The sequence below is a fragment of the Mesorhizobium sp. M1307 genome (genome assembly GCF_040318155.1).
Lineage (GTDB): Bacteria > Pseudomonadota > Alphaproteobacteria > Rhizobiales > Rhizobiaceae > Mesorhizobium.
This window is the reverse complement of record NZ_JAMYLR010000012.1, coordinates 111,153-151,609: the sequence shown is the minus strand read 5'-3', so window position 1 is coordinate 151,609 and position 40,457 is coordinate 111,153. Positions and strand designations below refer to the sequence as shown.

At 62.8% G+C, this 40,457-nt stretch carries 44 protein-coding genes (1 of these 44 only partly in view); 23 read left to right on the top strand and 21 right to left on the bottom strand.

All coding sequences use genetic code 11. The features are described from left to right. Together NKH16_RS16860 and NKH16_RS16855 are read right to left on the bottom strand one after the other, a co-directional pair. On the bottom strand, positions 1-577 hold a 577-nt coding region (locus NKH16_RS16860; protein WP_352900511.1), incomplete at its 3' end, for a TCP-1/cpn60 chaperonin family protein. Between the two features lie 99 nt (positions 578-676). Then, positions 677-1,015 (bottom strand): co-chaperone GroES, encoded by a 339-nt coding sequence (locus tag NKH16_RS16855; protein ID WP_352454324.1) that lies wholly within the window; start codon positions 1,013-1,015, stop codon positions 677-679. A gap of 245 nt (positions 1,016-1,260) precedes the next feature. Between NKH16_RS16855 and NKH16_RS16850 the strand changes: the two genes are divergently transcribed. Next, positions 1,261-1,533 carry a hypothetical protein gene (locus NKH16_RS16850; RefSeq protein WP_352454325.1) on the top strand — a complete coding sequence of 91 codons (273 nt, stop codon included), beginning with the start codon at positions 1,261-1,263 and terminating at the stop codon, positions 1,531-1,533. Next, positions 1,530-1,796 (top strand): DUF1488 family protein, encoded by a 267-nt coding sequence (locus NKH16_RS16845; RefSeq protein ID WP_352454326.1) that lies wholly within the window; start codon positions 1,530-1,532, stop codon positions 1,794-1,796. Before NKH16_RS16850 ends, NKH16_RS16845 begins: the two co-directional genes overlap by 4 nt. A 30-nt stretch (positions 1,797-1,826) precedes the next feature. On the opposite strand, the gene NKH16_RS16840 is transcribed toward NKH16_RS16845, so the two are convergent. Next, on the bottom strand, positions 1,827-2,018 hold the full coding sequence (locus tag NKH16_RS16840) for a hypothetical protein (protein ID WP_352454327.1): 192 nt from the start codon (positions 2,016-2,018) through the stop codon (positions 1,827-1,829). 64 nt (positions 2,019-2,082) lie between these two features. Next, complete coding sequence (locus NKH16_RS16835; protein WP_352743224.1) at positions 2,083-2,328, bottom strand: hypothetical protein; 246 nt, start codon at positions 2,326-2,328, stop codon at positions 2,083-2,085. 229 nt (positions 2,329-2,557) lie between these two features. Here NKH16_RS16835 and NKH16_RS16830 point away from each other — a divergent pair, with 229 nt between their 5' ends. The 14 genes from NKH16_RS16830 to NKH16_RS16765 all read left to right on the top strand — a co-directional run bounded on the left by NKH16_RS16830 (position 2,558) and on the right by NKH16_RS16765 (position 18,349). Continuing rightward, positions 2,558-2,968, top strand: a complete 411-nt coding sequence (locus tag NKH16_RS16830; RefSeq protein ID WP_023677827.1) for a DUF3168 domain-containing protein — start codon at positions 2,558-2,560, stop codon at positions 2,966-2,968. A 374-nt stretch (positions 2,969-3,342) separates the two neighbouring features. Further along, positions 3,343-3,642, top strand: a complete 300-nt coding sequence (locus NKH16_RS16825) for a hypothetical protein (protein WP_352900505.1) — start codon at positions 3,343-3,345, stop codon at positions 3,640-3,642. Between the two features lie 65 nt (positions 3,643-3,707). Beyond that, entirely contained in the window at positions 3,708-4,373 is a 666-nt protein-coding gene (locus NKH16_RS16820) for a response regulator transcription factor (RefSeq protein WP_023718390.1), read from the top strand. A gap of 10 nt (positions 4,374-4,383) precedes the next feature. After that, entirely contained in the window at positions 4,384-5,811 is a 1,428-nt protein-coding gene (locus NKH16_RS16815; RefSeq protein WP_352900516.1) for an ATP-binding protein, read from the top strand. Positions 5,812-5,932: 121 nt separating this feature from the next. After that, on the top strand, positions 5,933-6,367 hold the full coding sequence (locus NKH16_RS16810; RefSeq protein ID WP_352449042.1) for an RT0821/Lpp0805 family surface protein: 435 nt from the start codon (positions 5,933-5,935) through the stop codon (positions 6,365-6,367). Between the two features lie 222 nt (positions 6,368-6,589). After that, positions 6,590-7,726 carry a c-type cytochrome biogenesis protein CcmI gene (gene ccmI / locus NKH16_RS16805; RefSeq protein ID WP_352900502.1) on the top strand — a complete coding sequence of 379 codons (1,137 nt, stop codon included), beginning with the start codon at positions 6,590-6,592 and terminating at the stop codon, positions 7,724-7,726. 3 nt (positions 7,727-7,729) lie between these two features. Further along, positions 7,730-8,173 carry a cytochrome c maturation protein CcmE gene (gene ccmE / locus NKH16_RS16800; protein ID WP_023677821.1) on the top strand — a complete coding sequence of 148 codons (444 nt, stop codon included), beginning with the start codon at positions 7,730-7,732 and terminating at the stop codon, positions 8,171-8,173. A gap of 14 nt (positions 8,174-8,187) precedes the next feature. Further along, a complete protein-coding gene (locus NKH16_RS16795) occupies positions 8,188-10,176 on the top strand; it encodes a heme lyase CcmF/NrfE family subunit (RefSeq protein WP_352449040.1) in 1,989 nt (662 codons plus the stop codon). Continuing rightward, positions 10,173-10,637, top strand: a complete 465-nt coding sequence (locus NKH16_RS16790; protein ID WP_084641257.1) for a cytochrome c-type biogenesis protein — start codon at positions 10,173-10,175, stop codon at positions 10,635-10,637. Before NKH16_RS16795 ends, NKH16_RS16790 begins: the two co-directional genes overlap by 4 nt. A gap of 116 nt (positions 10,638-10,753) precedes the next feature. Then, entirely contained in the window at positions 10,754-12,307 is a 1,554-nt protein-coding gene (locus tag NKH16_RS16785) for a Do family serine endopeptidase (RefSeq protein WP_352900499.1), read from the top strand. Between the two features lie 300 nt (positions 12,308-12,607). Beyond that, the gene (locus NKH16_RS16780) at positions 12,608-13,282 is read left to right on the top strand and encodes a response regulator transcription factor (protein WP_352454335.1); all 675 of its coding nucleotides are present in this window, start codon (positions 12,608-12,610) and stop codon (positions 13,280-13,282) included. Positions 13,283-13,288: 6 nt separating this feature from the next. Further along, positions 13,289-14,758, top strand: a complete 1,470-nt coding sequence (locus NKH16_RS16775; protein ID WP_352900496.1) for a sensor histidine kinase — start codon at positions 13,289-13,291, stop codon at positions 14,756-14,758. Continuing rightward, positions 14,758-17,724: a bifunctional [glutamine synthetase] adenylyltransferase/[glutamine synthetase]-adenylyl-L-tyrosine phosphorylase gene (locus NKH16_RS16770; RefSeq protein ID WP_352900493.1), complete on the top strand. Its 2,967-nt coding sequence runs from the start codon at positions 14,758-14,760 to the stop codon at positions 17,722-17,724. Before NKH16_RS16775 ends, NKH16_RS16770 begins: the two co-directional genes overlap by 1 nt. A 145-nt stretch (positions 17,725-17,869) precedes the next feature. Next, entirely contained in the window at positions 17,870-18,349 is a 480-nt protein-coding gene (locus NKH16_RS16765) for an EF-hand domain-containing protein (protein ID WP_352679799.1), read from the top strand. 110 nt (positions 18,350-18,459) lie between these two features. Here NKH16_RS16765 and NKH16_RS16760 read toward each other — a convergent pair whose 3' ends face one another. The 4 genes from NKH16_RS16760 to pepN all read right to left on the bottom strand — a co-directional run bounded on the left by NKH16_RS16760 (position 18,460) and on the right by pepN (position 24,439). Beyond that, positions 18,460-18,897 carry a hypothetical protein gene (locus NKH16_RS16760; protein ID WP_352900490.1) on the bottom strand — a complete coding sequence of 146 codons (438 nt, stop codon included), beginning with the start codon at positions 18,895-18,897 and terminating at the stop codon, positions 18,460-18,462. Next, the gene (locus tag NKH16_RS16755; protein ID WP_352454340.1) at positions 18,894-19,154 is read right to left on the bottom strand and encodes a type II toxin-antitoxin system prevent-host-death family antitoxin; all 261 of its coding nucleotides are present in this window, start codon (positions 19,152-19,154) and stop codon (positions 18,894-18,896) included. The genes NKH16_RS16760 and NKH16_RS16755 overlap by 4 nt, the downstream gene beginning before the upstream one ends. Positions 19,155-19,280: 126 nt before the next feature. Continuing rightward, positions 19,281-21,605: a PAS domain-containing sensor histidine kinase gene (locus NKH16_RS16750; RefSeq protein WP_352874413.1), complete on the bottom strand. Its 2,325-nt coding sequence runs from the start codon at positions 21,603-21,605 to the stop codon at positions 19,281-19,283. A gap of 188 nt (positions 21,606-21,793) precedes the next feature. After that, on the bottom strand, positions 21,794-24,439 hold the full coding sequence (pepN, locus tag NKH16_RS16745) for an aminopeptidase N (RefSeq protein ID WP_352900487.1): 2,646 nt from the start codon (positions 24,437-24,439) through the stop codon (positions 21,794-21,796). 154 nt (positions 24,440-24,593) lie between these two features. Between pepN and NKH16_RS16740 the strand changes: the two genes are divergently transcribed. Further along, entirely contained in the window at positions 24,594-24,818 is a 225-nt protein-coding gene (locus tag NKH16_RS16740; RefSeq protein ID WP_352900518.1) for a hypothetical protein, read from the top strand. Further along, positions 24,815-25,792 (top strand): DMT family transporter, encoded by a 978-nt coding sequence (locus tag NKH16_RS16735; RefSeq protein ID WP_502897762.1) that lies wholly within the window; start codon positions 24,815-24,817, stop codon positions 25,790-25,792. The genes NKH16_RS16740 and NKH16_RS16735 overlap by 4 nt, the downstream gene beginning before the upstream one ends. Here NKH16_RS16735 and NKH16_RS16730 read toward each other — a convergent pair whose 3' ends face one another. From NKH16_RS16730 to NKH16_RS16720, 3 genes are all read right to left on the bottom strand, one after another. Next, complete coding sequence (locus tag NKH16_RS16730) at positions 25,793-26,608, bottom strand: helix-turn-helix domain-containing protein (RefSeq protein ID WP_352900485.1); 816 nt, start codon at positions 26,606-26,608, stop codon at positions 25,793-25,795. Positions 26,609-26,713: 105 nt separating this feature from the next. Next, positions 26,714-27,595, bottom strand: a complete 882-nt coding sequence (locus NKH16_RS16725; RefSeq protein ID WP_352900483.1) for a uracil-DNA glycosylase — start codon at positions 27,593-27,595, stop codon at positions 26,714-26,716. Between the two features lie 37 nt (positions 27,596-27,632). Next, positions 27,633-28,277: a hypothetical protein gene (locus NKH16_RS16720; protein WP_023677808.1), complete on the bottom strand. Its 645-nt coding sequence runs from the start codon at positions 28,275-28,277 to the stop codon at positions 27,633-27,635. On the opposite strand from NKH16_RS16720, the gene NKH16_RS16715 reads away from it, so the two are divergent. The 3 genes from NKH16_RS16715 to NKH16_RS16705 all read left to right on the top strand — a co-directional run bounded on the left by NKH16_RS16715 (position 28,228) and on the right by NKH16_RS16705 (position 30,904). Then, a complete protein-coding gene (locus NKH16_RS16715) occupies positions 28,228-28,410 on the top strand; it encodes a hypothetical protein (protein ID WP_198023574.1) in 183 nt (60 codons plus the stop codon). The two genes, NKH16_RS16720 and NKH16_RS16715, sit on opposite strands and share 50 nt — an antisense overlap. A 106-nt stretch (positions 28,411-28,516) precedes the next feature. After that, a complete protein-coding gene (locus NKH16_RS16710) occupies positions 28,517-30,196 on the top strand; it encodes an electron transfer flavoprotein-ubiquinone oxidoreductase (RefSeq protein ID WP_352900480.1) in 1,680 nt (559 codons plus the stop codon). Positions 30,197-30,307: 111 nt separating this feature from the next. Beyond that, complete coding sequence (locus NKH16_RS16705) at positions 30,308-30,904, top strand: DUF922 domain-containing protein (RefSeq protein ID WP_352874420.1); 597 nt, start codon at positions 30,308-30,310, stop codon at positions 30,902-30,904. Between the two features lie 30 nt (positions 30,905-30,934). On the opposite strand, the gene NKH16_RS16700 is transcribed toward NKH16_RS16705, so the two are convergent. The 5 genes from NKH16_RS16700 to NKH16_RS16680 form a co-directional block, all read right to left on the bottom strand. Further along, complete coding sequence (locus NKH16_RS16700; RefSeq protein WP_352900475.1) at positions 30,935-31,972, bottom strand: endonuclease/exonuclease/phosphatase family protein; 1,038 nt, start codon at positions 31,970-31,972, stop codon at positions 30,935-30,937. An 80-nt stretch (positions 31,973-32,052) separates the two neighbouring features. Next, complete coding sequence (locus NKH16_RS16695) at positions 32,053-33,555, bottom strand: AMP nucleosidase (protein ID WP_352900473.1); 1,503 nt, start codon at positions 33,553-33,555, stop codon at positions 32,053-32,055. An 80-nt stretch (positions 33,556-33,635) separates the two neighbouring features. Next, the gene (locus NKH16_RS16690; protein ID WP_352454349.1) at positions 33,636-33,830 is read right to left on the bottom strand and encodes a hypothetical protein; all 195 of its coding nucleotides are present in this window, start codon (positions 33,828-33,830) and stop codon (positions 33,636-33,638) included. Positions 33,831-33,871: 41 nt separating this feature from the next. Then, on the bottom strand, positions 33,872-34,024 hold the full coding sequence (locus NKH16_RS16685; protein WP_023677802.1) for a hypothetical protein: 153 nt from the start codon (positions 34,022-34,024) through the stop codon (positions 33,872-33,874). 210 nt (positions 34,025-34,234) lie between these two features. Then, a complete protein-coding gene (locus NKH16_RS16680; RefSeq protein ID WP_023677801.1) occupies positions 34,235-34,579 on the bottom strand; it encodes a DUF2147 domain-containing protein in 345 nt (114 codons plus the stop codon). 459 nt (positions 34,580-35,038) lie between these two features. Here NKH16_RS16680 and NKH16_RS16675 point away from each other — a divergent pair, with 459 nt between their 5' ends. Both NKH16_RS16675 and NKH16_RS16670 read left to right on the top strand, forming a co-directional pair. Continuing rightward, a complete protein-coding gene (locus NKH16_RS16675) occupies positions 35,039-35,305 on the top strand; it encodes an SEL1-like repeat protein (RefSeq protein WP_010915070.1) in 267 nt (88 codons plus the stop codon). A gap of 378 nt (positions 35,306-35,683) precedes the next feature. Then, the gene (locus tag NKH16_RS16670; RefSeq protein ID WP_352743252.1) at positions 35,684-36,805 is read left to right on the top strand and encodes a branched-chain amino acid ABC transporter substrate-binding protein; all 1,122 of its coding nucleotides are present in this window, start codon (positions 35,684-35,686) and stop codon (positions 36,803-36,805) included. Positions 36,806-36,903: 98 nt separating this feature from the next. Here the strand turns inward: NKH16_RS16670 and NKH16_RS16665 are convergent, their stop codons facing one another. The 5 genes from NKH16_RS16665 to NKH16_RS16645 all read right to left on the bottom strand — a co-directional run. After that, positions 36,904-38,892 carry an acetyl/propionyl/methylcrotonyl-CoA carboxylase subunit alpha gene (locus tag NKH16_RS16665; RefSeq protein WP_352900471.1) on the bottom strand — a complete coding sequence of 663 codons (1,989 nt, stop codon included), beginning with the start codon at positions 38,890-38,892 and terminating at the stop codon, positions 36,904-36,906. A 111-nt stretch (positions 38,893-39,003) separates the two neighbouring features. Then, positions 39,004-39,378, bottom strand: coding sequence for a hypothetical protein (locus NKH16_RS16660; protein ID WP_352874423.1), 375 nt, complete (start codon positions 39,376-39,378; stop codon positions 39,004-39,006). A gap of 43 nt (positions 39,379-39,421) precedes the next feature. Next, complete coding sequence (locus NKH16_RS16655) at positions 39,422-39,802, bottom strand: hypothetical protein (protein ID WP_245274740.1); 381 nt, start codon at positions 39,800-39,802, stop codon at positions 39,422-39,424. A 29-nt stretch (positions 39,803-39,831) separates the two neighbouring features. Then, positions 39,832-40,206 carry a hypothetical protein gene (locus NKH16_RS16650; RefSeq protein WP_352743487.1) on the bottom strand — a complete coding sequence of 125 codons (375 nt, stop codon included), beginning with the start codon at positions 40,204-40,206 and terminating at the stop codon, positions 39,832-39,834. 115 nt (positions 40,207-40,321) lie between these two features. Then, positions 40,322-40,457, bottom strand: the 3' portion of a protein-coding gene (locus NKH16_RS16645) for an O-acetyl-ADP-ribose deacetylase (protein ID WP_352900468.1). Its footprint extends 395 nt past the window's final position; the window shows 136 of its 531 coding nt (coding positions 396-531); the start codon falls outside the window, past its right edge; it ends in the stop codon at positions 40,322-40,324.

Below are 40,457 nucleotides of genomic sequence, written 5' to 3'. Positions count from 1 at the left end.
TGCCTTCGACGACGTCTAGTTCGGTTTCGGCGGTCTTGGCCTCCTCGACGGTGATGACGCCGTCATTGCCGACCTTGTCCATCGCCTTGGCGATCATGGCGCCGACGCTGGTGTCGCCATTGGCGGCAATGGTGCCGACCTGCGCGATCTCGCCTGAGGACTTGACCTTCTTGGCGCGCGCCTGGATTTCCTGGACGACGGCGCTGACAGCAAGATCGATGCCGCGCTTGAGATCCATCGGGTTCATGCCCGCGGCAACGAATTTGGCACCTTCGCGCAGGATGGAAGCGGCAAGCACCGTGGCGGTGGTGGTGCCGTCGCCGGCGAGGTCGTTGGTTTTCGAGGCCACTTCGCGCACCATCTGTGCACCCATGTTTTCGAACTTGTCGGAAAGCTCGATTTCCTTTGCCACCGCCACCCCGTCCTTGGTGATGCGCGGCGCGCCGTAGGCCTTGTCGATGATGACGTTGCGGCCCTTGGGGCCGAGCGTCACCTTGACGGCGTTGTTGAGGATTTCGACGCCGCGCAGCATGCGGTCACGCGCGTCGGTGGAGAATTTGATTTCCTTGGCAGACATGATCTTTTCCAGTTCGGTTGTCGTGGCAAGACGCTTGCAGCGCCTGAATCAAAGCTCGGAGCGTCCTTTGCGCGCGCGGGAGGGCGCGCGGCCTTCCAATCAGGCGGCCTTCTTGGCAGCCACGGTCTTGTCGATGATGCCCATCTCGCTTTTTTCGATGATGCCCATGATGTCGGCCTCCTTCATGATCAGAAGGTCCTCGCCGTCTATCTTGACCTCGGTGCCGGACCATTTGCCGAACAGAATGAGGTCGCCGGCCTTGACGTCGAGCGGGATCAGCGCGCCGCTTTCGTCCCGCGCGCCCGACCCGACAGCGATCACTTCGCCTTCCTGCGGTTTTTCCTTGGCATTGTCGGGGATGATGATGCCGCCCTTGGATTTGGTGTCGCTTTCGGCGCGCCGAATGACGACGCGATCGTGGAGTGGCCGGAATTTCATGGGGACTCTTTCTGGGGCCGGCTTAGGCGGCCGCCCCCTCTCTATAGGCGCCTTGGCACTCGATTGATAGGAGTGCCAAAAAAATATTCATAGGGCATATAAAATATTGAACGTATTATCTTGCCTGGTCATGCCCTGGTGTTCGGGTCTTGCGGAATATTAATGAAATTGAAGTTCTGTCTTTGAACACCTATTTTACGATGAAGTTCACATTCATGACTTTCGCTTCAAGGGAGATTTTACCGATGGCCGAAGGCAATCAGAACATCATGGAAAAAGCTCAGGCTCGCTTCATGGAAAATCAGAAGAAGACGGCGGAGCGGAACAAAGCAACTGCCGAATATCTCTCGGAGGCCAAGGCGAGGAGCATCAAAACGGCAAGGCTGAGGGAATTGCGACTGGCCAAGGAAGAGGCGGACCGCGCGGCGGAAGCTCTGAATCCGGTCGCACCAAAGAAGAAGCGGGCGTCGCGGACAGTCAAGAAGGCCGTATCTGCATCGACGGAGGCCAAATCATGAGCCTGACATTTCCCAACCCCAGCCGCAGTTACGACGAGGCAAGCAAACGCATTCGCTTCGTTGGCCATGACGGCATGTTCCAGATTTCCTTCTCTGTCGCAACCGATGCCATTTCCAAGATGCAGCCGGGAACGGCGGCTTCAGAAGCTACCTATCTGGCGGCCTTCGACACGGCTTCCAGCTCAATTCATGACGTCGCCAGGAATGCCTACGCCCGTACCCGCAGGAGCATCTACGTGCTGACTGCAGCCGATTTTCGCTAGATCCTTCGAGATCGCTCACAGGACGGTTGCTCAGGACTTGCGATCCGCCTTGGCTCGCCGCTTGACGTCGCGACTGTTCAGCCGGTCGACCATCGCGTCTGCATCGCGCGTATTCATGCCGACCATGAGCTGATGCTTGAGCTCGACCGGCTGGCCGGTGAAGACGTCGAAGACGGTCCCGCTGTGGGGATGCTCCATGCGCAGTGCGTAGCGGTTTGCCATCCTGGCGTCCTTTGGTTTCCGCCCGATCGATGAATGTCGCTCGATCAGGCCTGGGCGATCTCGGTCAGGCCTGGGCGATTAAGAATACTGCCGCTAGGACAAGCTCCGTCCACAAAACGACGGACAGTTTCAAGGCCAGGCTACCGTGCGCCGAGAGCATCTCCCGAGTGCGGCTGACCAAGCTCTTGATGGTCATCGACATAGTCGGCGCCGCAATCGCGACCGGCGGCGCCTTGACCCCAAGCTTTCCGCAGCAGCGATGGCTCGCGCAGAAACCGACCTCGAATGTTTGGAAACCAGACATCTTCATAGCACCGTTCTTTCAAACTCCATGCATGCCAAATGAATTCGCGGGTTGGCATCACCCTAAAGGGCGTCCGTGATGCGAAACGTCGCGGGTTGCAGGAGCAGGGCTTATTGCCGAGATCATGAAGGTTCATAATCCGCATGAGACGCGCTGATTCGCGCTTTGCCGGGATGCCTTCATGCAACGCAGCTACGCAGCCGGGAGGTCGAGGCGACGGGCGAAGGGAAAGACGATGACCGCGCCGGCCGTCGAATTGCAGAGGGCCATATTTGAGGCAGTGAACGGCGATCCCCACCTGTCGGCGGCACTGGGCGATGCAAGATTATTCGACCATGCGCCGGAAAATGTTGCGTTCCCCCACATGACCTTCGGCCGCACCAGCGTCTACGATTGGGCAACGGGGATGGAGAACGACGCAGAACAGTTGCTGACGTTGCATGTCTGGTCGAAATCAGAGGCCAGCAAGGAAACCAATGACATCATGGACCTTGTTAGCACCCGCCTGCGCGATACGGCTCTCTCGCTCGGCGAACATCGCCGCGCCTACCTCAAGCTCGAATTCGCCGAAGCCCGCTACGACGAGGACCTTTCGGCCCATCACGGGCTGCTGCGCTTCCGCGCCGTGATCAAGGACGAGGGCTGACCACCGGGCACTTTTTGCAAATCGGGCAATTTTGTTCTTGCTTTGTGCCGGCAGCTATGCTATTAATTTCCGTATGGTGCTGATGGCGCCAGCGACCCGCTGCAGAGGCGGGTTTTTTTGTTTCAGGTTCGGTTCGCCTGAACTGCCATCGGTTGCCTTGGGCCGGATGCTTCGTCCCCCCAAATGGTCCTGCCCGCCAGATGACGCCGGTTGTCGGCGAAGGATTGGAGGGCTAGGTTAAACATTGGCGATTTCGCGGAGCCGGGCGGCGAAATGGCAATCCGGTAATCTCGCGCTTCAGGGGTGTGGCGGGCATGCATTCGAGCGTTCACCGTTCATATCACGTTCAGCACCGGCGCGTTAGAACGCTGACCATGAACATCCTTCGCCCCCACTTCCGGACCGCGGCACTGGCGCTGTCAGCCGCCGGTCTGCTTGCGTCGCAAGCGATGGCGATCCCCGCTGTCGTGCCCGAGTGGACTCAGCCGGTCGTCCTCGCCGCGTCCGACTGCTACGCGATCGGCCAGCAGGTGGCCGAGCAGAATGGCGGCACCCTGGCCAAGGCCTCGCAGTCGACACGCGGCGGCCAGCCGGTCTGCGTCATCGTCGTGCTCGTTCCGGGCAAGGACGGGCAGCGTCCGCGTCGCTCGGAGATCGTCGTTCCGCTGAACTGAACCGTGCCGTTTCCCAGTCTGCCGGAATCGGCCTATATCTGACCAGCTTCAACAGGCCTCTCCGCATGCGCGTACTCGTCGTCGAAGATGACAAGGATCTCAACCGGCAGATCGGCGACGCGCTGGTCGATGCCGGCTATGTCGTCGACCGCGCTTTCGACGGCGAGGAAGGGCACTTTCTCGGTGACACCGAGCCCTACGATGCCGTGGTGCTCGATATCGGCCTGCCGCAGATGGACGGCATCAGCGTGGTCGAACGCTGGCGGCGCGGCGGCCGCAAGATGCCGGTGCTGATCCTGACGGCACGCGACCGCTGGAGCGACAAGGTTGCCGGCATCGACGCCGGCGCCGACGACTACGTCACCAAACCCTTCCACATCGAGGAAATCCTGGCCAGGGTGCGGGCCTTGATCCGGCGTGCTGCCGGGCACGCTTCGTCCGAACTGACCTGCGGGCCGCTCCGCCTCGACACCAAGGCCTCCAAGGCCGACGTCGACGGCGTGCCGCTGAAGCTGACCTCGCACGAATTCCGCTTGCTTGCCTATTTGATGCACCACATGGGCGAGGTGGTGTCCCGGACCGAGCTTGTCGAGCATCTCTACGACCAGGATTTCGACCGCGATTCCAACACGATCGAGGTCTTTGTCGGACGGCTTCGCAAGAAGATGGGCATCGACATGATCGAAACTGTTCGCGGCATGGGCTACCGCATGCGTAAGCCGGAGGCGTAACGCGGAACCGCTGCCTACAAAACCCGCCGTCTCGAACACGCCGTCGCTGCCGTCATGGCCGCGTTCGGTGGCGTTTCGCGTCATCGCCTTTTCCACGGTCTGGGCGATCCTCACTCTGGTCGTCATCTTCACCTTGATCACCACGCTCTATCGCCAGGCCAGCGAGCGCGGTTTCGACAGCCTGCTTTCGGCGCATCTGTTCAACCTGATCGGCTCGGTCGGCGTTTCTGAAAGCGGCCAATTGACCGGCGCCCCCGACCTTGGTGATTTGAGGTTCTCGGAACCGAATTCCGGCTGGTACTGGTCGGTCGAGCCTGCCTCGGAAGGCGTGCACGGCGATCTCCATTCGTCGTCGATGACCAAGGCGATCCCGTCGCCAAGCGTTGCCGAGGTGCCCTTCAATGCCAGCTTCCAGCGCAGCTATTCAGCGGACGGCATCGAAGGCGAGCAGTTGGAGGTGTTCGAGAGCGAGTTCGTGCTCGATGCGAAAAACCGCGCCGCGCGCTTCCGCGTCATGGGCAACCAGACCGAGCTCGAGCAGGAAATCGCCACCTTCCAGCGGCGCCTTTTGACCTATCTGTCGCTGTTCGGCGTCGGCATGATCGCCATCAATGCGATTGCCATCCTGCTCGGCCTGCAGCCGCTGCGCCGGGTCAGGAATGCGCTTGCCATGGTGCGCGAAGGAACCGCGCAGCGCCTAGACGGCCGTTTCCCGGCCGAGATCGAGCCGCTCGCCAACGAGACCAATGCGCTGATCGAGAACAACAGGCGTATCGTCGAGCGGTCGCGCACGCAGGTCGGCAACCTGGCTCACTCGCTGAAGACGCCGCTTGCCGTGCTGCTCAACGAGGGACGGGCGCTGGGTGGCGCCAAGGGCCAGCTGATCGCCGAGCAGGCCGCTTCCATGCAAAAGCAAGTGGACCATTATCTGCAACGTGCCCGCGTCGCCGCGCAGCGCGACAGCCTCGTCTACCGTACGCCGGTGGCGCCGCTGGTCCAGCGCATGGTTCGGGTGCTGCAGAAGCTCAACCCGCAGACGGCGCTGTCGCTCTCACTGCCGGCCACCGACATCGTCTTTGCCGGCGAACGCGAGGACCTGGAGGAGCTGCTTGGCAATCTGCTCGACAATGCGATGAAATGGGCAAGGAGCGCGGTCGCCGTTTCGGTCAAGCCAATCTCCAGCAAGGGTGGCGCTGGCACGGAAGGCGCAGCCAGCCTGTTCGAGATCAGCATCGAGGATGACGGCCCCGGCATTCCCGACGACAAGGCGCGCGAGGTGTTGCAGCGCGGCCGGCGTCTCGACGAGACAAAACCGGGCAGCGGGCTCGGACTTGCCATTGTCGCCGACCTTGTCAACGAGTATGGAGGCTCTCTGGCGCTGGAACGATCCGTCATGGGTGGATTGAAGGCGATGGTTCGATTGCGGAGCCTTCAGTAATGCTTTTCCAGATTGCTTTTCCAGGTGGCCGGCTGCGGCCAAATTTCCGACAAACATCGACATTATGGCCGCGCCAGCTGCTGACAGCGCGGCGGTCCAGCTCAAGAAAGCCGGTATTGGCATGAAGATTCGCGTCGCGCTCGTTTCCGCCCTGCTCGCCGTCTCCGGCTGCACAACGCTCGGCAAGGGCCCGGCCGTTACGGTGACGCCGGCCGCGACGCCCCCCAGCGGCGCCAAGGTGGCGACGACGATCATCTCCGCCATGGGCGGCGGCCTCGTCGGCGGCTCTATCGGCGCCGGCCTGAGCGAGACCGAGAAGCGCAGCGCGCTCGAGGCGGAATACAAGGCGCTTGAATACACGGCGAGCGGCCAGAAAGTGGCTTGGAAGAGCGACGGTTCGGCCCATCGCGGCGAAGTGGTCGCCGCCCAGCCCTATCGCGTCGGCTCGCAGGACTGCCGGCAATACACCCATACGGTGTTTACCGGCACCGCCGGCGCCACCGCGCGCGGAACCGCCTGCCGCAATGCCGACGGCAGCTGGACGCCGCTGACGTAGCTGGCCGGCCGTCGATCCGCCGATTCCGGTCCGGCACTAAAGCGCGTCGCGTTCGACCGGCCTCATGCGACGCGCTTTAGGTTCTTGTTTTGATGCATGGTCGTTATCGCAAAACCGCTGCACATTTTTGCGCGACATGCATTATCGATCGGAGCGGCCCCGCCAAAGCGTCGCAGCACGCTTGTGTTGGCAGGGCAAGGGTCTCGTTCTATTGGAAGAGCCATGCTGTTCTGGGTCATAGCCGCAATCCTTACGCTGGGCGCAAGCCTGGCGGTGCTGCTGCCCTTGGCCGGCGGATCGAAGAACGCGTCCGCTGCCGGCGATCACGATCTTGAAGTCTATCGCGACCAGCTGGCCGAGCTTGACCGCGATATGGCGCGTGGCCTGATCCAGCCAATGGAGGCCGAAGAGGCACGCGCCGAAATCGCCCGCCGCATCCTTCGCCTGAGCAATGCCGGCCACGCCGACGACACGGCGACGCAGCCGTCGCGGTCGACAAGGCTGGTGGCGACCGCGGCCGTGCTGCTGGTTCCGCTGGTCAGCTGGGGCCTCTATGGCCAGCTCGGCTCACCCGACCTGCCGTCGCAGCCGCTCAGCGAACGCCTGGCCAAGAACCCCGCCGACAGCTCGGTCGACGAGCTGATAGCCCGCGCCGAGGCGCACCTGGCGGCCAACCCATCCGATGGCCGCGGCTGGGACGTGCTGGCGCCGGTCTATCTGCGCATGCAGCGATACGCCGATGCGGTGACCGCCTATCGCAACGCCATCCGCCTCGACGGCGACAGCGCCGCCCGCCAGGCGGGTCTTGGCGAGGCGATCGCCAATGCGGCCGGCGGCATTGTCTCCGCCGAAGCGCAGGCGGCTTTCGAGGCGGCGTTGAAGCTCGATCCGGCCGATCCGAAGGCCTCGTTCTATCTCGCCATGGGCATGGCACAGGAAGGCCGCATAGCTGAAGCCACGGCGACCTGGCAAAAGATGCTTGCCGCCTTGCCGCAGGGCTCGCGGTGGCGCGGCGCCGTCGAGCAGGCGCTGGCCGAATCCGCCGCCCGCAGCGTCGCTTCGGAGGCGCCCGCGAAAGGGCCGACCGCCGAGGATATCGATGCTGCCTCCTCGATGTCGCCGCAGGACCGGCAAGCCATGATCAGCACCATGGTTGCCGGCCTCGACGAAAGGCTTCGGCAAAATCCGCGCGACGAGGAAGGGTGGATGCAGCTCGTTCGTTCCTATGCCGTGCTGGGCAAGACAGATCAGGCGCGTGATGCGCTCAATCGCGGTATCGCCGTCTTTGGCGCGGACAGCGACCAGGCCAGGAAATTCACCGCCTTTGCCGCCTCGCTTGGCGTGACGGCGACGGAGTAGACGATGACGCGCAAGCAGAAACGACTGTCGGTGATCGCAGCGGGGCTGGGGTTTCTCGGTGTTGCCACGGGGCTGACCTTCTATGCGCTTGGCCAGAAGGCCTCCTATTTCTACATGCCGGCCGATCTGGCCACCGCCAGCCTTCAGCCGGGCCAGCGCATCAGGCTCGGCGGTCTAGTCGAAAAAGGCACGGTCGAGCGTAGCCAAGGCGCCACCGTCGCCTTTTCGGTGACCGACAACCAGAAGGACGTCAAGGTCACCTATACCGGCATTCTTCCCGACCTCTTCCGGGAAGGACAGGGCGTGATCACCGAAGGCTCGTTTGGCCCTGACGGAATCTTTGTCGCCGACAGCGTGCTGGCCAAGCATGACGAGACCTATATGCCCAAGGAAGTGGCCGACGGCCTCAAGGCCAAGGGCGTATGGCAGGAGAGCAAGAGTGACTAGCGGGTGCGGTGACAATGGTTGAAACCGGACATTTCGCCCTGATCCTGGCGTTTGCGCTGGCCCTGGTGCAGACGATGGTGCCGCTGTTCGGTGCGCGCACCGGCAACCACAAGATGATGGCCGTCGGCGCACCGGCCGCGCTGACCGGCTTTGCCTTGACGGCGCTGTCTTTCGTGGCGCTGACAACCGCCTACGCCGGCTCCGACTTCTCGGTTGAGAGCGTCTGGGAGAACTCGCATTCGCTGCAGCCGCTGATCTACAAGATCACCGGAACCTGGGGCAATCACGAAGGTTCGATGCTGCTCTGGGTGCTGATCCTGACCTTCTTCGGCGCGCTCGTCGCCGTCTTCGGCGGCAATCTTCCGGCGACGCTCCGGGCCAATGTGCTTGCCGTGCAGGGAGCGATCGGCGCCACTTTCTTCCTGTTCATCCTGACGACGTCGAACCCGTTCGTCAGGCTCAATCCGGCGCCTATCGAGGGCCGCGATCTCAACCCGATCCTGCAGGACCTCGGCCTCGCCATCCATCCGCCGCTGCTTTATCTCGGCTATGTCGGTTTCTCGATCTGCTTTTCCTTCTCTGTCGCTGCCCTCATCGAGGGCCGCATTGACGCTTCGTGGGCGCGCTGGGTAAGGCCGTGGACATTGGTTGCCTGGATGTTCCTCACCGGCGGCATCGCCATGGGCTCCTACTGGGCTTATTACGAGCTCGGCTGGGGCGGCTTCTGGTTCTGGGATCCGGTCGAGAACGCATCCTTCATGCCGTGGCTGGCGGGCACGGCGCTGCTGCATTCGGCGATCGTCATGGAAAAGCGCTCGGCGCTGAAGATCTGGACGCTGCTTCTGGCGATCCTGACCTTCTCACTGTCGCTGCTCGGCACCTTCCTGGTGCGTTCCGGCGTGCTGACCTCGGTGCACGCATTCGCCACCGATCCGACGCGTGGCGTGTTCATCCTCTGCATCCTGACGCTGTTCATCGGCGGCTCGCTGGCGCTGTTTGCCTTGCGCGCCTCCCGGCTGACGGCCGGCGGCCTGTTTCACCCGATCTCGCGCGAAGGCGCGCTGGTCCTGAACAATCTGTTCCTGACCACCGCCACCGCCACCGTGCTGGTCGGCACGCTCTACCCGCTCGTCGTCGAAGCCCTGTCTGCCGACAAGATTTCGGTCGGCGCGCCGTTCTTCAACCTGACATTCGGCCCGCTGATGGTGCCGTTGCTGGTCGTCGTGCCGTTCGGGCCGCTCCTCGCCTGGAAGCGCGGCGACATTTTCGCCGTCGCCCAGCGCCTGATGGCGGCTTTCGCGGCGGCGCTGCTCGCCGTGCTGGTGACGGCCCTGTTCATCGATGGCGCTTCGGTGTTGGCGGCACTCGGTGTCGGCCTTGCCTTCTGGCTGATCTGCGGCGCGCTCACCGATCTCGCCGTCAAATCCGGCTTCGGCACCGTCGTGCCCGCCACCATGCTCAGGCGCTTCGCCGGCCTGCCGCGCTCGGTCTTCGGCACAGCGCTTGCGCATCTCGGCCTCGGGCTGACAACGCTCGGCATTGTCGGCACGCTTTGCTTCGGCACCGAAAAAATCTTGGCGATGCATGCCGGCGAGACCGTCGAACTGTCCGGCCACAAGCTGCGCTTCGAGGGGCTCTATCCGGCCCAGGGGCCTAACTACAGTGAGGATCGCGGCCGCTTCGCCCTGCTAGGCGCCGACGGCAGCGTCGCAGGCGAGATCACCTCGGCCAAGCGCTCATATCCGGTGCGCCAGATGACCACAACCGAATCCGGCATCAGGACGATCGGCTTCAGCCAGCTCTATCTTTCGCTTGGCGACGAGGGCAGCGATGGCTCTGTGGTCGTTCGTCTGTGGTGGAAGCCGCTGGTGACGCTGATCTGGGGCGGCGGACTGGTGATGATGGCGGGCGCGGCGATGTCGCTGCTCGACCGCCGCCTGCGCGTCGGCGCACCGTCGCGCCGCAAGGCTGCGGCCGGCGTGCCATCGGCGAGCCCGCAATGAAAAGGGTCACGCTGGCCTCGCTGGTCCTGCTGCTGGCGCTGTTGTTCGCCGGCGCCGCGCAGGCGGTCAAGCCCGACGAGGTGCTCGCCGACCCGGCACTCGAGGCGAGGGCGCGCGCTTTGTCGGAAGGCCTGCGCTGCATGGTCTGCCAGAACCAGTCGATCGACGAGTCCGATGCCGACCTCGCCCGCGACCTGCGCATCCTTGTGCGCCAGCGCCTGGTCGCCGGCGATACCGACCGGCAGGTGATGGACTATGTCGTTTCGCGCTACGGCGAATTCGTGCTGCTGAAGCCACGCTTCAATCTGCGCAATGTTTTGCTCTGGGGGACGCCAGTTCTTCTGCTGCTCGTTGGCGGGACATTCATCCTGCTGGCCGCCCGTTCGCGCCGTTCGACGGTGACCGCTGCATTAACTGCCGAGGAACAGGCGGCGCTGGACAAGATGCTCCGCCGCGATTGATCGATACATTACGAAAGTTTCATGTACCGGAAATGGCGCCGTAATGTGCGGCCCTCTATTTCCTTTGTCGAGGATGCCAATCAAGGGGCGTCCCTTGAAAAGAGGATACGAGAACCATGAATGTTGCCCCCAATTCATATCTACGCACCCGCAAACGCCTTCTGGCCGCAGCCGCATCCCTGGCCATTGCCGGCGCGATCGGCTTTGGTGCTGTTGCCACCGGGACAGCCCCGGTGCTGGCCGACGCCGTGCGTGTCGAGGCACCGCAGGTCCCGAGCTTCGCCGATGTGGTCGATCGCGTTTCGCCGGCGGTCGTCAGCGTGCGCGTCAAGGCCAAGATCCAGTCGACGGCCGATGACGGTTCCGGCCAGATGGACGAGGACGGCTTAGGCAATCTTCCCGACAACCCGCAGCTGCGCCGGTTCTTCCGCGAATTCCGCGGCTTTGGCGATCAAGGCGGCGATCAGGGCCCGAACGGAATGCGCCGTTTTGGACACCGTGACCGCAACAACGACCAGCCGCGGCCGGTGGCGCAAGGGTCCGGTTTCTTCATCTCCGATGACGGCTATCTCGTCACCAACAACCATGTCGTCGAGGAGGGCACCGCCTTCACCGTGGTGACCAATGACGGCAAGGAACTCGACGCCAAGCTGATCGGCACCGATCCGCGCACCGATCTTGCCGTGCTCAAGGTCGATGACGGCAGCAAGTTCACCTATGTGGACTTCGCCGATGATTCCAAGGTTCGCGTCGGCGACTGGGTGGTGGCTGTCGGCAATCCGTTCGGCCTCGGCGGCACGGTTACCGCAGGCATCGTTTCGGCCCGCGGCCGCGATATCGGCGCCGGCCCCTATGACGACTTCATCCAGATCGACGCCTCGGTGAATCGCGGCAATTCGGGCGGCCCGACCTTCAACCTCAACGGCCAGGTCGTCGGCATCAACACCGCGATCTTCTCGCCCTCGGGCGGCAGCGTCGGCATTGCCTTCGACATTCCCGCTTCGACCGCCAAGCAGGTCGTGCAGGATCTGATGAAGAACGGTACAGTCCAGCGCGGCTGGCTCGGCGTCGAAATCCAGCCGGTCACGCCCGAAATCGCCGAGTCGCTTGGCCTTGGGTCCGGCAAGGGCGCGCTCGTTGCCAGCGCGCAGGACAACGGTCCCGGCAAGAAGGCCGGCATCACCGCCGGTGACGTGATCACCCAGGTGGACGGCAAGGACGTTGCTTCGCCGAAGGAACTCGCCCGTCTGATCGGTGCTTACCCGCCCGGCAAATCTGTCGATGTCTCGGTGTGGCGCAACGGCAAGAGCGAGGCGGTTAAGGTCGATCTCGGCAAGCTGCCGTCGAGCGACAAGCAGGCCTCGGCCGACCAGCAGCCTGCCCCCGCGCCGAAGACCGACACGCTCGCCGATCTCGGCCTGACCGTCACCAAGTCTGACGATGGCAAGGGCCTTGTGGTGACCGATGTCGACCCCGACAGCGATGCCGCCGATCGCGGCATCCAGCCCGGCGACGTCATCACCTCCGTCAATTCGGCGGAAGTGAACGGCACCGGCGACGTCGACAAGGCGATGGCCGACGCGGTGAAGTCCGGCCGCAAGGCGGTGCTGATGCAGATCACCCGCGACGACAGCAACCGCTTCGTCGCACTGCCTGTCGCCAAGGGCTGACGACCGGTTCGACTTTTCCGGTGCGGCGGTTTTCAACACCCCCGAGCCGCCGCACGGGAAAGCAAGGGCCTGAATACGCTAGTCAGTCATCGTGTTCCGCCCCAGCGGCAGCGGGCTTCCCATCGCCCGCTGCCGCTCGAACATGCCGCTCAAGGCGTGAAGCAGTTTTAGGCTACGACATGCTAAAACAAAGACTTACCGCGTATCCCTGAATCACTTTGTTCGCGATACGCCATGGAGAAGGCCACGATGCATATGCCGGCCACTCAATCTTCCAGCGAAATCGCGTATAACGGTTCTATGAAGATTCTCGTCATAGAAGACGATCGCGAGGCAGCCGACTACCTGCAGAAGGCGTTCGCCGAGGCCGGCCATACCGCCCATGTCGCCGGCGACGGCGAAACCGGCTTCGCGCTCGCCGATTCCGGCGACTATGACGTCATGGTCATTGACCGCATGATGCCGCGCCGCGACGGCCTGTCGGTCATTGCCGGGCTCAGGTCCAGAGGCAATACGACGCCCGTGTTGATCCTGTCGGCGCTCGGCGAAGTCGACGACCGGGTCACCGGTCTGCGCGCCGGCGGCGACGACTATCTGACCAAACCCTACGCCTTTTCCGAACTGCTCGCCCGCGTCGAGGTGCTGAACCGCCGCGCTAGCGCCAGGGAAGCCGAAACCGTCTACCGGGTGGGTGATCTCGAACTCGACCGGCTGTCGCACTCGGTGCGCCGCGCCGGGCGCGAGATAACGCTGCAGCCGCGCGAGTTCCGCCTGCTCGAATATCTGATGCGCCATGCCGGCCAGGTGGTGACGCGCACCATGCTGCTCGAGAATGTCTGGGACTACCATTTCGATCCGCAGACCAACGTCATCGACGTTCATATCTCGCGGCTGCGGGGCAAGATCGAGAAGGGCTTCGACAAGCCGATCCTGCACACGGTTCGCGGCGCCGGCTACATGCTGAAAAGCGGCTAGAACCCCATGACTCTTTCCGTGCCGGCCATCATGAAGACGACGGCAGCGCGGCTTTCGGCGCTCTACCTCCTGCTGTTCGCCATCTGCGCGGTGCTGCTCGTGTTCTACATGACCTCGCTGTCGGCGCGCATGCTGACCGGCCAGACCCAGGACACGATCAACGACGAGGTGCTCGGCCTCGCCCGCGCCTATCAGCGCGGCGGCTTGCCGCTGCTGGTCCGTGTCGTCGAGCAGCGCTCCCGCCAGCCCGGCGCCAATCTCTATCTGATCGCCGATGCCAACGGCCAGATCCTGACCGGCAACGTGCAGAGCCTGGAGCCGGGGGTGATCGAGGCCGAGGGCTGGACCACCGAACCGTTCTCATACCGCCGCTTCGGCGAGGGCGAGCTCGAGCGGCAGCGCAACCCGGTCTCCGACCCGAACGAGCCCGCCCAGAGCGAAGTCCAGGCCGAAGGCGAGAAAGGCCACAACGCCATTGCCCTGGTGCTGCGCCTGCCCAACCAGATGATCATGCTGGTCGGCCGCGACCTCGGCGAGCCGGAGCGCTTCCGCGCCCTCATTCGCCGCGCCTTGATGCTGGCGCTCGGCATGATGGGCGTCGGCGGGCTGCTGATCTGGTTCTTCGTCGGGCGCGCGGCGCTGAAGCGCATCGACAGCGTGTCGGAGGCGAGCCGCCGTATCATGGGCGGCGATCTTTCCGGCCGGCTGCCGGTCACCGGCGCCGGCGACGAGTTCGACCGGCTGTCGGAAAACCTCAATTCCATGCTGGCCAGGATCGCCACGCTGAACGAGGGCCTGAAGCAGGTCTCCGACAACATCGCCCACGACCTGAAGACGCCGCTGACCAGGCTGCGCAATCGCGCCGAGGCGACGCTTTCCGGCAAGCACAACACCAGCGACTACCGGCAGGCGCTGGAAGGAACGATCGCCGAATCCGATCAGCTGATAAAGACCTTCAACGCCATCCTGATGATCTCGCGACTGGAAGCCGGCTATTCCTCGGAAAGCACCACCAGGGTTGATCTGGCCGCTGCCGTGCACGACGTCGTCGAACTCTACGAGCCGGTAGCGGAGGAGGCGGGCGTGACGCTCGAAACTTCGGTGCAAGGTTCCTTCGCCGTCAACGGCAATCGCGAGCTGATTGGCCAGGCGCTGTCCAACATCGTCGACAACGCGATCAAATATTCGACCGACTCGACCTCCAGGCCTACGGTTCGCGTGACGCTGGAGCGTGTCGGTAGCGAGATCAGACTCGCCGTCTCCGACAACGGCCAGGGCATTCCCGACGATGTCGACCGCGCCAGGGTGACCGAGCGTTTCGTGCGGCTGGAAAAGAGCCGCTCGCAACCGGGTTCCGGCCTTGGCTTGAGCCTCGCCAAGGCGATCGTGACGTTCCACAATGGACGGCTTGAGCTTCTGCCCGGCAATCCCGGATTGTCCGTCGTCATGAGTTTTCCCGGGCGGGAGGATCGCTGATGGTGGCGAGGATGGCAGTGCGACGCCTCGAAACGGACTGGCTGTTGAAGCCGGCGATAAAGCTCGTTCCGCTGGATGCAAGCCGCGCCAGGCAGGGGTTGTCGGAGATCGCCGACGCCGCGCGGCAAAAAGAACTGCCGCGACTAGCGAAATTCTTGGCAGGCAAGGGGGTCGTCCAGGATTTCCTCGCCGCCGTGTTCGACCTGTCGCCGTTCCTGCGCGATACCGCGCGCCGCCGGCCGCGGATACTCGATGCGCTTTTCGACGGGAGCGTCGAGGCGCGGCTGTCATCGATCGGCGCCGCGGTCGACAAGGCGGCACGCGTAGAGGCCGTCTCCGAAAGCAGCCTGATGATGGAGCTGCGCCAATGCAAGGCGGAGGCGCATTTCCTGATCGCCTTGGCCGATCTCGCCGGCGAAGCCGAGACCTCGCTGACGGTGCGGCGACTGAGCGACCTTGCCGACGCCTGCACGCGTGCGGCTGTCGATTTCCTGCTCCGCGACGCGCATGAGCAAGGCAAGCTCCGATTGCCGGATGCCAAAAATCCGGCGCGACGCTCGGGCTGGATCCTGCTCGGCATGGGCAAGCTCGGCGCGCATGAGTTGAACTTTTCCTCCGACATCGACCTCGTCGTCTTCTTCGACCCCGATGCGCCAGCTGTCGTCGATCCGCTCGATGCAACCGAGCTGTTTTCGCGCCTGACCCGCCGGCTGGTCCGCATTCTCCAGGACCGCACCGAGCATGGTTATGTCTTCCGCACCGATCTCAGGCTTCGTCCCGACCCCGGCTCGACGCCGCTGGCGATCCCGGTCGAGGCGGCGCTGCGCTACTATGAGGCGCGCGGCCAGAACTGGGAGCGCGCCGCCATGATCAAGGCGCGCCCGGTGGCCGGCGATGTTGCTGCCGGCGCCGTGTTCCTGAAGGAACTGCAGCCCTATATCTGGCGCAAATACATGGACTACGCGGCGATTGCCGACGTCCATTCGATCAAGCGCCAGATCCACGCCCACAAGGGCCATGGCGAGGTCGCGGTCAAAGGCCACAACGTCAAGCTCGGCCGCGGCGGCATCCGCGAGATCGAGTTCTTCGTCCAGACCCAGCAACTCATCGCCGGCGGCCGCTTTCCCGAACTGCGCGGCCGCGAGACCGTGCCGATGCTCGGCGAGCTCGCCGCGCGCGGCTGGATCACCGCCGACGCGCGCGATGCGCTCACCAGGCAATACTGGTTCCTGCGCCGCGTCGAACATGCCATCCAGATGGTTGCCGACCAGCAGACGCATATCCTGCCGGAGGACGAAGAGGGGCTGGAGCGCGTCGCCCGCATGCTGGGCTTTGCCGATGCGGCAGGCTTTGCCGAAACGTTCCGCGCGGCGCTGCACCAGGTCGAGCGCCACTATGCAGCGCTGTTCGAAACCGCGCCGGAGCTTTCGGCCGGCATCGGCAATCTGGTCTTTACCGGCGACGTCGACGATCCCGATACCTTGCAGACCTTGCAGCGGCTCGGCTTCCAGCGGCCGAGCGACATCTGCCGGGTTATCCGCGGCTGGCACTTCGGCCGCTACCGCGTCACCAGGTCGGCGGAAGCGCGCGAGCGGCTGACCGAACTGACGCCGGCGCTGCTGCAAGCCTTCGGCCAGACGCGGCGGGCGGACGAGGCAGTGATCCGCTTCGACGAATTCCTTGCCGGCCTGCCTGCCGGCATCCAGCTGTTTTCGCTGCTGCAGTCGAATCCGGCTTTGCTGAAGCTGATGGCGACTATCATGGGCGCGGCACCGCGGCTGGCCGCCATCATCACGCGCCGGCCGCATGTCTTCGATGGGCTGCTCGATCCGGCGCTGCTGAGCGAACTGCCAAACCGCGCCTATCTGTCGGCGCGCCTTGCCGCCTTCCTCGAGGGCGACAGAGCCTATGAAGACGTGCTCGACCGGCTGCGCATCTTTGCTTCGGAGCAAAAATTCCTGATCGGCGTCAGGCTGCTTGCCGGGTCGATCGACCCGCCGCGCGCCGGCCGCGCTTTTTCCGATCTCGCCGACCTGACCATCGAGGCGGCATTGCAGGCGGTGATGGCGGAATTCGCTTTGCGTCATGGCTATATTGCCGGCGGCCGGGTCGCGCTGCTCGGCATGGGCAAGCTCGGCAGCCGCGAACTGACGGCGGGCTCCGACGTCGACCTCATCCTGCTCTACGATCACGACGCCGATGCGGAGGAGTCCGACGGCGACAAGCCGCTTGCCCCCTCGCATTACTACAGCCGGCTGACACAGCGGCTGATCGCCGCTGTTTCCGCGCCGACCGCCGAGGGCGTGCTCTACGAGCTCGACCTTCGCCTGCGGCCGTCCGGCAACAAGGGGCCGGTGGCCACCCATGTCGACGCCTTCAAGAAGTATCAGCGCCAGGACGCCTGGACATGGGAGCACATGGCGCTGGCGCGCGCCCGCACGATCGGCGGCGATGCCAAGCTCTGCCGCGAGGTCGAGGGAGAGGTTGCCGCAGTGCTCGCTCTGCCGCGCGATCCAGCCAAGGTGATGGCCGAGGCATCCGAGATGCGCGCCATGGTCGACAAGGAGAAGCCGCCGCGCGATCCCTGGGACATCAAGCTGATCCCGGGCGGCCTCATCGATCTCGAATTCATTGCCCAGATTGCGCTGATCACCGGAAAGATCGAAGCCGGCCGCAGGGCCACCGGCACGGCTGAGGTCCTGTCGCGCCTAGCGCCGGATTTCGCCAGCGCCCAGGTCAGGCAGGAACTGGTGGATGCCTATTCGCTCTATCTGGCGCTGACCCAGATGATACGGCTTTGCCTCACCGGCGCGTTCGAACGCGACGACGTTCCGCCAGGGCTTTCGGATCTGCTTCTGGCCGTCACCGACCTGCCGGATTTCGGGGTGCTTGAAGCGCATGTCGGGGAGACGTCGCAGAAGGTCAGAAAGGATTTCGACCTTCTGCTTCGTGCGAAACAACCGTGACGGCAACCAGCCGTACGGGCGAGAGCATCGGGCCCAAAATTGCGACCTGCTTTGGGAGGTTCCGATGTTCAATCAAAGAGATAGAGCGGGGGATTGAAGGTCCGCCGCTCTAGCATCGGGGGTGACGATGCAACAGGAGAAGACCATGAGAAAGACAACCAGACTTGCACTCGTTTTCGCAGCCCTGGCCGGCGCCGTCGGCACCGCTGCCTATGCAGACGAGCACTCCGGGGCCGGGCCGCGCGACGGCATGATGATGCGCCTCGGCAAGGTCATAAAGGACAATGACGGCACCATCACCTTCGACCAGTTCTCCGACGCCATGAACGCGCGGCTGAAGAAGATGGTCGCCGACAATGGCGGCAAGCTGACCGTGGCACAGCTCGCCGACGCGCTGGAGAAAGCACGCTTCGAGCAGATGGCCAGGCGCATCATCGCCCGTTACGACACCAAGGGCGACGGCACGCTGACCGCCGATGACATCACAACCCGCCAGAAGAAGGTCTTCGCCATGCTCGACCGTGACAATGACGGGAAAATCGAGAAGAACGAACTGCCGAAGGGTCCCGGCGGTCACCGCCAATGGGACGGCGAGGGCAATGATGGCAGTGACGGCATGCAGTGAGAATTGATAACGCTCCGGCGGTGCGAGCCGCCGGAGACTTATGTGCGCGTCGACGCCTGAATCACCAGATCGGCCCAACTGCGAACGGACGGTGTTTCCACCGCATTCAGCTACTCTGTTCGGCGAGTCCGGTGCAGGGCGCGGCTTGTGTGGACCTGCAAAATCCGGTCGCGCAGATGGGCATAGAAGCGCGGCGGCAGCATGCCGTAATCAAAGCGGGACGGCTTCGTCCCTGGAATGGGCCTCAAATCGGGACCCGGCCAAAGGAATTCATTGATCTCGGTCACGATGATCCACGACGGCATATCGTCGAGACCGAGGTGGGTTTTGAGTGGCGCAGGTATTTCTATTGCATCCGCATGATCAGCCGGAGCTGAGTGGGTAATCGGAACCACCGTTACAACTTCACGCCCCTCCACGATGCGACGGGCGGCGACAATTGCGCAGGCCCGGCTCTTGCGGCCTTCCTCCGCGCCTTTTTTGTTTTCTCTCGCCCAGAGATAGGGATAGGAAATCACCAGACCGGGGACAGGTTTTGGGAGGCTCACGGTGTCCAGTCTTTGAGCATTGCATCAAGTCCGGCGTATTGGGTCGGGACGGCGCTTTCGCCGATGGCGTTCAGCGTCTCGTCGTCCAATTCCTCGACCGGGCGGGCGACCCGTCCTCTGACCAAAACCTCGAACATAGCCGCTGACAGGAGTACTGTATGGGTCCGCCCATTCTTTGTGATTGCAACCGGCGTGCGCTGGGCGGCATCCTGAAAGCGTCCGACATTCTGCTGGAATTCCGTTGAAGTCACTCGCATCACAAGCCCTCCTGTTTATCTAAAATAGATAATATAGACAGATTTATCAAGGGAAAGTTCTCGCGTTGCAGGGCGGCGCGCAAGCGCATGTTCGACTGATCATGCTGGGCCTGATCACGAAATCATTCAGGCAGCCGCCCTGACCGCCTGCGCGGCTTTCTTGATCGGAATGCGTACCGAGACGATCGTGCCGACGCTTTCGGTCGAGCGGATCTTCAACGCGCCACCCTGAAGCTCGGCCAGCGAGCGCGAGATGGCGAGGCCGAGGCCGGAGCCGGCATGGCTCTTGGAGAACTGGTTTTGCACCTGTTCGAATGGGCGCCCGAGCTTGCTCAGCGCCGCCTTCGGGATGCCGCAGCCATTGTCCTCGATCGTCAGGATCAGCGCGCTGGAAATGCTGCGGGCTCTGACCGAGATGTGGCCGCCTTGCCCGGTGAACTTCACCGCATTGGACAGAAGGTTGATGAGGATCTGCTTGATCGCCCTGCGGTCGGCGAACAGCGTCAGCGAATCGGCGATTCGGGTTTCGACGGTAATCGACTTTTCCGCCGCCTGCAGAGAAACGACGCGCACCGTCTCCCTGATGAGCGGGCAGAGATCGATTTCTTCCTGATCCAGGGCGAACTGGCCGGCCTCGATCTTCGACATGTCGAGGATGTCATTGATCACACCGAGAAGATATTTGCCGCTGCCGTTAATGTCGGTGGCATACTCTTCGTAGCGCGGCGAACCCAGCGGCCCGAACAGCCGCCGTTCCATCAGTTCCGAGAAGCCGATGATCGCGTTGAGCGGGGTGCGCAACTCGTGCGACATGTTGGCCAAGAATTCGGATTTGGCCCGGTTTGCCGCTTCGGCGCGCTCGGTTTCCTTCATGTATTTGCGATTGAGTTCGACGAGCTCACGCGCCCGTTCTTCTTCCGCGCGGCGGGCAAGGCTGAGGTCATGGATTGTCGCCATCAGCCGGCGCTCGCTGTCGACCAGCTTCTCCTGGTGCAGCTTGATCTGGGTGATGTCGGAGCCGACGGAGACGGTACCGCCGTCCCTTGTCCGCAACTCATTCACCTGCAGCCAGCGGCCGTCGGCAAGCTGGCGCTCGAAGGTCACGCCTCCTTGCGGTCCGTTGGTGTTGGCAAGCCGCCGCTCCGAGGCGAAGGCCAGCATGCGTTCCTCCAGAACGGCGCGCGGAGCGCCCGGCATCACGTCGCGATCCAACAGGCCGTTGTCCTGCTGGTATTTGGAATTGCACATGATCAGGCGCTCGGACGAATCCCACAGCACGAAAGATTCGTTGATGTTTTCGATGGCCGTCCTCAGGCGCAGGTCCGCCGCTTCGGAGCGCAGCGCCAGATGCCGCTGCTCGGTGACGTCGACGGCGATGCCGATCAGCTGGATCTCCGGCGCTTCCGGGTCGATAACGTGTGCTCTTGCGCGCATCCAAACCCATTGCCCGTCGGCATGGCGCATCCGGAACACCTGGTCGATATGGTCGATCTCGCGTGCGACGATCCTGTTGGCGAGTTCGAACAAATCGCCGTCCTCGGGATGAATGATTTCATCGACTTCGCCGAACGACAGCATCGTGTCACAAGGCTCGTAGCCCAGCATGTCGTACATCGAGCGCGACCAGTACATCTTGCCGCGCACCATGTCCCAATCCCACAGGCCGCAGCGGCCGCGCACCAGCGCCATGTCGATGCGCTGGTGGGCTTCGAGATAGATGCGATCGGCGGCCTGGGCGCGCGCCGCCTGGCCGAAATAGGCGTAGAGGATGATGATCAGCACGCCGGCCGTCAGCACGAACAGCGTGACGTTGAGTGAGACCGTCTTGCGCCAGGCGTCAAAAACTGCCTCCTGCGGCACGAACGCTGCCGCGGCACCCCTTCGGCCATTCGCCAGGCTCACTGCCGCGTACCAGTCCTGTCCGCCGATGTTGACCTCCATTACCCCGGCGCGGTCGCCGAACATGAACAGCGGCTGCCCGCCCTGCACGACACCATCGAGCGACCGGCCCTCCCAGTGCATCGACTGCGGCGATACGGCAATGATCTTGAAGGCGCTGTCGGTGATCGCCAGTACGTGGCTTCGGCCCATCGCGCCCTGACGACCGGTGCTCTCCAGCAGGTCCTGGATCGCACCTGGCGCGGAAGCCATGGTCGCGTCGGCGATCGAACTGGCCAGTTGGCCGGCGGCCAGCGCAAGGATCGCCTTGGCGTCGCGCTCGATCTCGTCGCGCTCGTTCATCAGTGACAGAAAGCGCAGTACTGCGATGATCAACAGAAACATGATGATGAGGGCCGGTATCGATCGCCGCAACAGCGGCTCGGCTGCCAACAGCCGTCGGTAGGCAGGTTCGGCGATGAGCCGCGTATTGCCCGCGAGACCGTCGCTTCGCGCCTCGCGCCGCCCAAAAGCCGTCCCACCGGGCGCGCCCCACGCGTCCGCCTTCGCCATAAATGGCACTCCCCGATTTTCTGTCCCGCTTGACGATCCGGCAACGCCGCACTTCCGAATCGTCACTAAAGAATCAAAGGTGATTCGCCTTGTCCAGAGGCGCGGCGAAAAAAGATTAAAAATCGACTAAAATAACGGGGTTTTCGGGTGGTCTTCCCTTTTTCCCACAAGGGGACAACGGAGGTCGCTTACGCCAGGGTGCGCTCGACGATGTCTCGCAAATCGGCCGACAGCTTCTCGGTATTGGCGATCGAAAGCAACGCCTCCCTTGCCTTGGCCTGCCGCACCGGTTCGAGCGAGCGCCACGACCTGAGCGCCGTCGCCAGCCTGGCGGCCACCTGCGGGTTGCGTTTTTCGACCTGCAGCACCGTTTCGACGAAAAGCCGGTAGCCTTGGCCATCAGCGCGATGGAAGCCGGTCTGGTTGGCGCTGGAAAACGTACCGATGAGTGCCCGTACCCGGTTCGGGTTGGCCATCGAGAACGCCGGGTGGCTGGTCAAGGCGCGCACCACGTCGACGGTTTGCGGGCCGGGCACGCTGACCTGGATCTGGAACCATTTGTCCATGACCAGCGCATCGGTTGCATATTTCGCCTCGAAATCCGCCAGTGCCTTGGTCGCCTCAGGTGACCCATGGTGACGGTGCGCAAGAACGGTCAACGCCGCGGCACGATCCGTCATGTTGGTCGCCGATTGGAAGTGCCCGGCAGCGAGTTCCGCACCTCCCGGCAGCAAGCACAGATAATCCAGCAGGACATTGCGCAGTGCGCGCCGCCCGGCACTGGCCGCATCCGGGCTGAACGGACCATTGTCGGCGAGCCGATCGTAAAGTTTGGAGAATATCTCGCTGTTGGTCTCGGCGATCGCAACCGCCAGCGCCTCGCGCGCCGCGAAAATGGCGTCGGGGTCGATGTTCTTGCCAATGTCGCGGGCGATATCGGCCTCGCCGGGCAGCGCCAGGGCCAGTGCCCGATAGGCGGGTTCGAGTGCTTCGTCGCCGGCTGTCTTGCCGGCAAGCTCGGTCAGCCGGGCGCTGATCTCGGTTGGCCTGTGGTCCAGGATCTGGCGGAAACCGGCAATCAGCGCATCAGTCAAAAGCGTGTTGAACGACTGCCAGCGCGAGAAGGCGTCACTGTCGTGGCCAGCCAGAAAAAACTGGTCGTCGGGCCGCTGCTCGACCGAAAGCGTCACCGGCGCCGAAAAGCCGCGGTTGAGCGACATGGCCGGACGCTCGACAATCCCGGAAAACCTGACGACATGGCGGCGTTTGCGGATATGGATGACACCGTCCTCGACATTCGCCCCTTCGACGCCGCTATGGGCTATCGCCTCGCCACCGGCGCCAACCAGGCCGAATGCAAGCGGAATGTGCATCAGCCGCTTTCGGCTTTCCGCCGGTGTTGGCGGCACCGACTGCTCGATTTCGAGCGTGAATTCCCGCGCCGCCGGATTATACGCCGAACTGACGGTCAGGTTCGGCGTACCGGCCTGATGATACCACAGCGAAAACTGCGACAGGTCGCGACCTGAGACGTCTTCGAACACTTTGATGAAGTCTTCGATCGTCGCCGCCTGGCCGTCGTGACGTTCGAAGTAGAGGTCCATGCCGGCGCGAAACGTCTCGGCGCCGAGGATGGTATGGATCATGCGCACGACTTCCGAGCCTTTTTCGTAGACCGTCGCCGTGTAGAAATTGTTGATCTCGCGGTAGCGGCGAGGCCGGACCGGATGCGCCAGCGGCCCTTGGTCCTCGGGAAACTGATGGGCGCGCAGCGTACGCACCTCGGCGATGCGCTTGACGGCGCGCGAGCGCTGATCGGCCGAGAATTCGTGGTCGCGGAAAACCGTCAGCCCTTCCTTCAGGCAAAGCTGGAACCAGTCGCGGCAAGTGATTCTGTTACCTGTCCAATTGTGGAAATACTCATGCGCGATGATGGCTTCGATATTGGCGAAATCGGCATCGGTCGCAGTTTCCTGGTCGGCAAGAACGTACTTGTCGTTGAAGATGTTGAGGCCCTTGTTCTCCATTGCGCCCATATTGAAGTCGGACACGGCGACGATGTTGAAGACATCGAGGTCGTATTCGCGGCCGAATGCCTTCTCGTCCCATTTCATTGACCGTTTCAAAGCGTCCATGGCGTAGCCGGCGAGCCTCTCCTTGCCCGGTTCGACATAGATTCCGAGCTCGACCTTGCGGCCAGACAGGGTGACAAAACTGTCCGAGATCTTGCCGAGGTCGCCCGCCACCAGCGCAAACAAATAGGACGGCTTGGGGAAGGGGTCGTGCCAGACCGCATAGTGCCAGCCGCCGGCAAGCTCGCCGCCATCGGCCGGGTTGCCGTTGGACAAAAGCAGCGGCGCCTCACGGCGCTGAGCTTCGATGCGGACCGTATAGACCGACAGGATGTCGGGACGGTCGAGGAAATAAGTGATGCGGCGAAAGCCTTCGGCCTCGCATTGTGTGCAATAGACGTCGCTCGAGCGATAGAGGCCCATTAGCGCCTCGTTCTGCGCCGGCGCCAACACGGTTTCAATTCTCAGCTGGAAGCACCTTGTCGCAGGGGGGCTGATGATTGTCAGTTGATCGGGCGTGGCGAGAAAATCCGCAGGGCTCGGCTCCTGGCCGTCGATGGCGATGCCGCGGAGCGTCAGCCCGTCGCCATCCAGCACCAGTGGCACCGACGCCGCAATCCCGTCGCGGCGTTCGACCGTCAGCACGGCGGTCACATGCGTTGCTTCAGGCGAAAGGCGGAAAGTCAGGCTGGTTTCCGGAATGAGATAATCACTGGGGCGATAGTCTTCGAGCTTGAAGACCTGGCCGGTATCTGTGCGCATTCCTTGATTTTTCCTGTCGATCCGGGTGCGGCGGGCGGGTCCGCTGGTCCAAATAATTTGAAGTCTGCGCTCTTTACACGAAACGCTCCCTCGACAAAACTGCAGCGACGTCTATTTCAGGCGATCATTTCCCAAGCATCATCGCGAGGCTTCCATGACCGTCGTCACGCCGAAATTCGGAACGAGCGCCTCTGTGTTGCGTCGCGAGGATGTGGCCTTCATCAAGGGCGGGCGGGAGGCGGGTACGATCGGGTCGACGCCTGCCGCGCTCAATGCGGTGACCGACGCGGACTACCGCACCTACGGCATCAGGCATATCGACATGCCGGCAACGCCGGCGTGCATCTGGGCGGCGATCGAGGAAGCAAAAGGGGCGTGACAGCCAGACCGGATTTGCCAGTGCTTGCAGTTGGCGACCTTGCCGGCGAGCACAGCACGCTGACCGGGATCTTGCTCAAGATCGTATCGGTGGCGGTCTTCGTCGGCATGTCGTCCTGCATCAAGGCGGCAGGCACCGTCCCGGCGGGCCAGATCGTCTTCTTCCGCTCCTTCTTTGCCATTTTTCCGATCATCGCCTTCCTCGCCTTCCAGGGAAAACTCGGAACCGCCTTTTCGACAAAGCGCCCGCTCAACCACATTGCGCGCGGCGTCGTCGGTGTCTGTGCCATGGGGCTCGGCTTCTTCGCGCTGACGCGGCTGCCGCTGCCGGAGGCGATCACACTGAACTACGCGCAGCCGCTGCTGGTCGTGGTGTTCAGTTCGATCTTCCTCGGCGAAGCCATCCGCATCTATCGCTGGAGTGCGGTTGCCGTCGGCCTGGTCGGGGTGCTGATCATCTCGTGGCCGGAACTGACGCTGCTCAGTTCGGGCGCTGCCCTTGGCGATCAGGAGGTGCTTGGCGTCATCGCCGCCCTGATAGCCGCAGCGATCTCGGCCATCGCCATGCTCCTGGTTCGCAACCTCGTCCAGAGCGAGCGGACGGCGACCATCGTGCTGTGGTTTTCGGTAACCGCGAGCGTCATGGCGCTGCTTTCGCTGCCATTCGGCTGGCAGGCGCTGACGCCAGCACAGGCGGGGCTTCTGATTGCCGCGGGTTTTTGCGGCGGGCTTGGCCAGATCCTGATGACCTCGGCCTATCGCCATGCCGAGGCTTCCGTCGTAGCACCTTTCGAATACACTTCGATGATCCTCGGCGTCGTCGTCGGCTATCTGGTCTTTGGCGATATCGCCACGATCAACATGCTGGTCGGCGGCATGATCGTGGTTGCGGCGGGGATTTTCATCATCTGGCGCGAGCGCCAGCTGGGTCTCGAACGCACCCGCACCCGCAAGGCCGTCGCGCCGGAAGGGTGATCAGCCCGCTGCGTCGGTCCGCTCTTTCGCCAGCCGCATCAGCACCGCCCGCGTCTGCTCGTCGGCGGGGAAAAAAGATTCGATCGCCAGCTCCGCCAGCGTCACGTCGAGCGGCGTGCCGAACACGGTGATGGTGCTGATGAACGACAGCACCGCGTCGCCATGGGCAAGCTTGAGCGGATGGACAATCGCGTTCGGCTCGACCGGCGCCGGCCGGCTGCTTTTAAGGCCGGACGGATAGGCCCGATGCTCGCGCTCGAGCTCGACCAGAACCGGATCGGCGGCAGCGTCGTTCTGCCGCTTCAGCCGCTCCAGAAGATGCGTCCGCCATTCCGCAAGGTTGACGATGCGCGGCGCGATGCCGCCGGGATGCAGGCTGAGGCGCAAAACGTTGACCGGCGGCTTCAGCAGGGAGGCGTCGGCGACATTGGCGAGGAACGGGCCGATGGCGGCGTTCGCCGACACCAGGTTCCAATGCCGGTCGACTGCAAGCGCCGGGAACGGCTCGTGCGCCTTGAGCACGGTCTCGACCGCCGCCATCGCCGGTGCCATCGAGGCATCGTCAAGTGGTCGTTCGCTGAAGCTCGGGGCAAAGCCGGCGGCCAGCAGCAGCTGGTTGCGCTGCCTGAGCGGGATCGAAAGCTGCTCCGCCAGATGCAGCACCATGTCACGCGAGGGTGCGGCGCGGCCGCTTTCAACGAAACTCAGATGCCGCTGCGAGATCTCGGCCTCCATGGCGAGGTCGAGCTGGCTCATGCGCCGGCGTGTACGCCATTCGCGAATGAGACTGCCGGCGGAAATCTGGGCTGCTGTCATGACGAGATGACTAGGCCGGCAGTGGGCGCATTTCAATTACCTGCGAGGTCATGATGCCGCCCTTCCTTCCTCGCAAGGGGAGGACGGAAGACGCGTTCTGCACCGTTACCCAAGTGCCCGCAACTTCGCCTTCACTTCGAGGAAATCCCGCCACGCCAGCTTCTTGTGCGCCGGCGTTCTCAACAAATAGGCCGGATGCAGGGTCGGCATGGCGGGAATGGCGACGCCAGACGGGGTCGTGTGGACGCGCCAGTTGCCGCGCAGCCGCAATATGCCTTCGGAGGCGTTGAGCAGGGTCTTTGCCGACGGGCCGCCGAGATTGACCAGCACCTTCGGATTGACCAGTTCGATCTGCCGCTCGATGAACGGCCTGCAGATCTCGGTCTCGTGCGGCGTCGGCGTGCGGTTGCCCGGCGGCCGCCAGGGAATCACGTTGGCGATGTAGGCAGATGTCCGGTCAAGACCGATCGCGGCCAGCATGCGGTCGAGCAGCCGGCCCGAGCGGCCGACGAACGGCAAGCCCTCTATGTCCTCGTCGCGGCCCGGTGCTTCGCCGACCAGCATCACCGCGGCAGTCGGATTGCCGTCGGCGAACACCAGGTTCTTGGCGGTGAATTTAAGATTGCAGCCGTTGAATGCCGCCATGTGCTGGCGAAGCTCGTCGAGGCTTGCCGCCGATCTCGCCAGTTGCCGCGCCAATGCCGCCTGCGCCTCGTCGGGCACCGTTGACATGGCCGGGGACGTTCGCACTGCCGGTGCCGTATTCGGTCTCTCGCCCATTTCGGCGCGCGACACGCTCGTCGAGCGATGAGGCGATGCATTTTCACCGGCCGGCAGAGCGGCCGCCGCAGGCACCCGCTCCGGCGGCCTGGCTTCTGCAAACCTGTTTACCGGCTGTTCTTCAAGTGCCTCGTCGACGCCGGCGCTGGCGTAGAAGGCCAGCAGCTCGGCGAGATCGGCTCGGCTAGTGTGGGGGGCGGCAGTCATGGTTTCACATTCGGCCGCGGAGCTTGAATTTGCAAGTTCAGCTCGACGGTATGCGCGGATCCTGCACCAGATAGAACGTCCAGCGCGGCGTGTAGTCGGTGATCAGGAAATAGAAGCTGGCGGTCTTCAGCGGGTCGATCTTGCCGTTCTTGAACAGCAGGCGGTCATACGGTTCGAAATTGCGGTCGAAATCGGCGTAGCTGCTCGACCAGATATTTTCGGGCGTTTTGTTGCGCTGGTCGAACGACAGGCCGTCGCCGAACACGCTCGGCTGGTCGAGGATCTCCTGGAGTTCGAACTGGAACTCGACCCAGGCTTGGCCGCTATTGTTGAGCACGTCGATGCGCATATACATCAGACCATTAGCGAAGTCTCCCGCCTTGCCGAACGGCTGGATCGGCCTTGTCGTGCGAATGGCCAGCGTTACCGGCGTCGCTGAATTCAGCTCTTCGGTGATGACCAGCGGATCCTCTTTCGTGCCGATGCCGGAAGCCCCGGTGATGCGGAAACCGCCGCGCTCGTCGGAAAAGGAATAGGCGCCGGTCGCCCAGACCAGTTGCTGCTCGGCACGGGCATCGAGGGCCGTCAGTGGCAGAAGCGCCAAGAGCGCCGCACGGCAAAACCGGCCGGGCGTGAAAAAAAAGCGCGTCGATGAAAAGCCAGCCGGCCCGAATATGCGCATGGCGGGAAGTATGGCCGATAAGCAAGCCGTCGAACAATTAAAAACATCAGTGCGACATATCTGTGCAAACGGAATAGGATTGAAGATTGATGCTCGTCACCGCGAATCTGTGCGGCAGGACGCGACTTTTTGACGAAATCGGTATTGTCACGTCCGCGCCGGTTTCCCGTCGCTATTTGATGCGCTATGCAGCGCGTGAGCCAGCAAGATGCCGGGAATAGCGAGCCAGTGAGGGATCGATGAGCGATATCGAACGCGAAAGCATGGAATTCGACGTGGTCATCGTCGGCGCCGGCCCGGCCGGCCTCGCCGCCGCGATCCGTCTCAAGCAGGTCAATCCCGAGCTTTCCGTCGTCGTGCTGGAAAAGGGCGGCGAAGTCGGCGCGCACATCCTGTCCGGCGCCGTCGTCGATCCGATCGGCATCGACCGGCTGCTGCCCGGCTGGCGCGAAGAGGAGGGTCATCCCTTCAGGACACCGGTCACCGACGACCATTTCCTGGTTCTCGGCCCCGCCGGTTCGTTCCGTCTGCCCAATATCCTGATGCCGCCGCTGATGAACAATCATGGCAACTATATCGTCTCGCTCGGCAATGTCTGCCGCTGGCTGGCGACCAAGGCCGAGGCGCTGGGCGTCGAGATCTATCCGGGCTTTGCCGCGGTCGGCCTGCTCTACAACGAGGCCGGTGCGGTCACCGCCGTCGTCACCGGCGACATGGGCGTCGAGAAGGACGGCACGCACGGTCCGGGCTTTGCGCCGGGCATGGCGCTGATGGGCAAATATGTCTTGATCGGCGAGGGCGCGCGCGGCTCGCTGGCCAAGCAACTGATCGCCAAACACCACCTTTCCGACGGTCGTGAGCCCGGAAAATACGGCATCGGCCTCAAGGAACTCTGGCAGATCAAACCGGAAAACCACCGGCCGGGCCTTGTCCAGCATTCCTTCGGCTGGCCGCTCGATATGAAGACCGGCGGCGGCTCCTTCCTCTACCATCTCGAGGACAACCAGGTGGCAGTCGGCTTCGTCGTTCACCTGAACTACAAGAACCCCTATCTGTCGCCCTTTGACGAGTTCCAGCGCTTCAAGACCCATCCGGCGATCCGCGGCACCTTCGAGGGTGCCAAGCGGCTGGGCTATGGTGCCCGCGCCATCACCGAAGGCGGCTGGCAGTCGGTGCCGAAACTGTCCTTCCCCGGCGGTGCGCTGATCGGCTGCGCGGCCGGCTTCGTCAACGTGCCGCGCATCAAGGGCTCGCACAATGCCGTGCTCTCCGGAATGCTGGCGGCCGAGCATGTCTGTGATGCGATAGCCGCCGGCCGCACCAATGACGAGCTGGCCTCCTACGAGGCCGCCTGGCGCGCCACCGATATCGGCAAGGACCTGAAGAAAGTGCGCAACGTCAAGCCGCTATGGTCGCGCTTCGGCACTATTGTCGGCGTCGGCCTTGGCGGCCTCGACATGTGGCTGAACACGCTGTTCGGCTTCTCGCCCTTCGGCACGATGAAGCACGGCAGGGCCGACTACGCGACGCTGGAACCGGCCGCCGCGCACCAGAAGATCGCCTACCCGAAGCCGGACGGGGTGCTGACCTTCGACCGGCTGTCGTCGGTGTTCCTGTCCAACACCAACCACGAGGAGAACGAGCCGGTGCATCTGCTCGTCGCCGACATGGACCTGCAGAAGCGCTCTGAGCATGACGTCTATGCCGGACCCTCGACGCGTTACTGCCCGGCCAGCGTCTACGAATGGGTCGACAAGGATGGCAATGCCGCCGCCGATCCTGCGGCCAAGGATGTGCGCTTCGTCATCAACGCGCAGAACTGCGTGCACTGCAAGACTTGCGATATCAAGGACCCGAACCAGAACATAAATTGGGTGCCGCCACAGGGCGGCGAGGGCCCGGTCTACCAGAACATGTAAGTCACAAGGTTTGCTCCGGACTAAACAAGATGAGGAGCAGCGCAACCGTAGGATTGTTGAATAAACCGCCTGCCTGTGTTTCCTTTCTGCGGCGACAGGGAGGAAGGAAAAATGCGCCTGGCAGTTCTGACGAGCGTTGTGGCGATCGGGGCATTGTGCGCCCCTGCAGCCTTGGCCGGCACTAAGGTGCTGGTCAAGACACGAACTTACAACATTGCCGGAACCACCGGCGCGGCCCTGATCGAGGCCATGGATCGCAGTGGGCCGAAGCACGGCTTCATGACCCACGCCATCGCGCAGACCGGCTACAGCGTCGATGATTGGACCTTCGACGCCCATCGGGAAAACGGCGTCTGCCGCCTGCGCCAGGCCAACGGGACGCTCAATCTCTTCTATACCTATCCCAAACTAGTCTCAGCCACGTCGCCTGCGCTGCAGAAGCGCTGGAAGCGGTTCTTCGCTGGCGTCCGCGCCCATGAAGAGAGCCATGGCCGCATCGCCAGACAGATGATGCGGGCCACCGAAAAGTCGGTTCGAGGGCTGACAGTCGGTGATGACCCGCACTGTTTCGAGGCACGTCGCGAGGCAAAGCGCCGGATCAATGCCATCTATGCCGAATACGAGGCAAAGCAGATCGCCTTCGATGCGCACGAGCATCGCGACGGCGGCCCTGTCGAGCACCTCATCCGCGCTTTTGTGGGCCAGTAATAAGCCAGGTCGAGATTGGACTGCGGATTTTCAGCTTCGCGTCCCGCCAGGCAGCGCCGCAAGCGCGGTCGCCGTCTGGTGCTCGTCGAGCGGCTTTTGTTCATCCGACCGTAGCGAAAACTCCACCAGCATCGGCAGATGGTCTGAGCCGGTGTCCTCAAGGGTCGACGCCGAACGGATAACGATGGCGCCCTTGCTGAAAACCTGGTCGATCGGCAGTCCGGCGAAGCGCAGGAAATCCGGCAGCCTTTTGTAGAGCCAGGTCGGCCCGACCGACGGCATTACAGTCAGCTTGCCAAGCGATGCGACGCGCCGGACGGCTGCGCTCCATGGCGCTGCGTTGCAGTCGCCTGCCAGGATTGACGTCTCGCCAAGCGAGGCGATTTCGCCAGACAACCCTCCAATCTGCCGTGATTGGTTGTGCGGCCATGGCCAGGTGAGGTGGATGGCGGCGACATCGACGTCGGTTCCGCCGAAATCGACCGTGGCGATCGCCATCGCGCCGCGGCTGTCGCAGTGCGGCTCCGTGCCTATGGCAAACGGTCGTCTGGACAGCAGCGCAACGCCGAACACGCCATTGGGATATGGGCAGAGGATCCGGTGGGGATAGGCGCCGGATAGCAGCCCAAGCTTTGCCTTCCACATCTCGGACACCTCGTCGAGGGTGATCACATCAGGCTGGGTCCGGCCGATCAGCGACAGCACCTTCTCAGGCGTTGGATTGTTGAACCTGAGGTTCATCTGCAGCAGGCGGTAGACTGGCTCGTCACCGGGTTTGGCTTCGTAGGCGGCCTGCACCTGCCATAGCCGCGAAAGCGGCAAGGCATTCGACGTGGTGACAAAGGAGGCTATCGCAAACAGCAATGCGGCCGCGGCCTGCAGGCGAAACGAGGTGGCGAGCAGCGGCAGCGCGCAAAGCGCCATCAGCACCGAAAAATGGACGCGGAAATGAGCAAAGGAATCGAGGGCCGGATGCAGCGATCCGAAGAACCCGGCCACCAGCGCGGCCGAGAGTGCAAGCATTGCGACGAATGCCAGCGCAACCGTCATGTCCCGAACACGTGCCATCGCCTTGTCTATCGGCAGAAGTGCGGCTCAATCAAGATGACGAAATGTCCTGACCTGGACAGACACATGCGATTCGGCATTTACTGGAAGGCAGTTTCCGAAAAGCTCCTGAGTTTGCGCGAATGCAGTCGGTCCATCGGCATTTCAGCCAGCTTCTCCATCGCCCTGATGCCGATGGTCAGGTGCTGCGCTACTTGCCGCTTGTAGAACTCGGTCGCCATGCCCGGCAACTTTAATTCGCCATGCAGCGGCTTGTCGGATACGCAAAGCAGCGTGCCATAGGGCACCCGGAAGCGGAAGCCGTTGGCGGCGATCGTCGCCGATTCCATGTCGAGCGCGATCGCCCGTGACTGCGACAGCCGCTGGACCGGCCCGCGCTGGTCGCGCAGCTCCCAATTGCGGTTGTCGATAGTGGCGACGGTGCCAGTGCGCATGATGCGCTTGAGATCATATCCGGAAAGCCCGGTGACCTCGGCGACCGCTTCCTGCAGAGCCACCTGGATTTCGGCTAGCGGCGGGATCGGCACCCAGACCGGAAGATCGTCGTCGAGGACATGATCTTCTCGTACATAGGCATGGGCCAGCACATAATCCCCAAGCGCCTGCGTGTTGCGCAGGCCGGCGCAATGGCCGAGCATCACCCAGGCATGCGGCCGGAGCACCGCAATATGGTCGGTGATCGTCTTGGCGTTGGAAGGGCCAACGCCGATATTGACCATGGTGATGCCGCCATGATTCGGCTTCTTCAGATGATAGGCCGGCATCTGCGGCAGGCGAGGGGGCGCAGCACCCTCACCGGGCGCGCCGTCCCCTGCTTTGGTCACGATGTTGCCCGGCTCGACGAACTCGACATATCCGTCACCGCCATTGGCCATCAATTCGCGTGCACGGGCGACGAATTCGTCGATATAGAACTGGTAGTTGGTGAACAGCACGAAGTTCTGGAAATGCTGGGGGCTGGTCGCCGTATAGTGCGACATCCGGTGCAGCGAATAATCGATGCGTTGCGCGGTGAACGGCGCCAGCGGCCGTGCCTCGCCCAATGCCACTTCGAACGTGCCGTTGGCGATCTGGTCGTCGGTGCCGTCGAGATCCGGCACGTCGAACAGGTCACGGATCGGCCGTTTGATGCGTTCGGCAGCAGCGCCGTCGACATGGGTGCCTTCGAGGAAGGCGAAATGCAGCGGGATGGGAGTGGTCGATTCCGAAACCGTGACGGGAACGCCGTGGTTGCGCATGATTAGCCGAAGCTGTTCGGTGAGGTAGCTTTCGAAAAGAGCAGGCTGGGTGATGGTGGTTGAGAAATGCCCCGGCGTCGGCATGTGGCCATAGGCCTGCCGCGAGTCGATTTGCGTGAAGGAACTCGTGGTGACGCCGATCTCCGGATAAAAGGCCCGGTAGCGCTTGTTGTTGTCACCGCCCGCGGCGAGCGCGGCAAATGAATCGCGCAGGAACTTGGTGTTGCGGTCGTAAAGCACCTGTAGGGCCGCGACGGCCTTCTTGGCGTCGTTGAAGCTCTGCCGGCCAAACGGCTCCGGCGTGACCACCGATTCAATGGCTTGGGGATAGATTCGCTTTTCCATGACCCAATATAGAGAGTTGGACGCGCGGTTGGGAGGGGGTAAGGCGGCCTCAATACGCGCTGTCGGCGTTTTTCGGTCTGCTAACCGCGCTGCAGGCTAACCAGCAGCACAAAGCCGAGGCCTGACTTCCTCAACGCAGGCGCCTCGATCGTCGAGCCGGCATTGGTGCGCATCGTCGGCACGGCCAGTACCGGTACCGAAAGAACAGTCAGGATGAGCGCCGCGCGCGGCAGCAGCCGAAGCGTCTTGAGGGTGTTGGCGGCGAGGCGGTTCATTGGCGTTTTGCTTTTCTCTAAAGGTTCAGCTCTTTGTCGTTTCAGTGGTGAAGATGGTTCAAGCAACCGAGTCGGCAGGAACTGGCGACGTCCCAGGAGCGGGACGGGCGGCCGGCTTCGGCGACAAGGACGGCGAACAACATGCCGAACAGGCTCATTAGCAGGCAGACGATGGTGAAGCGGCGGGCAAGCATTGCGCGGTGTCTCCTTCAACACGCATGACAATGCCTTGCCCCGGCTGAACCGGCTCTGATCCCGGCGTTCATCTGCGGTTCAAAAATGGTTGATGATCTCTGAGAGGGTCCGCTTTGAGTGCAGCGACCCATGGCGACGCCATGGCTGCGAGACCGATAACATGAAAACGGGGCCGACTGGCCCCGCTCACCCCGGCAGGAAGGGCACGATCAGAGCTTGTGCCAGGTCTGGCTCTTGCAGATCAGCCCGCCGAGCACGCAGCCGCTCATCTTGAGCGAACTGCCGGAAAGCGAAGCCTTGCCCGAATAGGTCTTGTCGGTTTCCGGGTCGGTTATGGTGCCGGCATATTTGTTGTCGCCGGCAACCTTCAGTGAACCGATGTTCTTGCCGGCAAATTTGCCGGATTTGAGCGTAATCGAAAATGCCCCGCCGCCACCCGAAATGGCGGCAGTCGATCCGGCTTGCGTTTTCCAATTGCCTTCGATCGGATCGGCCCACGCCGCGCCGGTCATCATTATTGCGGCCGCGAGGGCCAGGCTCACTTGTCGAAACATGTCTTTCCTCCCTCAGGTAAGTCCAATCGGGCTCCGTCCCGGGTGTCTGCCCCTTACGCAAACGTAAGCTAGTCCAGCTCCCGGAAAAACAAAAGCGGTGCCGCGACGGAAGGGTTGCGGGTTTTTGCCCGCTCCCGAACGGCCGCGCCGGCGAAAAATGAAACGGGCCGCACACGTCTTTGTCTTCTGTGGTTAGCGGAGTCTTGATCCGCGCCTCGCAAGTTTTCTTCAAATCTTGTGCAAACCGGCGCGATCGCTGGCTTTGTATCCTTAACGAATTTTCACGTTTACCTCTTGTTTTAGCTTTGTTTTCCTCAAATTAAGCACGCCATTTAACGACGGATTCAAGCCTCCGGGGCATTCTCGAAAGCATCGAAAGAGCGGCCGCCCCCGACGGTAATCAAGGACACGGAGGGACAGACGGAGACAGCTCTCGGGAGCCAGAACAGGGGATTTGAAATGGCACGTTTTGAAATGCTTGAAGCCGGCTTCGGCGCCATGGGGGCAACTGCCCAGGCCGATATTCTTTTCGAGTTGGGCATGATGTATGCGACTGGTCGCGATTGCGAGACCGATGTTGTCGCCGCCCACAAATGGTTCAACATCGCCGCGATCAAGGGTTCGGCCCGCGCCGCGGAACTGCGCTCCGAATTGTCTGCCGCCATGTCGAAGGTCGAGATCGCCAAGGCGCTGCGCGAAGCTCGCGAATGGATGACGATGCACTGAATTCGCGGGCATCGACTTCACAAGGGTACTGACCTCACAACAGGGACGCTTCGGGTCAAGGCCGCGCAGAGGGCCGGGCTCGAAAAATCAAGGCCGCGCAAGACGGCTGAGCCAACAAGATCAAGAACACGGCGGCAAGCTGTGCAATAGACAGGGAAGGCGAGCGGGTCCTGGCGCCGATGCGTTGGGAAGCTCATGGCAAAAGCCGCGACCGGCCGGAACAAGGCTGGCGCGGCTTGTCTTTGGGACTGCGTGTTGCAGGCCCAATCGAGTGCCGACGATGCGTCTAGACAGCCCCGGTGAAGGATGAAATTCTCCCGCCACTCTGGAAGAGGCGCGGCCGGGATGGTCGCGCGAGAATGGAGGAGTTGTGTCACCATGAAGAAATTCAGTATTTTGAGCGCCGCCATATTTGGCCTGATGATGACCGCGCCGGTCGCCTTCGCCGACGACATCACCTTTTCGGTGGTCGGACCGATGACCGGTCAGCTTGCCACCATCGGCGATCAGTTCAAGCAGGGCGCGCAAGCCGCCGCCGACGCGATCAACGCGGCGGGCGGCGTCGACGGCCGCCAGGTCAAGCTCGACATCGAGGATGACCAGTGCGATCCGAAGCAGGCGGTTTCGGTCGCCAACCGCATCATCGCCAACGGTGTCAAGTTCATCGATGGCCACGCCTGCTCAGGCTCCAGCATCCCGGCCTCCGCCGTCTACGCCGAAGCCGGTGCGCTGATGATGAGTCCGGCTTCCTCGAACCCGGTACTAACCGACGCAGCGGCGAAGGCCGGCTGGCCGACGATCATGCGCCTCTATACGCGCGACGATGCGCAGGGCGCTTTCATTGGTCCATGGATCGCCAAGAAATATGCCGGCAAGAACGTCGTCATCATGCACGACAAGAGCGCCTATGGGCAGGGCGTGGCCGATGCCGTGAAGGCAACGATGAATCAGAACGGTCTCAAAGAGATCCTCTACGAGGGCATCAACGCCGGCGAGAAGGACTATTCCGCTCTTGTTACCAAGCTCAAGGAGCTGAAAGCCGACGTCGTCTATTTCGGCGGCTATCACCCCGAAGCCGGCCTGATCCTGCGTCAGTCGGCGGAGCAGAACCTCAAGTTCCAGTTGATCATGCCGGACTCGATCGCTTCGCCGGAATTCTGGCAGGTTGCCGGTCCGGCCGGCGAAGGCACCATGTTCGTCTTCCCGTCGGATCCGCAGGCGAAGCCCGAAGCCAAGGAAGCCATCGCCAAGATCAAGGCCGGCGGCTTCGTGCCGGAGGGCTTCACGCTGTTTTCCTATGCGGTGATCCAGGCCTTCGCCGAAGGCATCAAACGCGCCGGCAGCGACGATCCGGCAAAAGTCGCCGAAGCGTTGAAGAACGGCCAGCCGATCAGCACGGTTGTCGGGTCAGTCACCTTCGACGAGAAGGGCGATCTCAAGAACGCCAGCTACGACATCAACCAGTGGCACGACGGCAAATACGCGCCGATCCAGCCGTGATGGCCGCGGCGCCGCAAGACGCGCCGCTGTAATTGAACATGGCCGGGGTCAAACCCGGCCATGTTGTTTTTGGCGACGCCTTTGTGCCGCGTTCGAGATCACTTCGTGGATAGGGAAACAGCAGTCAACTGAGGTTCCTCGGCAAAGCGAACCAGCACGGTGCCGTCGGTTACCTGCGCGCCTTCGGCAGCAATCTCGGCGATAACCCCGTCATGGGGCGCGGCAATGGTGTGCTCCATCTTCATCGCCTCCAGGATCAGCAGCGGCTGGCCCTTGATCACGGACTCGCCTCTGGCTGCACGCACCAATTTGACCAGGCCGGGCATTGGCGCGCGCAGGCTGCCGGAAGCGGCGGCGGCTTCGTCGGCTCGCGCCAGCGGATCCGGCACGGCAAAACCGTAGCCGATTGCACCATCGAAGACCGTGACGTGGCCCGGCCAGCGGGCGAGGCGAGGCGCGGCGCGAAGATCATGCGAATTGACGCTGTCATAGGGCGCATCCAGCGCCACCTCGAACCGTCCGTCCGGCCGCACCGACACGCGCGCGCCGATCTCCTGCTCGCCAAACTTCAGCAGAATGCGCCGCACTACAGCGTGGAAATGCGCATAGCCGGCCAGCGACAACCAGGGATCGTCCGAGGACGGCAAGTCGCGCGCACCGGACGCGGCAAGTGCCGCGGCGGCAATCGTCTCACCGCTCGGCGGCGGAACCGCCGTCAACGCCTGCAGATGCCTGGCGATCAGGCCGGTATCGACATCGCCCGCCGCAAAATCCGCATCAGCGACCAGCGCGGCAAGAAAGCCAGTGTTGACCGTCGAGCCGGCGATTTCGGTCTGCGACAGTGCTGTGCCAAGTGCGATGAGCGCCGCCCGTCTGTCCTTGCCATGAACGATCAGCTTGGCGATCATCGGGTCGTAAAACGGCGAAATCGCATCGCCGGCGCGCACACCGGTTTCGACGCGCATGGTCGCACCCTCCGGTGCCGGCTGCGGAAATTTCAGATGGTGCAAGGTGCCGGTCGCCGGCAAAAACCCTCTTGCCGCGTCCTCGGCATAGATGCGCGCCTCGAAGGCGTGGCCGGAGAGCGCGATCTCGCTCTGGGTCTTCGGCAGTTTTTCGCCGGAGGCTACCCGCAACTGCCACTCGACCAGGTCGATGCCGGTGACCATTTCGGTGACGGGGTGCTCGACCTGCAGGCGGGTGTTCATTTCCATGAACCAGAAACGGTCGGCCTTCAGACCTTGCGAGGCATCGACGATGAACTCGATGGTACCGGCGCCGGAATAGTGGATTGCCTTGGCGGCTTTCACCGCCGCCTCCGTCATCGCCTTGCGCAGTGCCGGCGTCATGCCGGGGGCAGGGGCTTCCTCGATCACCTTCTGATGGCGGCGCTGCGCCGAGCAGTCGCGTTCGTGAAGATGCACGGCGTTGCCGAAATTGTCACCAAACACCTGCACTTCGATGTGGCGCGGCTTGTCGACATATTTTTCAACCAAGACGCGGTCATCACCGAACGCGGCTTTCGCCTCGCGCCGCGCGCCCGACAGTGCTTCAGAAAAATCATCGGGATGCTCGACACGCCGCATGCCCTTGCCGCCGCCGCCGGCGCGCGCCTTGATCAGGACGGGGTAGCCTATCTCGCGCGCCTTGGAGGCGAGCAACACGATCTCCTGCGCTTCGCCATGGTAGCCCGGAACGACAGGCACGCCGGCCTTTTCCATCAGCCGCTTGGCGGCGTCCTTCAGTCCCATGGCACGGATCGAGGCCGCCGACGGCCCAATGAAGATCAGCCCAGCCGCCGCGACCTGGTCGACGAATTCGGGGTTTTCCGAAAGAAAGCCGTAGCCCGGATGGATGGCCTCGGCACCTGTGGCCAAGGCCGCCGCGATGATCTTGTCGCCGCGCAGATAGCTTTCGTTGGCGGGAGAGGCGCCGATATGCACCGCTTCGTCGGCCATTTCGACATGCAAGGCGCGATCGTCGGCGTCGGAATAGACGGCGACGCTGCGCACACCCATCCTGCGTGCCGTGCGGATCACCCGGCAGGCGATCTCGCCACGGTTGGCGATCAGGATCTTGGCGAACATCGGGCCTCCACAGGCAGAGCTGCCGCCAACGGCGCGAATTCTCGTCACGCGAACTGCGGCAATGCCCTGCTTTGTAGTCTGGCGGTCAAAGGGTAGGCAAGCGAGGCCTGCCTACTTTGAGGCCGCGATTTCGCAAGCTCCCCCGGTCGTGACCCTGTAACGGTCGCGGGTGACCTGGCAGGATTTCATCGCCATATCCTCGGCAGCCTTTTGCGAGGGCGCATTCAAGCGCGAGCCGCACAGGATGTACAACGAACGCACCCGGGAATACGGAGTGGTCGCATAAGCTGAATGGCCGCTGGCCGCCACATAGGCCTTATATGCCTTGGTGCATGGCCGATCCGCGGTCGCCGGAAAATACGGGTAGAAGCGGACGTCGCCCTTGCTTCCAGCCAGCGATTCCGCCGCGCCGACATTGGGGCTCGAGATTAGAAGCAACCCGGCTATCAGCGAGAAGACTGCTTGTTTGACGCTTATAGATTTCATTTTTCCCACCCATTGAATACGTCGAAGGCCGACGAGTGTCGGTCTATTTGGAGGCAGCTATGGCGCAGGCCCCTGCAGTCGTGACCTTGTACTTGCTGCGCGCGGACTGGCAGGATTTCAACGCCAGCGCCTCCGCAGCCTTCTGGGATGTTGCATTCAGATAAGCACCGCAAATAGTGAATTCGGTTGCCCAGTTGAATGGCGTCATCGCATAGGCCGAGTGACCGCCAGCCGCCACATAGTCCTTGTAATTCTTGCCGCAGCCTCCGATTGTACCCGGTGCAAAATAGACCGGAAAGCGGCTGTCGCCCTTGCTTCCCGCCAGCGATTCGGCGGCGCCGACATTCGGTGCAGAGGCCACAAGCAGTGCAAGTACCGACATGGTTGCTCGCTTGATTGATAAAGATTTCATTGCCAAACCCATTTGAACCCCAAACACTGAAATATATTCGCCTACTTGGAGGCAGCGATTTCGCAGCCGCCGCCTGTTGTAACTCTGTAACTGTTGCGGGCGGCCTGACAGGATTTCAACGCCAATTCTTCGGCAGCTTGCTGTGACGGTGCATTCAAGCGCGAGCCGCAGATGATGTACAGAAAACGCACCCGGGAATACGGAGTGGTTGCATAGGCTGAATGGCCGCCGGCCGCTACATAGGCCTTGTAGGCCCTGGTACACGGATCCTTCGGGCTCTGCGGCAAATAGGGATAGAAACGGGTCTCGCCCTTGCTTCCCGCCAGCGACTCCGCTGCGCCGATGCCAGGCGTCGCTAATATAAGCAATCCCGCAAGTATATGCGCAGTTGTTCTCTGAAAAACCCGCCGCCTCATCTTCGCCCAATCCCCATTGGTATTTGCGATGATCAATAGCCGTGATTCTTTCGTCTGGCCAGATCGAGAAGCAAAAAATAGTCTGGAGATGTGGTGGGTTGTCGCCCGCGCAGGGTCACACCCTGCCGAGTGCAGCAACGACCCGCTGATACAATTCGGCCGTTGGCTCGTCGAAGCAGCAGAAAATGACGGTTTCCGGAACGATGTTCTGGCCGATGAAGGCACTCACGGTACCGACAGCAATTTGCGTC

Coding starts and splice junctions, on each gene's coding strand:
- NKH16_RS16855 (WP_352454324.1), bottom strand. CDS start 1,015: ATGAAATTCCGGCCACTCCACGATCGCGTCGTCATTCGGCGCGCCGAA.
- NKH16_RS16850 (WP_352454325.1), top strand. CDS start 1,261: ATGGCCGAAGGCAATCAGAACATCATGGAAAAAGCTCAGGCTCGCTTC.
- NKH16_RS16845 (WP_352454326.1), top strand. CDS start 1,530: ATGAGCCTGACATTTCCCAACCCCAGCCGCAGTTACGACGAGGCAAGC.
- NKH16_RS16840 (WP_352454327.1), bottom strand. CDS start 2,018: ATGGCAAACCGCTACGCACTGCGCATGGAGCATCCCCACAGCGGGACC.
- NKH16_RS16835 (WP_352743224.1), bottom strand. CDS start 2,328: ATGAAGATGTCTGGTTTCCAAACATTCGAGGTCGGTTTCTGCGCGAGC.
- NKH16_RS16830 (WP_023677827.1), top strand. CDS start 2,558: ATGACCGCGCCGGCCGTCGAATTGCAGAGGGCCATATTTGAGGCAGTG.
- NKH16_RS16825 (WP_352900505.1), top strand. CDS start 3,343: ATGAACATCCTTCGCCCCCACTTCCGGACCGCGGCACTGGCGCTGTCA.
- NKH16_RS16820 (WP_023718390.1), top strand. CDS start 3,708: ATGCGCGTACTCGTCGTCGAAGATGACAAGGATCTCAACCGGCAGATC.
- NKH16_RS16810 (WP_352449042.1), top strand. CDS start 5,933: ATGAAGATTCGCGTCGCGCTCGTTTCCGCCCTGCTCGCCGTCTCCGGC.
- ccmI (WP_352900502.1), top strand. CDS start 6,590: ATGCTGTTCTGGGTCATAGCCGCAATCCTTACGCTGGGCGCAAGCCTG.
- ccmE (WP_023677821.1), top strand. CDS start 7,730: ATGACGCGCAAGCAGAAACGACTGTCGGTGATCGCAGCGGGGCTGGGG.
- NKH16_RS16795 (WP_352449040.1), top strand. CDS start 8,188: ATGGTTGAAACCGGACATTTCGCCCTGATCCTGGCGTTTGCGCTGGCC.
- NKH16_RS16790 (WP_084641257.1), top strand. CDS start 10,173: ATGAAAAGGGTCACGCTGGCCTCGCTGGTCCTGCTGCTGGCGCTGTTG.
- NKH16_RS16785 (WP_352900499.1), top strand. CDS start 10,754: ATGAATGTTGCCCCCAATTCATATCTACGCACCCGCAAACGCCTTCTG.
- NKH16_RS16780 (WP_352454335.1), top strand. CDS start 12,608: ATGAAGATTCTCGTCATAGAAGACGATCGCGAGGCAGCCGACTACCTG.
- NKH16_RS16775 (WP_352900496.1), top strand. CDS start 13,289: ATGACTCTTTCCGTGCCGGCCATCATGAAGACGACGGCAGCGCGGCTT.
- NKH16_RS16770 (WP_352900493.1), top strand. CDS start 14,758: ATGGTGGCGAGGATGGCAGTGCGACGCCTCGAAACGGACTGGCTGTTG.
- NKH16_RS16765 (WP_352679799.1), top strand. CDS start 17,870: ATGAGAAAGACAACCAGACTTGCACTCGTTTTCGCAGCCCTGGCCGGC.
- NKH16_RS16755 (WP_352454340.1), bottom strand. CDS start 19,154: ATGCGAGTGACTTCAACGGAATTCCAGCAGAATGTCGGACGCTTTCAG.
- NKH16_RS16750 (WP_352874413.1), bottom strand. CDS start 21,605: ATGGCGAAGGCGGACGCGTGGGGCGCGCCCGGTGGGACGGCTTTTGGG.
- pepN (WP_352900487.1), bottom strand. CDS start 24,439: ATGCGCACAGATACCGGCCAGGTCTTCAAGCTCGAAGACTATCGCCCC.
- NKH16_RS16740 (WP_352900518.1), top strand. CDS start 24,594: ATGACCGTCGTCACGCCGAAATTCGGAACGAGCGCCTCTGTGTTGCGT.
- NKH16_RS16730 (WP_352900485.1), bottom strand. CDS start 26,608: ATGACAGCAGCCCAGATTTCCGCCGGCAGTCTCATTCGCGAATGGCGT.
- NKH16_RS16725 (WP_352900483.1), bottom strand. CDS start 27,595: ATGACTGCCGCCCCCCACACTAGCCGAGCCGATCTCGCCGAGCTGCTG.
- NKH16_RS16720 (WP_023677808.1), bottom strand. CDS start 28,277: ATGCGCATATTCGGGCCGGCTGGCTTTTCATCGACGCGCTTTTTTTTC.
- NKH16_RS16710 (WP_352900480.1), top strand. CDS start 28,517: ATGAGCGATATCGAACGCGAAAGCATGGAATTCGACGTGGTCATCGTC.
- NKH16_RS16705 (WP_352874420.1), top strand. CDS start 30,308: ATGCGCCTGGCAGTTCTGACGAGCGTTGTGGCGATCGGGGCATTGTGC.
- NKH16_RS16700 (WP_352900475.1), bottom strand. CDS start 31,972: ATGGCACGTGTTCGGGACATGACGGTTGCGCTGGCATTCGTCGCAATG.
- NKH16_RS16695 (WP_352900473.1), bottom strand. CDS start 33,555: ATGGAAAAGCGAATCTATCCCCAAGCCATTGAATCGGTGGTCACGCCG.
- NKH16_RS16690 (WP_352454349.1), bottom strand. CDS start 33,830: ATGAACCGCCTCGCCGCCAACACCCTCAAGACGCTTCGGCTGCTGCCG.
- NKH16_RS16685 (WP_023677802.1), bottom strand. CDS start 34,024: ATGCTTGCCCGCCGCTTCACCATCGTCTGCCTGCTAATGAGCCTGTTC.
- NKH16_RS16680 (WP_023677801.1), bottom strand. CDS start 34,579: ATGTTTCGACAAGTGAGCCTGGCCCTCGCGGCCGCAATAATGATGACC.
- NKH16_RS16675 (WP_010915070.1), top strand. CDS start 35,039: ATGGCACGTTTTGAAATGCTTGAAGCCGGCTTCGGCGCCATGGGGGCA.
- NKH16_RS16670 (WP_352743252.1), top strand. CDS start 35,684: ATGAAGAAATTCAGTATTTTGAGCGCCGCCATATTTGGCCTGATGATG.
- NKH16_RS16665 (WP_352900471.1), bottom strand. CDS start 38,892: ATGTTCGCCAAGATCCTGATCGCCAACCGTGGCGAGATCGCCTGCCGG.
- NKH16_RS16660 (WP_352874423.1), bottom strand. CDS start 39,378: ATGAAATCTATAAGCGTCAAACAAGCAGTCTTCTCGCTGATAGCCGGG.
- NKH16_RS16655 (WP_245274740.1), bottom strand. CDS start 39,802: ATGGGTTTGGCAATGAAATCTTTATCAATCAAGCGAGCAACCATGTCG.
- NKH16_RS16650 (WP_352743487.1), bottom strand. CDS start 40,206: ATGAGGCGGCGGGTTTTTCAGAGAACAACTGCGCATATACTTGCGGGA.